This is a genomic window from Parabacteroides goldsteinii DSM 19448 = WAL 12034 (assembly GCF_000969835.1).
Classification (GTDB): Bacteria; Bacteroidota; Bacteroidia; order Bacteroidales; family Tannerellaceae; genus Parabacteroides; species Parabacteroides goldsteinii.
Genome location: NZ_KQ033913.1, coordinates 1,433,058 through 1,490,728, shown reverse-complemented (window position 1 = coordinate 1,490,728; position 57,671 = coordinate 1,433,058). Strand labels below are relative to the sequence as shown.

Here is a 57,671-nt window from a genome sequence, read left to right as displayed (position 1 = left end):
GAAAATCGCGACGCTGACCGGGATTATGCGTGAAGAATTTGAAAGCCGCGACCATTTGCAGGATGAAATGCTCCGCGTGTTGTTGAAACGCTTTATTATATTATGTACGCGTATCGCAGAAAACAGGCAGGGCGTAAGGAAGGAAAACGGGATGCAGTTTGAGACGATTCGCAAGTTTTATGTTTTGGTCGATACCCATTTCAAAGAAAAGAAACAAGTGCAGGAATATGCCGATATGCTGAATAAGTCGCCCAAGACGCTGGCTAACCTGCTGTCTACCTACCAACAACCTTCGGCCATCCGCGTAATCCATAACCGGGTGCAGGCAGAGGCGGAGCGCTTGCTGCTCTATTCATCCAAAAGCTCCAAAGAGATTGCCCTGATGCTGGGTTTTGAAGACCAGGCCACCTTCAGCCGCTTTTTCAAAAATGCCACCGGATTGAGTACGACTGAGTATCGGAAGAAGAATAAAATCATCAAAGAATAGCGCAACATTTGTTTCTCCCGTTTGCTTATCGGATTGGGTTATAAGTTCTGAACCGATTTTGTCCGGCTGCTTTCCCATGCCGCTTCAATCAGGCGGATAACGTCTACCACTTCGCGGGCATCGCTTTCTAAAATGATGCCGTTACGGATATGCTGGTAAATGTTTTCGTAGAAAGCACCGTAATTGCCTGGGAGGCTCGGATATCGTTCGCGTACATTTATAGTATTCTTTTCGGTATGCAGGAGACCCCAGATGGAGGAATCCTCTTCGCCCCAATGAGGGGAATCGGGCATCAGGCCGTTTGTCAGGTCCTCTTCCTGGCGGTCGAGGCCGTATTTGACGAAAGAGCCTTCCGTGCCGTGCAAGGTGAAACGCGGCTCACGCTCGCACATCAGGTAGCTGGCTTTCAGGGTGATTCTTACCTCAGGGGCTTTGGAGGGTTTCAGGAGATGGATGATGAAATAATCGTCTACCACACCGTTATCGCGCAAGGTGGCGATGTCGGCAAAGATGGCCTGCGGCATGCCGAACAATTGCACGGCCTGGTCTATCACATGTGCTCCCAGATTGTAAGTCATGCCTCCTCCGGCTTCGCCTGTTTCTTTCCAGGTGCCCTGCTTGATGAAATTGCGGAAACGGGGAAAGGTCGATTCGAACTCGACCAGGCGTCCAAGCAGGTTTTTAGCGAGTATTTCCTTAACGGTCAGGAAATCGCTGTCCCAACGGCGGTTCTGATAAACACTCAATGTTAGTCCTTTTCCGGCGGCGAGGGCGACCAGTTCATTGGCTTCTTCTACCGTTTGGGTGAAAGGTTTTTCTACAATGACATGTTTTCCGGCTTCAAGTGCGCGACGGGCATATTCATAATGGGAACTGTCGGGAGTGTTGACTACGACCAGTTCCAGACCGTCCACTTCCAACAATTCGTCGAAGCTGCGGACGATGCGGGCTTGCGGATACCGTTCGCGGGCCAGGTTTTTGCTTCGTTCGGTGATAGCCGTCAGTTCGAAATGCGGATTCGTGCTGATAAACGGGGCATGAAATACCTGTCCTGACATTCCGTAGGCGGCTAATCCTGTTTTAATTTTATTCATAACATATAAGAGTTTGATTGATAAAGCAGCCGAATTATGTATTCGGCTGTATGTGATCCCAATCGGCACCGTTATTCGCTCCTATAATCCAGTTAAAGGCATAGTGGCGTTCTATCACGATTCCGCCGTCGATTCCGGTCGGAGCTTTTTGCCCATGAATGCGTGCATCCACACAGGCCCAGTCGTAACGCAATGTAAGGTCTGCTTCATCCAGTATTTCCTTTTCCGGACGCGAATAGCCTTTGGACAATAAGTCCTGCAATCCTTTATGTTGCCAGAAAATAGCAGCCAGGACGGGCACATCGACAATTTCGGACGGATAGGAGAGGTCGTCGACAACACCTGCCGCCCAAAGCAGCACGGCGCAGCATTCATAACGCCATACGAACTGGATACAGGTTTGCCGTTCGGGTTTGGGGTCATTGATATAGGCTGTCTCTTTTTCCGTAAGGTAAGATTTGACGCCATACAAATCGTTCATCTTGTTGAAATAAAAGAGAGCTTTTTCGCGGTCCGAATCTTCCGAGAGGATGACTTCCGAATAGACGGCAACGGCAAACAATGCGGCTGCCCGTTCCACCATTTCTTCACGGCTTCTCATCTGCACTTCGCTTTCCAGGACTTCACAGGGCAGTTGTTCCATATAAGGAATGTTTCTTGCTTTGAGCAGGGCGTTTGAGCGCAGACGTCTTTTCATATCGGCAGGCGATTCTTGGGGGCGGTTTCCGTCCAGCAGGTCAGCATTGGCAATCGGGATAAATTCTGTCAACTGGCTTTCGCCTTTGATAGAGAATAGCAATTTGCCTTCCTGGGTATATATCTGCATGCTGGGGTAGAGCAGGAAGCCGTTTACATCGTTCGCAATGGCGAAGAGGCCGTTGATGATATAGCTGGTGCGATCTCCATTGTCGTCGATATCGAAAGTGATACCGGTCACGCAGTTGAATACACGGATTTGCTGTAAAACGTTCTCCTTCAGTTCGACCAGCGGAGTTTCTGCTGAAGAAAAATAGTTTGCCATCCCGGCTGTATGGGAGGCGATGAAATCAGGCTTGTCCTGCCGGTGATTGATATTGAAGGAGATCGTTGAATCGTCTGCAAGGGTCAGGAGGATATTTCCGTTTTCCGGTGTGAACTCTTTTGTCATTTCCTTAAAATGCTCCCGGATGGCTGTTTCGATGCGGCCGGGGTCGCCAATGACTGTGTATAGCGTGATATTCGCTTTTTCCATATTTGTCTGATTTTATTCTTTTGCGAATATACTGTATTATTTAATTATTAATGATATAATTCGTTTTATTTCTTTTTGAGCAGTGGAATATAATCGGCATATCCTTCCTCTTTCATCTTTTCCTTTGGGATAAATTTCAGGGAGGCGCTGTTGATACAATAACGTAATCCTCCTTTGGCGATAGGGCCGTCATTGAACACATGTCCCAGGTGTGCGTCTCCTGTTTTGCTGCGTACCTCCGTCCGGTTCATGCCATAAGATTTGTCTGATTTCTCCATAATCAAACTTTTATCTATCGGCTTTGAAAAGCTGGGCCAGCCACAGCCGGAGTCAAATTTATCCGTCGAAATGAATAATGGCTCGCCGGTTGTGATATCTACGTAGATGCCTTCCCGTTTTTCGTTCCAGTATTCATTCTTGAATGCCCGTTCCGTTGCATTCTGTTGTGTTACTGCATACTGTTCTGCTGTGAGTTTCGAACGTAGTGTTACGTCGTCCGGCTTTTCGAATTTCTTTTCCGAGGCAGTCTTATCGTTTGTATTCATGTCTGTTTTTTTTGAAAGTTGATTACTCCTTGTAACTTGTGCCATTACTATCATGTTTGTCAATAGCAAAGCGGCAGTTAATATAAAACTCTTCATATCTGATATTTGTTTATATGGATTTGTTTCTTTTCGAGTTTAGTTCGTCATAACATGAAATACTGGCACAAATTAAGAAACTTTTTCTTGATAAATTTGAACGTCATCGAAAAACTGTAATTCAGGTATATTTATCCGTAATGTGTATACAATATAATAGGTTGCATCCGAATACATTTGTAACAGAATAAAAATGTATAGATTATGGGTGAAAAAAAGAAGGTATCACAGATTACGAGGCGTGGTTTTATTAAAACATCGGTAGCAGCCGGAGGTGCTTTATTGGCATCCAATTTGGTTCCGTTAGCTGCATGTTCCACCAATAACGGACAGGGAGAAGAACCCGGAGAAAATGGAGGAACAACAAATAATCCGTCAGGTGAAGCAGCGGCAGTTTATATGTTAACAGAGATTTCTCCGGCTAGTTTGCTGCGGATCTATGAAGCACTAGGGCGTTCAGCTTCAGGTAAAGTTGCCGTGAAACTGAGTACGGGAGAACCCGGCGGGCATAATTTCCTGCAACCGGCACTTATCAGCGATCTGGTGCGGAAAGTAAACGGAACTATCATTGAATGTAATACAGCTTATGCCGGCGGGCGTTCCAATACGGAAGCCCACCTGAAAGCAGCGGCAGATCATGGTTTTACAGCTATTGCAGATGTCGATATCATGGACTCGGAAGGGGAGATCAGTCTGCCGGTGAAAGGGGGAAAACATCTTACAGAGGATATTGTAGGTTCCCATTACACCAATTATGACTTTACGGTTGTTCTATCCCATTTCAAAGGACATGCCATGGGCGGCTTCGGCGGAGCGATAAAGAATATATCTATCGGTATTGCTTCGACTTCCGGAAAGGCGTGGATACACTCAGCCGGTAAAACCAGAAATGCGGAAGAGATGTGGGGACAATTGCCTGAACAGGATATTTTTCTGGAATCGATGGCTGAAGCTGCCAAAGCGGTAGTTGATCATTGTGGTGATAAGATACTTTATATCAGTGTGATGAATAATTTATCGGTGGATTGTGATTGCGATTCGCATCCGGAAGATCCGCAAATGGCAGATATCGGTATCCTGGCCTCATTGGATCCGGTAGCGTTGGATAAAGCCTGTGTGGACATGGTGTATAGTTCACCTGACGAAGGACGAAGTCACTTGATCGAACGGATGGAGTCGCGCCACGGCATTCATACACTTGAACATGCAGAAGTAATCGGTATCGGTAGTCAGAAGTATAATTTAATCAGACTGGATGTATAAAAAGGAGTTTTGCATCAGGTCAAAAAGACGCCATTTATATCTTTATAGGTATGATCGCTTGAAATAAATCAGTTTGAGAACGTTTTTGTTTGAAAAAAATAGTATATTTGTATATTCACAACCTAATAGATATGAGTGATGATGAACTATTCGAACTATCTTTACATTGCTATCCGGGCAGCGATAGATGCCGGTAAAGCTATCATGGATATTTATACAGATCCTGCATCTGATTTTGAAATTGAACGCAAAGCTGATAATTCTCCGCTGACAAAAGCAGACAAAGCTGCTCATAAGCTGATAATGAATGTCCTTTCCGTGACCCCGTATCCGATATTGAGCGAGGAAGGGAAGGATATTCCGCATGCTGAACGGGCTGCCTGGGAAACTTTCTGGCTGGTTGATCCGCTGGACGGAACCAAGGAGTTTATTAAAAAGAACGGTGAGTTTACTGTAAATATCGCTTTGATTCAAAAGGGAGTCCCTGTATTGGGAGTTATTTATGTGCCTGTGCGGAAAGAACTCTATTTCTCGGCCGACTCTGTAGGAGCTTATAAGTTGATTGCAGATTGTGACCTGCAACCTTCTATGGATGAGATTATGCAAAAAGCTACGCGACTGCCTGTATCTATGGGACATCAGGGTATTGTCGTTGTCGCTTCCCGTTCGCATCAGAGTCCGGAGACGACCGATTTTATAGAGAATCTGCGGAAACAAGGACAGCCTGTTACCTTGATCAGTAGCGGTAGTAGCCTGAAAATCTGTCTGGTGGCAGAAGGAAGTGCGGATATTTATCCCCGTTTTGCACCGACAATGGAATGGGACACAGCTGCCGGTCATGCGATCGCAAGAGGGGCCGGATGTGACGTATTCCACATAGATGGCCGAACTCCGTTGAAATACAATAAGAAGGATTTGCACAACCCCTGGTTTATCGTGAAACCTCTTTCTTCCATTTGCTGATTATTTTGGTCAAAAGGATTAAAATAGGGTTTTTGCGTACGAATAACGTTAATTTTCTTATTACATTTGCACCTTATCTGAGAAATTTAGACAGATTAGGAACGCGATGAACTTCGAAATATTATTTGTATTGCTAGCCCTGGCCGGAATGGTTGCGGCATTGATATGGGATAGGATGCGACCGGGAATGGTATTACTGACTGTTGTAGTATTATTCCTGGTCGTAGGAATATTGTCTCCAAAAGAAATGTTGGAGGGATTCAGTAACAAAGGGATGATAACCGTCGGCATGCTCTTTTTGGTGAGTGAAGGAATCCGGCAGAGCGGGGCGCTCGGGCAAGTTATCAAGAAACTGCTTCCGGAAGGAAAAACTACCGTTTTAAAGGCCCAGGTCCGGATGTTGCCTCCCATTGCATTTATTTCTGCCTTTCTTAATAATACTCCGGTAGTTGTTATTTTTGCCCCGATCATCAAACGATGGGCTGGGTCGGTAAAACTTCCGGCTACCAAATTTCTTATACCTCTTTCTTATGTAACCATATTAGGCGGTATTTGTACACTGATCGGAACCTCCACCAACCTGGTTGTTCATGGTATGGTTATTGAAGCCGGCTACGAGGGGTTCACTATGTTTGAACTCGGAAAAGTCGGCATTTTTATTGCCATAGCCGGTATCCTGTATCTGTTTGCATTCTCCAATAAGTTATTGCCCGATTCCCGTCAGGATAATTATGTGGACGATGGGGAAGAAGAGAGTCCGGGAAACCTGCATCGGGTGGAAGCTGTATTGGGTTCCCGTTTTCCCGGTATCAATAAGACATTGGGAGAGTTTAATTTTGCCCGCCATTACGGTGCTATCGTAAAGGAAGTGAAAAGTGGGGGAGAACGTTTCACTCATGATCTGGATAAGGTTACTTTGCATGAAGGCGATACACTGGTACTTTGGGCCGATGATTCGTTTATTCCGACGTGGGGAGAATCGAGTGTCTTCCTGATGCTTGCCAATGGTAATGAAAATACTGAACCGGTATCGAAAAAGAAACGTTGGCTGGCACTGGGGTTACTTATCTTTATGATTGTAGGGGCTACAGTTGGCGAATTGCCGGCCGTGAAAGAAGCCATTCCGGGGATGCGTCTGGATATGTTCTTTTTCGTTTGCATCACTACTATTATTATGGCTTGGACGAAGATATTTCCTCCGAAGAAATATACCAAATATATATCCTGGGATATTCTGATTACAATCGCTTGTGCGTTTGCTATCAGTAAGGCGATGGAAAATTCCGGTTTTGCAGCCTTGGTAGCCAGCTATATCATTAGTATGGCTGACAATCTCGGGCCGTATGCTCTGCTTGCCATTATTTTTATCATAACAAATATTTTTACCGAACTGATAACGAACAATGCGGCGGCGGCCTTGAGTTTTCCGATAGCATTGTCGGTCGCTACACAGTTGGGAGTAAACCCGACACCATTCTTTGTGGTGATTTGTATGGCGGCGTCAGCCAGTTTCAGTTCTCCGATCGGTTATCAGACGAATCTGATCGTACAAGGTATCGGTAGTTATAAGTTTACGGATTTCGTCCGTGTGGGATTGCCGTTGAACCTGATTACGTTTTTGATTTCCGTGTTCGTGATACCGATGATCTGGGAGTTTTAATATAAAAGGTAATAAGAAATAAAATGAATAATACACAGCCGAATAATATATATCCGATTTTCGACCGTATGTTGGGAAGAGAGGATAAAGAGGCGCTTTTGAAACAACGTAGTGTGATGGTTTGGTTTACCGGGCTGAGTGGTTCCGGTAAAAGTACGATTGCCATTGCTTTGGAGCGTGAGTTGCATAAGCGCGGTCTGTTATGCCGTATTCTGGATGGCGATAATATCCGTAGCGGTATCAATAACAATTTGGGATTTTCTGCGGAAGACCGGGTGGAGAATATCCGTCGTATCGCGGAAGTAAGCAAACTATTTATTGACACCGGTGTTATAACTATAGCGGCTTTTATCAGTCCGAACAATGAGTTAAGGGAGATGGCTTCTACGATTATCGGAAAAGATAATTTCCTGGAAATTTATGTGAATACGCCGATCGAAGAATGTGAGCGGCGTGACGTAAAAGGATTGTATGCAAAAGCCCGCAAGGGAGAGATCAAAGATTTTACAGGCGTTTCGGCCCCATTCGAAGCACCGGAGCATCCGGCTTTGTCATTGGATACCTCGGTGTTGAGCCTCGAAGAGTCGGTAAATAAATTATTGGAATTGATATTGCCTAAAGTGAAAGTATAGAAAGAAATGAGCTATCCCGTTCCCGTGCTTGATACGGGATCGCAAAGGCACAGACCGTATCCTATATGTATCTTTTGATATTGCTGGTTCTTCTGCGGCCCCGTGTCAAGCACGGGGACAAGATAGCTCACATCTGATAAACATTGAAACAATAAATATAACAAATATAAACTATGTCAGATTACAAATTAAGCCATCTACAGGAGCTGGAAGCAGAATCTATCCATATCATACGGGAGGTTGCTGCTGAATTTGAAAATCCTGTGATGCTTTATTCTATCGGTAAAGACTCATCGGTGATGGTCCGGTTGGCAGAAAAAGCCTTTGCTCCGGGAAAAGTGCCGTTTCCTTTGATGCACATTGATTCTAAATGGAAGTTTAAGGAAATGGTTCAGTTCCGTGATGAATATGCAAAAAAGTTCGGATGGAACCTGATCGTTGAATCAAATATGGAAGCATTTCATGCCGGTGTAGGACCTTTTACGCATGGTAGCAAGGTACATACCGACCTGATGAAAACACAGGCGTTGTTGCATGCCCTCGACAAATACAAGTTTGATGCCGCTTTCGGTGGTGCTCGCCGTGACGAGGAAAAGAGTCGTGCCAAAGAACGTATTTATTCGTTCCGCGACAAGTTCCATCAATGGGACCCGAAGAACCAGCGTCCGGAATTATGGGACATTTACAATGCCCGTGTCCATAAAGGTGAGAGTATCCGTGTCTTTCCGTTATCCAACTGGACTGAACTGGATATCTGGCAGTATATCCGCCTGGAGAATATTCCGATCGTTCCTTTATACTATGCCAAGGAACGCCCTATCGTTGAACTCGACGGTAATCTGATTATGGCTGACGACGACCGTTTGCCGGAACAGTATCGCGACCAGATCAAAATGCGTATGGTCCGTTTCCGTACACTCGGATGTTGGCCTTTGACCGGAGCGGTAGACAGCGATGCCGATACAATCGAAAAGATCGTGGAAGAGATGATGACAACCACCAAAAGCGAACGCACCACTCGTGTAATCGACTTTGACCAGGATGCCAGCATGGAACAGAAGAAACGGGAAGGATATTTTTAATTTTCAATTCTCCATTTTCAATTTTGAATTAAATTATGGCAACATTAAATATAAAAGAATTCCTGGACAGGGACGAACAGAAAGATTTGCTTCGTTTCCTGACGGCAGGTTCGGTAGATGACGGTAAATCGACCTTAATCGGACGTCTGCTGTTCGACAGTAAAAAGATATATGAAGACCAGCTGGATGCCCTTGAACGTGACAGTAAACGTATGGGAAATGCCGGCGACCATATCGATTATGCCTTATTGCTTGACGGCTTGAAGGCCGAACGTGAACAAGGTATTACGATCGACGTGGCTTACCGTTATTTCAGTACGAACAACCGTAAGTTTATCATCGCCGATACTCCGGGACACGAACAATATACCCGTAACATGATAACCGGCGGTTCGACTGCCAACCTGGCTATTATCCTGGTGGATGCCCGTACCGGTGTAATTACGCAGACCCGCCGCCACACTTATCTGGTTTCTTTGCTGGGTATCAAACATGTGGTACTGGCTGTGAATAAAATGGACCTGGTCGACTTCGACAAACAAATATTCGATAAGATTGTCGCTGATTATAAGGCGTTCGTGAAATCCTTGAATATTCCGGATATCACTTATATCCCGCTTTCAGCTTTGGATGGCGATAATGTGGTGGATAAGAGCGACCGCACTCCCTGGTATGAGGGGCCGTCTCTGTTAGATTTCCTGGAAACAGTGCCAATCGACCAGGATCGTAATTTCGAAGATTTCCGTTATCCGGTACAATATGTATTGCGTCCGAACCTGGACTTCCGCGGCTTCTGCGGTAAGGTATCCAGCGGTATCATCCGTAAAGGAGATACAGTGATGGCTTTGCCTTCACGCAAAACATCGAAAGTGAAAAGTATCGTTACTTACGATGGCGAATTGGATTATGCTTTCCCTCCCCAGTGCGTTACCATTACCCTGGAAGACGAAATCGACGTTTCCCGTGGCGAAATGCTGGTGCATCCGGATAATCTGCCGATGGAAGACCGTAACTTCGAATCGATGCTGGTCTGGATGGATGAAGAACCGATGGATATGTCCAAACAGTTCTATATCAAGCATACGACCAACCTGACACGTGCCCGTGTGGACAGTATCCGTTATAAGGTGAATGTCAATACAATGGAGCAGTTGTCGGTTGAGAGCGGACAGTTGACTGCCGATAGTTTGCCGATGAAACTGAATGAGATCGCCCGTGTTGTGTTTACGACCGGAAAAGAACTGTTCTTTGACCCTTATCAGAAGAATAAACAGACGGGAGCCTTTATCCTGATCGACCCGATTACCAACAACACGTCGGCTGTCGGAATGATTATCGACCGGGTGGACGCCAAAGATATGGTGACAGAGGATGCTCTGGCTATATTGAACCTACCGGAACTCGGAATAGGCGAAGAACATTACGAGGCGATTCGTACGGTATGTGAAGAATTAGGACGCCAGGGCGTTCCTGTGAAATGTATAACTGAAAAGAAATAACTTATGGGGTTGCTGGAATTTGATAAATTGCCAATCAATACGCTGGTTGGTGCGGACTGGAAGACGTTTAAGGCTGTGACAGCCGATAAAACGATCGACAAAGGTTTTCGAAACAAGTATTATCTGACAAAATCGGTATGCCGCCTGCTTAGTTTACTGCAACCTTTAGAAGACGCCCGTTATCGTAAAATAGCGGATAAACCGTTGGAGATGGACCCGGTGTTCATACTGGGTCATTGGCGTAGCGGTACGACATTCGTACACAATGTATTTTCGTGCGACAAGCATTTCGGATACAACACCACGTATCAGACGGTATTCCCGAACCTGATGCTTTGGGGACAACCTTTCTTTAAGAAGAATATGTCATTCCTGATGCCCGACAAACGTCCGACCGACAATATGGAACTGAAGGTCGACCTTCCGCAGGAAGAAGAGTTTGCTTTGGCGAACATGATGCCGTATACTTATTATAATTTTTGGTTTTTCCCGAAACACATGCTGGAATATTGCGACCGGTATCTGTTGTTCGACAATACGACCGAGCACGAATTGAAAGTGTTTAAGGAAACTTTCCTGAAACTTGTCAAGATATCGCTCTGGAATACACACGGCTCACAATTCCTGAGTAAGAACCCGCCGCATACCGGACGTGTGAAAACATTGTTGGAAATGTTTCCGAATGCCAAATTCATTTATCTGAAGCGTAATCCTTATACCGTATTTGAGAGTACACGCAGTTTTTTTACAAATACGATACAACCGCTTCGTTTGCAAGATATCACTAATGAACAGATTGAAAGCAATCTTATTGAAGTATATCGCCGCTTGTTCTACAAGTTTGAAGAGCAGAAAGGGCTTATCCCTGAAGGGAACCTGGTAGAAGTGAAATTCGAAGATTTCGAACAGGATGCTTTTGCGATGACCGAAGATATTTATCGCAAATTAAACCTGCCGGGATTTGAATCGTCTAAAGCCGAGATAGAGAAATATCTGGGAAAGAAGAAGGGATATAAAAAGAACCAGTACAAATACGACGACCGTACAGTACAGATCGTTGAAGAGAACTGGGGAATGGCTCTCAAGGAGTGGGGATATTCTTTATGATATTCTTTCAACTTTTAAGCAAAGCTTATGAATTATATAAAGAATATATTGTTATTTTTGTTTGCGGGCAGTCAGTTGTCGACTATCACCGGACAGGAGAAGGTTGTGCCTTTTGCGTTTGGCGATATGGATCAATGGGTTGTCCGTGAAATCCAGGAGTCTGGAATTATAGGTGGAAATAAGAAGCATCTGTATGAGGTGGGACCGACGGATACGATTGTCGGCAATACCGCTTATCACAACCGGGGAGGTTCGCCGTGGGCGAATTCCAATGTGATGGCGAAAGTGGCCGGAGTAGTGAAGACGAATACATCTGTTTTTCCGGAAAGGAGAGGAGATGGCTGGTGTGCCCGCCTGGAAACACGTATGGAAAGTGTAAAGGTTTTTGGCCTGGTCGATATTGAAGTGGTTGCGGCCGGTTCTGTCTTCCTGGGTTCGGTTCATGAACCGATCAAGGGGACAAAGAATCCTCAGGCTATGCTGAACAGCGGTGTTCCTTTTACAAAGAAACCGACGGCAATCCGTTTCGATTATAAGGTAAAGGCAGCACCCGAAAAAGACCGTATCCGCAGTACAGGATTTAGCCGTAAGTCGAAAGTGGCCGGGCAGGATTCTATCGCAGCGATTTTGTTTTTGCAGAAACGCTGGGAAGATAAGGAAGGTAATATATATGCTAAAAGGGTAGGAACGATGGTTCAACGTTATGTCTCATCGACAGATGGTTGGGTGAACGACGCTACTTATCCGATTATGTATGGCAATATATCCGGCCATGCGGATTACAAACCATACATGTGCATACAGGTAGAGGAACGTTATGCAACGAACAGCCAGGGCGAGAGCGTCCCGGTAAAGGAGATCGGCTGGGCAGAGGAAGGAGACGAACCTACACATATGGTTTTACAGTTTACTTCCAGCCATGGAGGCGCCTACATCGGTTCTCCCGGCAATACGTTCTGGATTGATAATGTAAAACTGGTATATTAATTTTCAATTATAATGGTGGAGGTAAAGATAAAAGCACTGCGTGATGAGTTGGAACAGCATAATTATAATTATTATGTACTTTCCACACCGACGATATCAGACCGTGAGTTTGATGAGAAGATGAAAGAATTACAGGCATTGGAGGAAGCTCATCCTGAATTTGCCGATCCGCATTCACCGACGCAGCGGGTGGGAAGCGACTTGTCGAAGGAATTTGAACAGATAGTCCACCAGTATCCGATGCTTTCTTTGGGAAATACCTATTCCGAAGAAGAAATACGTGATTTCTATGAGCGGACGGAACGTGCTTTGAACGAGCCTTTCGAGATTGTTGCCGAACTGAAATATGACGGAACTTCCATTTCGTTGATTTATGAGAACGGACGCCTGGTCCGTGCCGTGACCCGTGGCGACGGAACCCGTGGCGATGATGTGACGGCTAATGTAAAGACAATCCGTTCTGTCCCGTTAAAGTTACGGGGGGATAACTATCCGGAAAACTTTGAGATACGGGGTGAAATTCTATTGCCCTGGGCAGAATTCGACCGTCTGAACAAGGAACGTGAAGAGCAGGAAGAACCGCTTTTCGCCAATCCTCGTAATGCTGCTTCAGGCACATTGAAACAACAGAATCCGGCTATCGTGGCTTCACGTAAACTGGATGCTTATTTTTATTATTTACTGGGTGAAGGTCTTCCTGCCGACGCTCATTACGAAAATCTACAGATTGCTCGTACCTGGGGATTTAAAATACCTGATGTCATCCGTAAATGCGACAGCTTGCAGGATATTTTCGACTATATCGCTTATTGGGATGTGGAACGGAAGAACTTGCCGGTGGCTACTGATGGCATCGTATTGAAAGTAAATTCACTGCGCCAGCAGAAGAATCTGGGATTCACCGCCAAGAGTCCCCGTTGGGCTATTGCTTATAAATTTCAGGCAGAGCGGGCGGTAACACGTCTCAACTCAGTCTCTTTTCAGGTAGGACGTACAGGGGCCGTTACTCCGGTTGCTAACCTGGAACCGGTATTGCTGGCTGGGACGACCGTCAAACGTGCCTCTCTGCATAACGCAGATATTATTGAAGGGTTGGATTTGCATCTGGGAGATAATGTATATGTAGAAAAAGGCGGAGAGATCATTCCTAAGATTGTTGGTGTCGATGTCGATTCCCGTTCGATGTTGTTGGGAGCGAAGGTAACTTTTATCAAGACTTGCCCTGAATGCGGTACGCCTTTGTATCGTCCGGAAGGGGAGGCGGCCCATTATTGTCCGAATGAAGCCGGTTGTCCGCCGCAGATTAAAGGTCGTATCGAACATTTCGTTACCCGCCGCGCCATGAATATAAATATCGGTCCGGAAACGGTAGAAGATTTGTATGAAGCCGGACTGGTAAAAAACGTTGCCGATCTGTATATATTGGAGATGCCGGACTTGTTGCGTCTGGAACGTTGGGCGGAGAAAAGTGCCCGTAACCTGATGGCGAGCCTTGAAGAATCCAAACAGGTACCGTTTGAACGGGTGTTGTTTGGGTTGGGTATCCGTTATGTCGGCGAGACTGTGGCAAAGCGCCTGGCATCTGCATTCCATTCGATGCAACAATTACAGGTGGCTTCCTTGGAGACATTGACGGAAGTGGATGAGATTGGCGAACGTATTGCCCGTAGTGTCGTAGACTATTTTGCCGACGAAAACAACCGTATCCTGGTAGCCCGCCTGCAAGAATACGGATTGCAAATGACGGTAGCCGAAGAAGTGCTGGCAAACCGTTCCGATAAACTGAAAGGATTGACAATCGTGATTAGCGGTACATTTACCCAACATTCACGTGACGAATATAAAGCCATGATCGAACAGCATGGCGGAAAGAACAGTGGTTCCGTCTCCGGCAAAACAGATTATATCCTTGCCGGGGAAAACATGGGTCCGGCCAAACTTGAAAAAGCAGCAAAGCTGGGAGTGAAGATTATAAATGAAACTGAATTCTTAAACATGTTGGCAGAATGAGACTGACGAACCATTTTATCCGTAAGAAAGTAAAAGCATTGGCTGGGCAGTCCGGAAAGCGTCAGAGTAACTTCTGCACCCTGAAAGACGCCCGCCATATCCTGGTGTTGTTTAATGCCGAAGACCGTGATGTCGTTGAGCCTTGCCTCAAAACATTACGTACGTTGAATAAGAATGTCAATGTTTGCGTCTATGTGTCCGGCGAAACGGTGCCAGAGATGAATCCGTCGTATATGGTTGTCCATGCCAAGACCGATCTGGATATGTGGTATATGCCAACGGATGAAATCCAAAAGAAGTTTTATTCATGCAATGCAGATATACTAATCGACCTTACCCAAGGTAATAATTATGTCATGCAATATTTGTTGTTGAAGCATCCCGGAACCTTAAAAGTCGGAGCAAAAAACGGTGAACTGGATTTATATGACCTCACGATTTCAATGACAGAAAACGCTGATATAAAGCATTTATTCGAACATATCTTATTTTATTTGCAGACAATCCGTTCCAAATGATATAATTTCGTTATTTTTGCAGTGCTAAATAACAAAAAAGGAATATTTTCCCCATGGCAGACATAAATTTAAAAGGAATGGGTGTGGCATTGATCACTCCCTTTAAGGACGACGAAAGTGTGGACTATGATGCGTTGAGCAAACTGGTAGACTACCAGGTGCAGAACGGAACCGATTATTTGGTAGTGTTAGGAACTACTGCGGAAACACCAACCCTCACTGAAGAAGAAAAAAAGAAAATTATCAGCCTCGTTGTAACTAAGGTTAACGGCCGTATTCCTATCGTTTTAGGTGTTGGCGGTAACTGTACCCGCACGATTGTTGAGAAATTAAAGAACGATAATTTTGATGGTATCGACGCTATCCTGTCTGTCGTACCTTATTATAATAAACCTTCCCAGGAAGGAATTTATCAGCATTACAAAGCTATTGCCGGAGCCACCAAACTTCCCATCGTATTATATAATGTACCGGGAAGAACAGGTGTAAATATGACTGCTGCTACAACACTCCGTATTGCACGTGAGTTTAAGAATGTAGTCGCTGTAAAAGAGGCTTCCGGTAATATCACCCAAATGGATGACATCATTAAGAATAAACCGGCGAATTTTAATGTTATTTCCGGTGATGACGGTATCACCTTCCCGTTGATTACATTAGGTGCGATCGGTGTTATTTCTGTTATCGGTAATGCTTTCCCCCGTGAATTCAGCCGGATGGTTCGTTTGGCGTTGGCCGGCGATTACGATCATGCCCGTACTATCCATCATCGTTTCACCGAATTATTCGAATTACTGTTTGTAGACGGTAATCCTGCCGGAGCGAAGAGTATGCTGAATGCAATGGGCTTCATTGAAAACAAATTGCGTCTGCCATTGGTGCCGACACGTATCACGACCTTCGAGAAGATACGTGACGTACTCCGTGAGTTGAGCATTAAATGTTGATGTACCCCGTGCTTATCACGTCTGAATTTTGAACGATTATTTCCTGAAATAAAAACAATTGTTTTTGAAACTAAATACTTAAGTTATTGTAGTTAAATATTTAAGTATCTGAAATCAAAAACAATTGTTTTTTTGTCCCCCCATATCATCTCATGCAGTTACTTTCAGCTTTCAGTTTTCCTTTGATGATATATTTTTCAATTTGTCCGGCTGAAGGGATGAATTTGTAAAAAAATGTATACAAAAAATCAGTGTAAAACAACTTTTGGCAAAACATATGACTTTTGTCTTCAAAGCATATATGTTTTGTCATCAAAAGATAGGTCTTAACATTTCGAAACACCTATGCTTTGTCAGCGGATAACTACCCGTCGGCAAACGGATAACTACCCATCAGTAAACAGATAACTATCGGTGGGCAAACGAATGCCTACTTGTCGAAATTTGAATTCAATATAATCACCTTTCAGCCAAATCCAATCTTTTTCAAGGCGGACATGTGGCTGAAACCTGAAAGGTGAAGTTAGGAACACCTCCGGAGAATCAGTTTTCTTCTGCCGGCTGGTATAAATATCGTTTGATGCTGCGCTTCGGTGTCTTTTCGAACTCTTCCTGATACAATTTGAAGCAGGTTACTTTGCTGTAGCCCGGCATCTCTGTATTGAGCTGGTCGATGTTTTGTTGCATCAGTTTTTCTATTTCGGAATGTTGGATGCCTGCTTTGTCAACCTGTTCCCAATCCGGATAGATCAGGGCAACCAGTTTGCCGCCTTGCGAGATTACCAACGATTCGGAAACATAAAGCATGTTGTTCAGGCGGTCTTCTATTTCTTCCGGATAGATGTTCTGCCCGCTTGGTCCCAGAATCATGGATTTGCTGCGTCCGCGGATATAGAGGAAACCGTCGGAATCTATTGTTCCCAGGTCGCCGGTACGCATCCAGCCGTCGGGCATCATGACCGCTTTGGTCGCTTCCGGATTCTTGTAATATCCCAACATGACGTTCATGCCGCGGACCAGGATTTCGCCTACTTCGTTAACCGGGTCGGCAGAGTCGATACGCGCTTCCATCCGGTCGACAATACGGCCGACAGAACCTTGTCTGAACGTATCCCATTGTTCGTATGCCACCAACGGGCCGCATTCCGTCATCCCGTAGCCAACAGTATATCGGAACTTGATGGAGCGGAGAAATTCTTCCACCTCTTTGTTCAGGGCGGCGCCACCGATTACCACTTCGCCGAATTTACCTCCGAAAGAATCATTCAATTTCTTTGCGATGGTGTCGAGTACTTTCTGGTCGAGGTAGGGGACTTTCAGCAGTAATTTGATGAGCGGCTTTTCCAGTTCCGGGAATATCTTGTTCTTGACGATTTTCTCGATGATAAGAGGTACGGCGAGTATCAATGCCGGTTTCACACGGGCAAATGCTTCGGCGATAATCTTCGGACTCGGTGTGCGGGTAAGGAAATGCACATGGCATCCTTTGTTCACACAATTCAGAATCTCGAAAGCTAGGCCATACATATGTGCCATCGGCAACATGCAGACCACACTGTCTCCCGGATGGATAAACGGCAGGTTGTCGTAAGCAAACTGCGTATTGCTCCATAAGCTGCGGAAAGGAATCATAACCCCTTTAGAGAAGCTGGTCGTCCCCGAAGTATAGTTCAATACAGCCAGTTCTTCCGGTTGTTCGACATGATATTTAACATCGGCAGCCGTGAAGGAGCGGGGATATTTCTTTCCGAAATACTCGTTAATCCTGTCGCGCACTACCCGTACTTCCTTATTCTTGCTCTTGATGATGGAGAAATTGTCCAGCATCATGAACAGTTTGACATCGGGCATCATCTGCTCGTTCATATTCTCCCAGTTGTTGGCTCCGGCCAGTACGGCCTTTGCCCCCGAATGGTTTACAATATGATGGATATTGTCCGGCTTGAACTCGTGGAGGATGGGGACGGCAACCGCACCATACGCCAGTATGCCGAAAAAGCAGATGGCCCAGTTAGACGAATTTCGTCCGACCAGCGCGACTTTGTCTCCTTTCTTTATTCCTGCATGTTCGAGTATTATATGAAATTTTTCGATACGCCGGGCCACATCTTTATAATGGTACGTGTGTCCATTATAATCTGAGAAAGCAGGCAGGTCCCAATGTTCCTTGATGCTGTTCTCTATAAGTCCTAAAAAACGATTTTCCATGAAGATATATTTATATGAATAACCATGAAAACAAAACGAATGTTGCAAATATAGTAAAAAATACAGATGCTATTATTTTGTTTATTCATGAAAAGTATTTATGTTTGCGGTATTCGTATAAATCTTTGTATATTATATGATTATAAAAGGTTACAGAAAACTCTTCAATTGTTTGATGTTCTATCTTTAAACAATACATTCTTTCCCGGGCAGAACCGTCTGTGGCACGGTTCACTATTTTCTTATTCTTAGTTATTTCTTAAAAAATACTGTGTTCAATATGAGTACGACAACAGCTCAGCGTGCACCCCGCAGTGCATCCAATTTTGCTCCGGCGGCGGAAGCAAATGGGTATGGTATGAACGACCGTATCAAACGGTTACGCCAGCTTTCTTTTGAGGCTGAACCTTCCCTGTCTATCGAACGGGCGCTTATCGAAACCCGTTTCTACAAGGAGAATTACGGGAAATATCCTGTTCCGATCCTGAGAGCATTGAACTTTCTTGAGATATGCCGGCAAAAGACCATCTATATAGGTAAAGACGAACTGATTGTGGGTGAACGTGGTCCGGCACCGAAAGCTGTTCCTACTTTTCCCGAGCTGACCTGCCATAGTGTGGAAGACCTGCATGTGCTGAATACCCGTGAATTGCAACGTTATACCATCAGCCAGGAAGATATAGATACTTATGAACGCGAAGTAATCCCATACTGGAAAGGGCGTACTCAGCGTGAACGTATTTTCAGCCATGTCCCGAAAGAATGGAAAGAGGCTTATGAAGTCGGTATGTTTACCGAATTTATGGAACAGCGTGCTCCGGGACATACGGCTCTTGACGGAAAAGTCTACCGCTACGGTTTGCTGGACCTGAAAGAACGGATTGCCGGCGAACTGGCAAACCTCGATTTTATGAATGACCCTGAAGCGACGGATAAACAGGAGGAACTTACCGCCATGTCTATCTCCTGCGATGCCGCCATTCTCTTTGCCGAACGTCATGCCGACTTGGCGGACGAAATGTCGATGGCGGAGAAAGACCCGGTGCGGGCTGCCGAACTTCGTAAGATAGCTGAAGTTTGCCGTTGGGTTCCGGCCCATGCTCCCCGTACGTATTGGGAAGCTATCCAGATGTATTGGTTTGTCCATCTGGGAACTATTACCGAACTGAACGGCTGGGATGCCATGAACCCGGGACATTTCGACCAGCATCTGGCTCCTTTCTATGAAAAGGAAATAGCTTCGGGAACCCTTACCCGTGATGAAGCCAAAGAATTGATGTCCTGCTTCTTTATCAAGGTAAATAACCATACGGCACCGCCGAAGGTCGGCATTACCGCCAAGGAAAGTGGAACCTATAACGACTTTACCAATCTGAATATCGGAGGAGTGAAAGCCGACGGTAGCGACGGGGTAAGCGAAGTTTCCTATATCATGCTTGAAACGATTGAGGAACTGCATATCCTGCAACCGGGAAGTGCCATTCATATCGGTGCCCGTACGCCGGAACGGTTCCTGCGGGCCGGATGCAAGGTGATTCGCCAGGGACACGGTTATCCGTCGGTATTCAATCCGGACGTGTATATCCAGGAACTGATGCGACAGGGGAAATCCCTGCATGATGCCCGGGAAGGAGGTTGTAGCGGTTGTATCGAGGTGGGTGCTTTCGGGAAGGAGGCTTATGTGCTGACCGGTTATCTGAATGTACCGAAGATACTGGAAGTAACCCTTCACAATGGTGTCGACCCGGTGTCCGGCCGTAAAGTAGGACTGGAGACCGGTAATCCGTGTGACTTTGCCGGTTACGATGATTTATACGCCGCCTTTATGAAACAAGTGCATTATTTTGTGGATATGAAGGTGCGTGTAAGCAATTATATCGACCGGATGTTTGCCAAATATGCACCGGCCACATTCCTTTCCTTGTTTATCGACGATTGTATTGCCAAAGGACGCGATTATTACAACTGCGGACCGCGTTATAACACCACTTATATACAATGTACGGGGCTGGGTACAATAACCGACAGCCTCTCCTCCCTGAAGAAACATGTCTTTGAAGACAAACGCTTTTCGATGGATGAAATGCTGAAAGTAATGGCTGACAATTTTGCCGGAGCGGAAGTTATGCGTCAGACAATCCTGAACCGTACGCCTTTCTTCGGTAATGATGACGAATATGCCGATGCCATTGCTGTCAAAGTATTCGATGATTTGTATGATGCTATTGAAGGCAAACCGAATACGAAAGGGGAGTGTTTTCACCTGAATATGCTGTCGACTACCTGTCATGTTTATTTCGGTAAGGTGATGGGAGCGACCCCGAACGGCCGTCTGGCAGAAAAGGCTATCTCCGACGGGACTTCTCCTTCACATGGTGCCGATACGCACGGACCGTCTGCCGTTATCAAGTCATTGGGCAAACTGGACCAGGTGAAGAGTGGCGGAACATTGCTGAACCAGCGTTTCCTTCCGAGCCTGTTGAAGCGGGAGGAAGATATTTCGAAACTGGCTTCCCTGATTCGCAGTTACTTCGCTTTGGGCGGACATCATATCCAGTTTAATATTGTGGATACGGAAACGCTGTATGCCGCCCAGAAATGTCCGGAAGATTACCGTGACTTGTTGGTTCGTGTAGCCGGTTACAGTGATTATTTCAATGATATGAATGCTGACTTGCAGGCTGATGTGATTGCCCGTACGGAGCAGGAAAGCTTTTAGTAATTGAGAATTGAAAATTAGTTGATGGGGTTAATATTCGATATTAAGCGGTATGCTATCAATGACGGGCCGGGTATCCGGACGACTGTCTTTATGAAAGGGTGCCCGTTGTCGTGTGTTTGGTGTCATAATCCGGAGGGGGTATCCAGCCGGAAACAGAAACTCTATACAAAGAAGAAATGTATAGGATGCCGGACGTGTGTGGAGAATTGTCCGCAAAAGGCACTGGCTTTGACACCCGAAGGGATTGTTACCGACAATGCTCTCTGTCATTTGTGCGGCAAATGTGCGGAGGGCTGTCCGGCTCTGGCAATGGAGATATCCGGAACCGAATATTCCGTAGATTACCTGATGAAGGAGATTGAAAAGGAAACGGTATTCATGGACCGATCGGAGGGAGGCGTAACCTTTTGCGGAGGGGAGCCGTTGTTGCATCCGGATCTGTTGCTGGAATTACTTCGCCGTTGTGGTGACCTGGGTATCCATCGTGCCGTCGATACGACATTGTTTGCCGGAGAGGAGATTGTCCGGGAGGTGATGCAACATTCCGAGCTTTTTCTGGTAGACCTGAAGCATATGGATACAGTTAAACATAAACTTTACTGCGGAGTGTCTAATGAATTAATATTGTCTAACTTACGCATGGTGGCGGAAGCTGGTCATGCGTTTCATATCCGTATCCCTCTGATAGAAGGTGTGAATGCGGATGAAGAAAATATAACCCGTTCGGCCGCATTCCTTTCTTCCTTACCCTGGCAGCATAGGACGGTGAATCTGCTCCTTTATCATGATATTGGTAAGAATAAACATGAAAAGCTGGGGACGGTATATAACCCGGCCCATTATCCGATGGCGACGCCGTCGGAAGAAACGGTAGAGCGTTGTAAGGCTATTTTCAGTACGTATAATATAAATGTAATAATCGGGGGATAAAGGCAATATTATCCCCTATCGTTTTCTGTATTCTTTGGGAGATATTCCTGTGTGATGCTTAAAATACTTTCCGAAGAAAGACTGGTTGGCAAAGTTTAAACTGTCGGCTATTTCCTGTATGCTCATCTGGCTTGACTTCAATAACGTTTTTGCTTCCAGAATCACATATTCGTCAATCCAGTTTCCGGCAGGCTGCCCGCTGACTTCTTTGGATATGAGTGAAAGATATTTGGCTGTGACACAAAGTTTGTCGGCATAAAAGGCAACACTCCTTTCCTGCTTGTAGTTTTCCAGAACCGTTTGCATAAACAATCCGAACAGCTCTTCTTTGCGGGACCTTTTACCTTCGTCAGCCGGTTGATGTTTGCGGAAGATATTACAGACATCGTAGAATAATGACAGTAACAGGCTTTGAATAACTTCTTTCCGGTATACATGCTCTTTCATCTTAACCCTTTTCCATAACATGGGATGATATTCGGAAAGATAATCCAACTCTTCCTCAGTCAGGGTAGTGCATGGATGGTCCCTGACGTAGAAGAAAGCTGATAAAAGATTCTTCATTCCCGGGATCGTATCGTCGATGAACTGTTTGGATACTCCCAGGAAAATACCGGCAAAGTCATCACTGCGTTCGTAATGCTGCACTATCTGGTCCGGCAGGAGAACTACCAGGTTATTAGGAACGATTGTATATTCTTTCAGATTGATGCTGATTCGTACGGAACCTTTCTGGCAAATGGCAAAAACGGCGGCATCTGCAATACGGCTGGGATAATCGAACAGCGGAATTTCATTCAAATCGTCGAAAATAACGAAATCGTCATCAAAGAAGTCTATTTTGGATGAATGTTCGACCTTTGAGATGTCTATTATAGGAACTGTTTGGTTCATCTTTTCTTTATTTATATGCAAATATAGGAAAAGAATGCATACGAATGCGAAAAATAGAACAATTCTACGGCTCAACTGACCTTTTATAAAATAAGGATTCTCATCACTTTTGCATCGTTTATTTCTCTTTAAAATACTAATAAATAGATAGGTATGAAGATTGTAGAATGTGCGGGCATCTCTTTGTTTATAATTCTGTTGATGAGCTGTTCCGGCCAAAAGGATAAGTCGACGGAAGAGAGGGTGATACCAGTGAAAGTGGTTGAAATAACGGGCAGTAGCCTTGTTGATGGTCAAAATTATGTTGGAACGGTAGAGGAAATGTCTGCCTCTTCCCTGAGTTTTCAGGTTATGGGGAATGTGCAGGAAATTCTTGTCCGTGAAGGGCAGAAAGTTCATAAAGGGCAGCTTCTGGCTTCGCTGAATCGTGCGACTCTTCAGGATACGTATGACGCATCCCGTGCTTCCCTGGTGCAGGCGCAGGATGCTTATGACCGTATGAAAACATTGTATGAAAACAAAAGTCTCCCGGAAATCAAATGGGTGGAAGTACAGAGTAAGTTGCAACAGGCACAGTCGATGGAAAGCATCGCCCGGAAGAATCTGGAAGATGCCAGCCTGTATGCTCCTTTTGACGGTGTAATCGGGAAAAGAAATGTGGAGGCAGGCGAGAATGTGCAGCCTGGTAAACCGGTTTTCACCTTATTGGATGTAGGGACGGTGAATATTAAGATTGCCGTACCGGAAAAAGAAATACCGTTCATCGACCACCGGAAAGCGGCTATAACCGTTGCTGCTTTGGGAGGCCGGTTGTTTGAAGGCATGGTTACGGAGAAAGGCATTACCGCTAATCCGGTATCCCATACCTATGAAGCCAGGATAAAGCTGGATAACAAGGATGGAGCGTTATTGCCGGGGATGGTTTGCCGGGTGAGAGTGGAAAATAAGGATAGGGTTACTACCATCTCGTTGCCTAATAATGTGATACAATTATCGCACACCGGTGAACGGTATGTCTGGTGCCTGCGTGACGGAAAGGCCAAAGCGGTAACGGTTCGTATCGGAGAATTGACCGACAATGGCGTACAGATAACGGACGGACTGAGCGAAGGTGACCTTGTCATAACAGACGGTTATCAGAAGGTGAGTGAGGATATGAAAGTGAAAGCCTTATGAAAAGACAGCAGGGAATTATAGAATGGGCCATGCATTATTACCAGATCACCTTATTGGTGCTGACCGTCTTGGTCGGTCTGGGAATTTATGGCCTGGTAAATATGCCGAAACAGGAGTTTCCGGAATTTACCATCCGCCAGGGTGTTGTCGTGGGTGTTTATCCCGGGGCGACTTCTGCCGAGGTGGAGGAACAACTGGCAAAGCCTTTGGAACGCTATCTTTATACTTTTAAGGAGATAAAGAAGAAGAAAACATATTCCATGTCGCGTGACGGAATGGTGTATATCATGGTGGAACTGAACGATGAAGTGAACAATAAGGATGAAGTCTGGTCGAAGATTAAGCTGGGTTTGCAGAACTTCAAATCGCAATTACCTTCGGGTGTCCTGGCTGTCATTGCGAACGATGACTTCGGTGATACCTCCGCTTTGTTGATTACGCTTGAATCGGAAGATAAAACATACCGTGAACTGGAGGATTATCTGGAATCACTGGAAGACCGCCTCCGTCGTATTGAGTCTGTTTCAAATCTGCGCCGTTACGGTATACAAAAGGAACAAATCAGTGTCTATCTCGACAGGGATAAACTGACGGCTTACAAGTTGGATACCCGAATGTTGATGACGACACTTTTCACACAAGGATTTACTACATCGGGAGGCTCGTTGAAAAGTGAAGACCTCGATATTCCGATCCATTTCTCGAACACCTATGCTTCTGAAAAAGAGATAGCCGACCAGATTATCCTGGCGGATGGTGACGGGAATATAATCCGTCTGAAAGATATTGCACGCATTGTCCGTGAATATCCCGAGCCTGACAGTTATATAATGAATAACGGAAAGAAGGCTATCATCCTTTCCATGGAGATGCGGGAAGGCAATAATATTGTACAGTACGGAAAGGAAGTGGATAAGGTGCTGGCAGCTTTCCAGGAAGAACTTCCGGAAAGCGTGTCCATTCAGCGGATTGCGGACCAACCCAAGGTGGTGGATGATTCGGTGAGTTCGTTTGTGCGTGACCTGTTTGTCTCCATTGTGGTCGTTATCCTGGTGATGATGCTGCTTTTTCCTTTCAAATCGGCTATTGTTGCGGCTACTTCCATTCCGATCAGTATTTTTATATCTATCGGGATTATGTATGCTGTCGGCATCCCGTTGAATACGGTTACATTGGCTGCTTTAATTGTTGTGCTGGGGATGATTGTGGATAACTCCATCATTGTTATAGATGCTTATCTGGAACGGCTGGATAACGGAATGTCTCGTTGGCATGCCGCAGTATCGAGTGCCAAGAACTATTTCTCTTCCATCTTTCTGGCAACGCTCAGCCTTTGCATTATCTTCTATCCGTTGCTGTTTACGATGACGGGGCAGATGCTGGACTTTCTGAACTGGTTCCCCTGGACGATAACGATTTCATTGATGACCTCGCTGGCTATCGCCATGATATTTATTCCCATGCTGGAACACACCCTTATCAAAAAGGGATTGAAAAACGGGCAGAAGACGGACGGAAAGAAACGTTTCAACTTGTTGGATACGGTACAGGCTGTCTATGAAAAGGTACTTGAATGGACTTTTCGCTATCCCAAGACAACGTTGTTTATCGGGGTACTATCCGTGTTGCTGGCTGTGGTGATTATGATGCGTATCCCGCAACGAATGATGCCGGAAGCAGACCGTGACCAGTTTGCTATAGAGATTTATTTGCCGCAAGGTTCGTCATTGGATAAAACGGCAGCCGTTTGTGACAGCGTATATGCTTTATTGAAAGATGACGAACGGGTTTTGTCGGCTACCGCATTTGTGGGAATGGCTTCCCCGCGTTTCCAGGCAACTTATGCTCCGAATATGGGTGGGAAGAATTATGCGCAGTTTATTGTAAATACAACATCCGTAGAGGCAACAGCCGACCTGCTGGATGAATATGCCAATGCTTATGCCGATTATTATCCGGATGCTTTCATCAAGTTCAAACAGTTGGATTATCAGACTGTGAGTTTCCCGATAGAAGTTCGCTTTATGGGAGATGATATAACAGCCTTGAAGCAGGTGGCTGATACATTGATGACATCGTTGCAGGATATGGATGGCCTGGTTTGGGTTCATACGAATTTTGAGGAGATGCTGCCCGAAGTTCGTGTAACGCTTGACCCTGTGGAGTCGTCTCGCCTGGGAATTTCGAAAGCGATGGCGGCGGCCGATATGGCTATCCGTTATAACGGTATGTCGGTCGGCTCTATCTGGGAAGGCGATTATCCGTTGGCTATCTGCCTGAAATCGGATAAAGGAGAGGATGCATACGATTCGTTTGATGGGATAGGGGATGCTTATTTGCCGACGGCTGTTCCGGGTGTCAGTGTTCCGCTTCGCCAGGTGTCTGAAATACAGGGAGGATGGAATGAAGGGCAGATTGTTCGCCGTAACGGAGTGCGTACGTTGAGTGTGATTACTCAGGTTAAACGCGGGTTTAATGAAACGAATATGCAGAAGAAGGTTGAAAAGGTGATGAACAGCCGGGTGATACCCAATCTTCCGGAGGGCGTATCTTTTGAGTACGGAGGCGTAAAAGAGTCTGACGAGGAAATTATCACTCCGATAATAGAGGGGCTTTCGATTGCCGTCATTATTGTCTTCCTGTTTTTGCTGATAAACTATAAGAAAATCGGATTGGCTGTTGCTGCCCTTACTTCTATTTTACTGTGCCTGTTCGGTGCTGCTCTCGGTCTTTGGGTGTCCGGGATGGAGTTCAGTATCACTTGTGTGTTGGGTATAATCAGTTTGATAGGTATTGTGGTACGTAATGCGATTATGATATTTGACCATGCACAGGATTTACGTATCAATCATCACATCTCTGTCAAAGAGGCTGCCATGGATGCCGGTAAACGTCGTATGTTACCGATTTTCCTGACGTCGGCAACAACAGCGGTGGGGGTTGTCCCAATGATTATCAGTAACAGTGCCTTATGGACACCGATGGGAGTCGTGATTTGTTCGGGGACAGTATTTGCCATGATATTGGCCGTTATTGTTATTCCGGTATTTTACTGGATGATATTCGGCGGGAATAAAAAGGTCGTATAACTAATTAAGAGTAAAGAATATGTCTGGAAAAAAGATAATATATGTTTTAGGCAATCTCCTTTGTCTTTTGCTGGTACCGGCTTTATCTGTCGAAGCCCAGCGTAGTTTGACACTGGAAGAATGCAGCCAACTGGCATTGGAGAATAATGCCCGGATGAAGAACGCCCGTTTAGATGTCAAAGGTGCGGAAGAGGTGCGTAAAGAGGCTTTCACGAAATATTTTCCATCTATAAGTGCGACGGGAGGCGCTTTTACCTCTGACAATGGAATGGCAGAGTTGGCACTGGTTCCTGGTCTGTTAGAAATGACAATGGCAAAGAATGGTGTTATGGGAGGAGTAACGGCTGTCCAGCCGGTTTTTGCAGGAGGACAGATACTTAATAATAACAAACTGGCTGCCCTGGCGGTGGAAGTGAGCCGTTATCAGATGAAACAATCGGAGAATGAAGTATTGCTGACTGTCGAACAGTATTACTGGCTGCACGTTTCTTTGCAGGAAAAGAGAAAAACGGTTTCCTTACTGGAAACATTAATCGACAACCTGTATAAGGATGTGGAGGCTTCCGTTCGTGCCGGTGTGGCGAACAGGAATGAACTGTTACAGGTTCAACTGAAAAAGAACAGCATAGCCAGTGACCGGCTGAAAGTAGATAATAATTTACGTTTGTCGAAAATGTTGTTGTCTCAGTATATCGGACTGCCGGAAGATGATTTCACTGTTCAGGCAACATTGCAGGAGCCTCTGCCTTCGCCGGAGACTTACCGGATAGACCAGATGAGTGCCTTGCCGACGACTGTTGCCTATAAACTGCTTGATAAGAATGTGGAAGCCAGCCGTCTGCAATATAAATTGAAAGTCGGTCAGAACCTGCCGTCGGTAGGAATAGGAGCCGGCTATATGTATCATAATATTCTGGATACCGACCATTCTTTCGGGATGATTTTTGCTACGGTTTCTGTCCCCTTAACCGATTGGTGGGGCGGTTCGCATGCTATCAGGAAGCAGAAGTTGCAATTGAAAGCGGCTGAATATACACGACAGGATACCAATGAGAAACTTCTTTTGCAGATGCAAAAACTCTGGAATGAATTGGAAGAGGCTTATAAACAGGCAAAGATATCGGAAGAATCGGTAAAAACGGCAGAAGAAAATGTGCGTCTGAGTACAGATTATTATCAGGTAGGGACAGAGACGTTGAGCGATTTGCTGAATGCCCAGTCTTTACTACAACAGAGTAGAGACCAATATACGGACGATTATACCAATTACCTGATTAAACGGACGGAATATTTACAGGCAACTGGACGGTAAATAAGAGAGTTGTATTATTAACGTTAGGGAAGCTAAAATCCGGTTAGCTTCCCTAACGTTTTCTATTGTAAATACTTATTGAGGACTCCCATTAGTGCCGCCAGGTCGATGGGCTTTGCCAGATGATAGTTCATTCCAGCTTTGATTGCATTTGTCACATCTTCTGAAAAGGCGTTGGCGGTCATGGCTACAATTGGTATGTTAGGTATATCGGCACGTTTCAGTGAACGTATTTGACGGGTCGCTTCATAGCCATCCATTACCGGCATCTGGATATCCATCAGTATCATCTGATAGAAGCCTTCAGCCGACTGCGAAACGATATTTACTGCATCGAGACCATTTACCGCCGTGTCAATGGATACACCGGTACTTCCGATGATTTCAACGGCAATCTCCCGGTTTAACTCATTGTCTTCCACTAACAAGATGCGTTTGCCGGAATAGTCGGCATCCGACAGTTTGAACTGGCTGACCGGCTCCGGTTGTTCCCCCTCAAAAAAGAAACGTTTCAGAATCTGGAATAATTTTGATTTGTAGAGGGGCTTGGTTATGAAACCATTGGCTTTTGCAGCTTTGGCCTCTGCTTCATATTCTTCAATATCGTATGCGGAAAGAATGATTATCGGAACATCTGTCCCAACAATATTCCTGATTTGCCGTGTTGTTTCTATGCCGTTCATTTCCGGCATTTTCAGGTCAATAATGACAGCAAAGTAGTTGTTTGCTTCTGCATACCGTTTCCGGACGTAGGTTATGGCTTCATTTCCGGAACATACCCAGTCACTTTTTATTCCGATTTCCTGCAAGCAACTGCAAGTACTTTGGCATGCAATCTTATCATCGTCGACAACAAGCACTTCCAATCCGTCTATTCTTATTTTCTCATCCGGAACCTGTTCGCAATGACGTAATGGCATGTTGATTGTAAAGCGGGAACCTTTGCCGTATTCGCTTTCCACTTTAATGTCGCCCCCCATCATCTTTACGATTTTATGACTGATTGCCATCCCGAGTCCGGTCCCCTGTATATTCTTGATACCATTGTCGCTGGCACGTTCGAACGGCAAAAAGATTTTGTCAAGAAATTCGGGTTTCATTCCTCTTCCGTTATCTTCAAAGACAAATTCGTAGTCACCGAACCCATCCCAGGTTACTTTTTCGTTGATGTCTATGGTGATTTGCCCATTTTCCTGTGTATATTTGACTGCATTGGAGAGGATATTCATCAGTACCTGCTTGATGCGTTGTATATCGCCCGTCACATTTTCATGCTTTAACCCTTTTACATGGATATCGAGTGTCTGCTGCTTATTTTTAATTTCAGACTGCATCATGACGACGAGGTCTTGTAGAAGTTCTCCTATGTTGAATTCATCTTCAGACAAAATCAGCCGGCCACTTTCTATCTTCGACATATCCAATACTTCATTAATCAGGCTAAGTAACAATTTGGATGCTCCGTTGATTTTTTCCATACAGTCAAGTAGCCGTTCCCGTTCATCTACATGTGCTTTGGCAATGGCTGTCATTCCAATGATAGCGTTCATGGGAGTTCGGATATCATGACTCATGCGGGCAAGGAAATCTGATTTAGCCTGATTGGCTTTTTCGGCAGAATCGAGTGCCTCTTTTAATTGCTCGGATTGTTCCTGAAGTTTTTTTTGTAATTCGCGTTGTTCGGTAATATCGGTGATATCGATAAATACAATCAGATAGATTGGTTCATCTCCTTCCCAGCCAATACATTCCCCATTCAGTTGTAACCAGGAATCGTTATCGTTCTTGTCTTTCGACTGGATAACAAAATGCACTGGTTTTCCTTTTTGCATAAGTGCTACATGTTCTTTCAGTACTTCCCGGCTTTTTTCGTTCAGACGGGAGAAGGGGGAGAAAAAAGGATATTCTCCTTTACTAACCCCCGCGAACTCCATATATTTATCATTTGCATCCAGCAGTGTAAAACTTCCGTCACGGCCAATCTTGTTCTTTGAGATAAAACCCGGGAGATTTTCGTAAGCGATTGTTTGTTCCTGTTTGGCCTGCATTATATCTTCAATATCGGTCATTACCGTGTAGGATATTGGAATCCCGTCCTGAATCTGGTCGGTGAATGTAGCCGTCAGTTTTGTCCATCTTTCACCTCCTTTTACAGGCATTTTCATAATGGCCTCGTAGCCGTTGGAGTTATTGGCTATTGCTTCATACACTTTCTGTCCCAATATATTCCATGCTTCTTCATGACCTTTAAAATATAAGTCAGGTTGGTTATGGAAAAGATTCTCATACTCTTCCTTCGGATAACCTATCAAATCATAATAGAAATCGTTTGCCCATAAGAGGGTGAAGTGCTCATCCAGTAAATGTTTGCTTACGCTGACTCCCATGAGACTCATCAGCAAACTGTATTCGATATTTGTTCCTGATTGTATGATATTTCTCTCCATAATGTCTTTATTTTAGCACCAATAAATTATGATTTGTATAGCTTTACAAAGTAAAGGCTATCGGAGTGAATATGCGTGATATATTTTTGGGATAATATGTTCTGTTTTTTATTCTTATAAAAAGAAATCATATTAATCAATATCTTTTTGATAATTGGAATATGTATATAGTTTTCCTCTATATTCCTGAGGTGTTATTCCTACATGATGGCGAAAAAATTTATTGAAGAATGATAAATTGGTGAAACCTAACTCCATTGCTATGTTTTTAATTTCCTGGTTTGTTCCTTTCAGTTGTACTTTGGCGTCTATGATTATTATTTGTGTCAGTACTTCAAGGGGAGTTTGCCCGATAGCTTTTTTTATGCAGGTGGAGAAATAGGAGAGTGTCAACCCTAAACGGTCTGCATAGAATGTAACATTACGTTCTGTTGTATAATATTGTAGGGCGAGATTTATAAAATCCTGATAAATCTCTGTATAGCGGTTGAGTTCCTGTTTCTCTAAAAAGTGGTTACTATCGTATAATTCTATAATTCCCTGACTGCACATTGTGAAAATCGCTTTTATCATTTCCTTGTTGTTCGATATATTGGGATAAACGGCGTACTGATATAAAAGCTCATAAAAGCTGGCAATCAGATTCGATATTTTTTGAGAGATAGGAATAACCGGATGTCTGTAAATAATAGATAAACAACTCATTGTACTTCTTAAGAAATTTGCATAACTCATAAAATCAGAAGAAAAAGCTGCAAAATAGATTAGAATGTCATCAGACATTTCATGTACCTGAATATAACTGTTGGGAGTTAGTGTAATTATGTTGGACTTGGTTGTTTTGTATTCTGCCAGATTGATGGTCGAGCAGACATACCCTTCCATGCAAAGAATGAAGACACCTGCTTTAATCTTACAGGGAACATTCATAAGGTGTTTAAGTTCGTCAGCAGAAACATATTTGCCAACCATAAAATCAGTGGGAGAATCAAGACAGATTATTTGCTCATCCATGCTGTGAGATTTATTTTGAAATCAAATATAGATAATATTTGAAACACAAATGTTATGAGAGAAAAAATAGAACATATAAAACAAAAGATTTGTTTGTTTGCTGCAATTAATCGTTACAGATTAAATTATTGATGGCAGGCTTAATTTCTTGTAAAGGGATTGGATAATCTTAATTTGCTTTGGCGATAAATACTTTTCTGAAATGTAGAGAGAATAAAGAAGCCGGTATTTCCTTATAAGAATGTTACTTTCTTGTTTTAAAGAAGATACCGGCCTTTGTTGTATCAGGCAATTATTCTTCGACTTGTACTTTAACAATCACTTTGCGGATATTTCCTTCTCCGATACCGGGTGCATGGCCGTCTTCCGGAAAATAGATGGCGAACTGCCCGGGATAGATTTTTGTATAGGCAGTCGGGCGGTCAACGAAGAAAGCGATGTCTTTCTCTTCGTTATAAGGCACGGAAACTTCCTGCAATTCGCATCCCGGTTTCCAACCGATTTTTTCAACACCTAGAAGGGGAAGCTGGATGTCGATATATTTCTTATGCGTTTCGATTGCTGCATCGTTTTTATCTTTGCCGGATAAACTGGCTACGCTGACAAACAGGCGGGCGCCGTCCAATTCGTATTTGCCGTCTTCCATTTTGGAGAAGTCAGTAGCTTTTACATAATCAAAAGCTTTTTTAAACAAAGGGTGCAAGCATTCAACCTTTTCTGTGTTATTCAAGGAGTCAAGTATCATAACTGTATTCGTTTTATAAATTCATTCGTTAATTCGTCTGACAAAGGTCGGGTATTCGATTGTTAAATAATAGGACAAATATACCAAATAAAACTATTAAATTCGTACATATCTTAATGAGCGTAATGAAATTCCGCAACTTTGTTGCAACTGATTTATTCGTATCTTTGTTCTACAATAGAATCGGTATAAAATAAACATAATAATGAAAGATGTAGAAAGTAAGGTACTGCCCGTCCTTGAGATGAGTTGTGCGGTTTGTGCCAATAACGTGGAGGGTACCGTCAAAGCACTTCCCGGAGTAGAAGAGGCATCTGTTAATTTTGCAGCGAATACATTATCGGTTACATACCATCCTTCGGTAATCAGTTTACAGAAAATGCAGGAAGCCGTACAGGCTGCCGGATATGATTTGGTGGTTGAGGCCGAAGATCCGCTGGCCGTACAGGAAGAGATGGCGCGTAAACATTATAAGAAACTGAAGCGGAATACAATCGGAGCGTGGATATTATCAGTGCCTTTGGCTTTATTGGGGATGGTGTTTATGCACATGCCCTACGCTAACTGGATAATGATGGTGCTGGCATTGGCTATTATGGTTCTGTTCGGGCGGTCGTTTTATGTGAACGGTGTGCGCCATGCGCTGCAAAAGAGTGCCAATATGGATACTTTGGTGGCCCTCAGTACTTCCATTGCTTTTATATTCAGTTTCTTCAATACGGTTTATCCGCAGTTCTGGATTGAAAAGGGATTGGAGCCGCATGTGTATTATGAAGCCTCGGGGGTGATTATCGCCTTTGTGCTGTTGGGCAAGTTGATGGAGGAGAGGGCGAAGAACAGTACCTCTTCTGCTATTAAAAGCCTGATGGGATTACAGCCTAAAACGGCCCGTCTTGTAACTGACGGAAAAGAGGAGGAAGTTCCTATCTCTTCTTTGAAAAGGGGAAATATTGTAAGTGTTCGTCCCGGTGAGAAAATACCGGTGGACGGAACTTTGCTGCAAGGCTCTTCTTCCGTAGATGAAAGCATGCTGAGCGGGGAACCGATTCCTGTGGAGAAAGTTGCCGGCGACCGGGTATTGGCCGGAACAATCAACCAAAAAGGTGCTTTTACGATGGAGGCGACCGGAGTCGGGAATGAAACAGTTCTGGCGCAAATCGTCAAGATGGTGCAGGCTGCCCAGGGAAGTAAAGCGCCCGTGCAACGTATAGTTGACAAAATAAGCGGTATATTTGTTCCGGTAGTCGTTCTCCTGTCTATCGTAACGTTTATCTGCTGGATGGTGATTGGCGGCGGGGATTATTTCTCTTATGCCCTTCTTTCAGCTGTTTCAGTATTGGTGATTGCCTGTCCGTGTGCCCTAGGGTTGGCAACTCCGACGGCACTGATGGTCGGGATGGGAAAAGGAGCCGAACGGCATATCCTGATAAAAGATGCTTATGCGTTGGAGACTCTTTGTAAAGTCGATACGATTGTACTGGATAAGACGGGGACATTGACGGAAGGGATTCCGGTTGTCGTGGATTCCTGCTGGTTGACAGAATCGAATGTCTGTTATCTGGATATTCTCTATACTGCGGAATTGAAATCGGAGCATCCGCTGGCGTCTGCCATTATCCGTTGGCTGGAAGATTCGGGAGCCTCTACGTGTGAAGCCGGTAATTTTGAAAGCCTTACCGGCCGGGGAATCCGGATGGAAGTCAACGGTGTTACTTACTGGGTTGGAAGCCACGGATTGTTGGAGGTATTCGGTTCGGAGATACCGGATGACACTATGAAGCAGATACGTAAATGGCAGGACAACGGAATAAGCGTCGTTTATTATGGCGAAGGTAACCGTTTGCTGGCTGTACTGGCTATTTCAGACCGCATCAAACCGACATCGGCTGCGGCTGTAAAGACCCTGACGGATATGGGAATAGAAGTGCATTTGTTGACAGGCGACGGTGTGAAGACGGCGGAAAGAGTGGCTGATACTTTAGGTATAAAATATTTTAAGGCCGAAGTGATGCCTGATGATAAGGAAGAATATATCATGGCTCTTCAAAAGTCAGGAAAGAAAGTTGCTATGGTAGGCGACGGTATAAACGACTCGCAGGCACTGGCTCGTGCCGATGTGAGCATTGCGATGGGAAAAGGGACGGATATTGCGATGGATGTAGCGATGGTGACATTGATAACATCTGATTTGTTATTGTTACCGGAAGCAATCAAATTGTCGAAACGAACGGTGCGGCTGATTCATCAGAATCTGTTTTGGGCCTTTATTTACAACCTGATAGGAATACCTTTGGCGGCCGGCGTTTTGTTCCCGGTAAACGGGTTGTTATTGAATCCGATGCTGGCAAGTGCGGCGATGGCTTTCAGTTCCGTTTCTGTGGTGCTTAACAGCTTGAGACTGAAATTTATGAAGTAATAGTATAAACAAAAAGATTATGGCAACAATGAAATTTAAAACAAACGCAAAATGCGGCGGCTGCGTGGCTGCTATCGGTGCTAAACTGAATAAGTTGGTGAAGGAAGATGAATGGTCTGTCAACCTGAAATCGCCGGATAAGGTTTTGGAAGTAACAGCGGATGTTCCTGCTGATAAAATAATTGCAGCAGTAACAGATGCCGGCTTTAAGGCTGAACAATTGTAACCTGCGATGGTCAGGACCAAACAAAGACAAACTTATGGTGAAGAAGTAGCCAATGTGCTGACGCACGGTGCAGGAATGATTTTCGGGATAGTTGCTATCGTTTTATTACTGATAGCTTCTATCCGTAATGGAAATCCCTGGGCAGTGGGCAGTTCGGTGGTTTATGCGCTTAGCATGACGCTTTCGTATGTCACCTCTACATTTTATCATGCTTCGTCCCATGCGCGGCAGAAGAGATTACTGCGTCGTTTTGACCATAGTGCTATTTATCTACATATTGCAGGTACTTATACGCCTTTTACTTTGGTAGCGCTCCGGCAGGAAGGTTACTGGGGATGGTTATTATTTGCAATTGTATGGATTGCTGCCGTTATCGGCGTTTTTCTCAGTTTCAGGAAGATGAAAAAGACCGATCATCTGAAAACTACTTGTTATCTGGCAATGGGATGGGTGGTTATTATCGCTTTCAAGCCTTTGGTTGATGTCTTTCAGCGGACGGATTCAATGGATGTGTTGTACTGGCTGATTGGCGGAGGATTGTTCTATACGGTAGGATGCGTTTTTTATTTTTTCGATACATATAAATATATGCATCCGATGTGGCATTTCTTCGTTCTAGGCGGTAGCGTCTGCCATTTTATTTCGATTTATTTATTGATAAGATAAAAGAAAAGGATATTGCATAAGTGTTTGACAGTTGCGGTGTCAGCTGCTTTTGCAATATCCTTTTTCTGAATAAGTATTATAACCCGCTGAAATCAACGCCGTCGAAAAGTAATGACGGAATACGCCAGCTGGAGAACAGACGAGGGTCGTTTCCTACTTCTGTCAGATTATTCCATAAAGCAATCATGTTTCCGGTTGCATTCATTTCTGAAATCGGCTGGGTCAATTTCCCTTTTTCGATAAGGAAGCCTTCCACGCCATACGAGAAATCGCCGGTTGTACTGTTGCAGTTACCTCCGTTGAAACCTGTAACGAGAATACCTTTATCTACTGAAGCGATAAGGCTGTCCGTATTTTTGTCGCCCATCTGCATGGTCAGGATGGAGGGGGAGGCAATAGTCGGCTTCACTTCCATCTTGTTGGCAGAATAGGTATCGATATAATAGGTCTTCAGTACTCCGTTTTCGAATACGGGCATCCGCTTGGTGGCAACACCTTCACCATCGAAATAACGGGCGCCGGATGCTTTGATAAGATGCGGCTCGTCTATGAGGGTTAGTTTGTCTCCCAATACTTTCTGGTCGAGCTTATCCAATAAGAAAGAGTTTTTCTGCTGGATAGAAGAACCGTATAAAGCATCGATAACAGGAGATAGCAAACGGCCGGAATTCATATTGTCGACAATCATGCGATATTTGCCGGAAGCCACTTTCTTTTGTCCCAGCTTGCGGAAAACACGTTCCAATGCCTTTGTACCCAATCCTTCCTTAATCATCGTATCGAAATACAAGGAAGAATCGTACCAGTAAGATTCGGGACGGGCATCGCCTTCGCCACGGATACTGACGCTGGCAACCAGGCTGAAAGAAGAACCGCAGGCTTCACCTTCGAAACCATTGCTGGCAACCATATATTTAAAGTCTTTCTCATCGCTGTAAGAAGAGTTGGCAGAAATAATACGGTCGTCTTTTCCCATCATTTCTTCGCAGGTCTTCATGGCCAGCGATACTTTTTCGTCCGGCTGTATGGAGTCGAATTTAGGGTCAATCAGTTGCAGGTCAGCACCGTCTCCTTTGTAGTACAAGGAAGCGTCAGGTAATGTACGGGCCTTGTCTTCTGCCAGGTAACGGGTTGAATCGATTCCGTTGCGGATAAATTTTTCCAGTTCCTTTTTATCCAGGCGGTTGGTGGAGAAAGAACCGTAACGGCCATCGACAAACAGATGGATAACCAGACTGTTTTCAGAAGCCTGCTGTAAGCGGTCAATCTTCATGTCCCGGATTTCGAATGAACTGCTGGAACCATTATACAGCGTTACCCGTGAGGACTGGCAACCGTTCTTTAATGCGAACTCCATGGCCCACTGGGCCAGTTTCTTATTATCGTTAGTTATCATATCAATTTTCTCCTCCTACAGTAAGTTTACTAACCAGAGCAGATGGCATACCGCAAGTTACCGGACAGGATTGTCCGTCTTTGCCGCATGTCCATGTGCCGTTATCCATCTTATAATTGTTGCCCACCATGGTGATGTCGGCTAAGGCTTTCGGACCGTTACCGATGATGTTGATATCTTTGATCGGCTGTGTCAGTTTTCCGTCTTCAATCAGATAGCCGTCTTTTACAAAGAATGTAAAGTCGCCTGCACCGATCTGTACCTGCCCGTTGGTAAAGCTGGAGGCATAGATACCTTTCTTTACAGTTGAAATCATCTCTTCTTCCGTCACGTTTCCAGCCTCCATATAAGTGGCACGCATACGGGGGATAGGCATCTGGCGGAACGACTCTCGACGTCCATTGCCTGTAGAAGGGATACCATAATGTTTCGCACTGATGCGGTCGTGCAGATAACTCGTCAGGATACCTTCTTTCACGATATATGTCTTTTGTCCTTCCACACCTTCGTCGTCGATATTCACGGAACCACGGTTGAACGGGATTGTACCGTCGTCAACCACATTGATGTGTTCGTTGCAGACTTTCTTATTCAGCTGGTCGGAGAAAATGGACGTGTTCTTGCGGTTGAAGTCGGCTTCAAACGCATGTCCGATGGCTTCGTGCAACAGGATACCTGAACCACCGGCCCCCATCACGACAGGCATTTCGCCGCCTTTGGGTTTCACGGCCTGGAAGAGGATTGACGTTTTTTCTACCGCCTCTTTTGCTACTTCGGCTATGATTTCGTCGGTCAGGAACTCGGCGCCCATACGGAATGCGCGGGAAGCGTAAGAGTTTTCAATCTTACCGTTGTCTTCCATGATGCAGACGGCGCCCAGAGTTACCATTGGACGATAATCGTAATATGTTTGTCCTTCTGAATTACAGAAAAAGATGTGCGACGTTGTATCTCCGAGAGAAGCCATTACCTTATGGACGCGTTTGTCGAGTGCAAAAATCTGGTCGTTCAGTTTTTGCAGGTAAGGCGTTTTCTGGTTGACGGCAATCTCGTCCCAAGGTGTTTGTACACCATAATAATTATTGATAATCGGTTCTTCAGTCAGTTTGGCCGGTCCTTTTCCGGCAGCACCGTTAGCGATACGAGCAGCCGTACGAGCGGCTGTCAGCATCTCGTCGAGCGAGATATTTTCAACGTAGGCATAACCTGTCTGGTCTCCGGACAGGACGCGTACGCCCATTCCGAAATCTATGTTTGAAGAGGCGCGGTTTACCGCACCGTCTTGTAAACCGATGTTGTTACGGTAAGAATGTTCGAAGAAGAGGTCTGCATAATCTCCTCCTTTTTCCAGTGCTGCGTTCAGCACTTTTTTCATATCGCTTTCGCTTAAACCGAAATGGTTTAACGCAAACGAGATACCGGCAGCTTTATCAGCAGTACTACCGGCACAACCTTCTAAAAAAGAAGGAACTGCCAGTGAACCAAGCATAACCATACCTCCTGTTTTAATAAAATCACGTCTGTTGTATTTCATATTGTTTTATAAAATCTCTCTGTTCTCTTTTGCCCATTGCATCACGTTTGCGGGCGGACGCTGGGTCAATAATTCTTTTTTCATAAAATCCATATAGGGCGCTACGTGCCTGAAATATTTTTTGTAGCCCTTGCACAAATAGTTTAATCCCGGTTCGCCGCTGGCTGTATGCAGGAAGCGGTTTTTGGGACATTCTCCATTGCAGGCAAAGAGAAATTCACATTCTTTGCATTGCACCGGCAACTTGTCGTATTTATCAGCTCCGAACTTTAACTGGTTCTGGCTGTACATCATTTCTGTTAATGTCTGCGTGTAGATGTTGCCCAGTTTGTATTCGGGGAATACAAAGTGGTCGCACGCATAAAGGTCGCCATTGAATTCCATCACGCCGGCATGTCCGCATGTCCGGGCCAGGGTACATACGCCCGGCTGTTCTCCGACCCAGTTTGCCAGTGTGGCATCGAATAACTGGATATAGTAATTTCCCACATCTTTTTTCAGCCATTCATCAAAGATGGCACAAAGGAAATCACCCCATTTTTCGGAATCGACGGAGAAGGGGGCCAATTTTATATGGGCGTCCTGTTGTTCCGGCGAAGTCAGCGTTGTCCCGTCCGTGTGTTGTCCCAACCGTTCCACGATAGGGGCGAACTGGATATAATGACAATCTATTTCTTTGAAAAAGTTATAAAAATCAAGCGGATAATCGACATTGTAATCGTTTACGACTGCCATCGCATTGTATTCTACCTGATGTTTTTTCAGCAACTCGATTCCCTTCATCACTTTGTAGAAGGAGGGAAGGCCCTGGCGGTTCCGGCGGTATTCGTCGTGAAATTCCTGCGGACCGTCGATTGATATTCCAACCAGAAAGTTGTTTTCTTTGAAGAAACGGCACCAGTCGTCTGTCAGCAACGTCCCGTTTGTCTGGATACAGTTGTCTATCTGCCTTCCACGGCCGTATTTCTGTTGAAGTTCGAGTGCTTTTTTGTAGAAACTTATCGGACGCATCAGTGTTTCGCCGCCGTGCCAGGTGAAGAGTACCTGAGGCATTGTCTGGCATTCCAGATAATCTTTGATGAATTTTTCCAGCAGTTGCTCGCTCATGATGTGATTCTTTACTTCCGGATACAATTTCCCTTTTTCCAGGTAATAACAGTACTCGCAGGCCAGGTTACAAACCGAACCTACCGGTTTCAACATCACATAAACGGGTTTTGCAAAAGGAGATATGTAAGAATTATTCATGGTGTTTTAAAACGATTCAACAATAATCTCACAAAGGTATATATTTTTATGGAATAACGGTTGTTCTTAAGGGGTAATAATTAGAAAAAATTGAGCTGTCCGATTATCGACCGGCTTATTTTCGAAAGAATGTTTGTATATATGTTTTGTCATTAAAACACCTATGTTTCAACAACGGTTGTCATATACCGTCTCCCGTTTATTTCAGTTTTTTCCTGTAACGTTTGTAATCGGTTATGAAACCTTCGCAGAGCCAGTTTGCTAAAGCCTGGCGGTTGTCGCTGAGAATGAAACGTTTCTGGTCGAAGCTATTTTGTATGTTGCCGAGTTCGACAAAAACGGAGGGAGGCGTTGTTTTTCTTAAAACATACAATCCGCGCTGGCCGACTGTCCCAGTGAATCCGCGGCCGGGCTGATGTCTGTTGTATTTGTGCTCGAAAGTCGATTTCATTGTTTTTGACAGGTGTTTGCTTTCCGAATTTTTGTCTTGATAATAGAAGAAAACATCAGTCTGGTGACTTTTACTGCGGCTGTCGATATGCATGAAGATGGCGCGTTTGTATACTTCTTTGTCTTTCTTGAATAAAGAGTTGATTTTATCGCACCGCTGTTCAAGACGGCGGAACTGGTTAAACGGTATCGGGTCGCCCATGCAGGTTTCGCGTTTACTGTTTTTCAGGAATTTGTCGTTGCGGATACCATCTTTGGCATCCTGGATGATGATGTGCACTTTGGCGCCCCGCATCAGCAGGTTACGGGCCAGGCGGAGCATGACGTCGTAAGCATATTCGTCTTCGTGAAGTTCTACATTGCCCATTTTACCGATGGCTCCGGGGTCGGGACCGCCGTGTCCGCTCACCAGATAAAAGCAGCAGCCTTTCAACTCGGAGGATGTGACTTTGTATTCGGCCATTTCCTTGCCGAATAAGGGCTCGTAATTAGGTTTCCTTGCCACGGTAGCCGCTGCCCCCTTTAATGGCGGCAATTGGTATTTAACGCCCATTTTCAGGCTATTCCCATTACCGAGTTTAGTCTTGTTCAGTTTTACGAACTCATCATGATACTCTTTTCCGACACGATTATGGCGTTTCAGAAAAAGGATGATGCCTTCTCCCTTTTTGGGAAATGCTTTCTCTTGGGCAAAGAGAGTGCCGTTGAAAATAAAGAGTGCAACGAATACAAATAGTACGAGCGTTATTTTTTTTGTAAACATGTTTTCCGGTTATAATGCGGTAAAGATAGGAAAAGCTGCTAAATAACAGAAATATCGGGAAAGAAAAAAAGACATTCGATTTTTTCCGCTCTCGCGCACGTGTTGTTGCTGTTGTTGTTACTTTACTATTCTTTACTTTACTTTGTGTACTTAAAGTCCGTTTTTGGGGAGTTTCGGACTCGGAAACTAGGGTTTCGGGAGAATTAACTATTGTTAAATTGATGCTATACTAATAATATACAGCGTGTTGAGTCTTTTTTTGTAAAAATGCCATTTTATATGTAAAATAAGTCATAATCATCTCTTCGCGTATTTTCTTCTCTATAATATATTTTCCTCCTAAAACAGGAAGAACGCCACATCCGGGAGAAAATAAATTTTCATCCGAATGAAATCGAAATTTCTCCCGGGAGAAATTAAAAATGGATTCGAATGGGATTTTTACCTGTCAAATGTTATTGTATTATTTTGTTTTTATATATCCCAACTTCGTATAACGGATATTCCGGGAAGTATAATGCTTGATTACTTTGGCCGAACGGATATGCATGATTTCTCCCGCCTGATAAGCATGGTCGGCATTACTTAACTTACCGCTTTCCAGGCTACGGTCGGATGCCCGGATGGTGAAGAAAAACAGATTGCCGGATTCATCCGAAGCAACAATTTTCTGGTCGACGTAGAAATGGGTGGTTCCCCGGACTGAACGGGTTTTGTACGGATTGTCTTCCACCTTGACCCGCCGGACGGAAAGATGCAAATCGTTTAATTTCTCATCTATCGTTCCGATAAAACGGCTGACAGGCACTTTGTGCATGCGGGAAGTGTTCAGGTCCTGATATACCCATGAATAGGTCGCTGCCAGTTCCTTGAAACGTCTTTCGCTTTGTACGCGTGCTTCATATTTGTTGGCAATCCAGGTGACATATTTAGGGTCGATGGCGGCCACTTCAAACAGATGATAACTACGATATTTGCCAAAAGAGACAATGTCGTCGGCATTATGTGAGATGGATTCCAGTCTCATTTTAATCGTCAGCCTGGCGAAAGAGTTGGCTGTCGTTTTCATCGCTTTTTCCACTGAATTAATAGCGTTCACATCCAGTGTGGAGAGAAAAACATTCGGATGAAATTCCGCTGCCGGGTTGTAGAACCAAAGTGTGTAATAAGCCGTTTTTTCATTCGGCAAAAGTATGAAATACACACCTTTATCTGTGTTTCTGCCTTCGTTAAACGTATTCAGTTTATCCAGGACAAATTGCTCAATATAACCTGAAATATTATCCATAACTCATCTTCCTCATATTCTTCTCTAACAAATATAGGAAAAAGGAACGAGTTTTCCTAATAAAAGTCCGGTTAATACAGGTTATTTCTCCTTTTATGCTGGAAAACAGCCGGATATATATGGTGACTTCAACAACTTCTTCATTTATTTATCTGTTATAAAATAGGAGTGAATACCACTAAATTATTTACCAGATGAAGATACACGAATATCAGGCGAAAAAATTCTTTTCAGACTATGCGATTCCAGTGGAACGGCACATTCTGTGTAACACGGCGCAAGAGGTTACGGCTGCTTTCAGTCAGCTGGGGAATGAAAAGGTTGCAATCAAGGCACAAGTATTGACCGGAGGAAGGGGAAAGGCCGGAGGTGTTAAACTGGCAGGCAATGCGGAAGAAGCATTGCAGCACGCCGAAGCGATTCTGGGCATGACGATTAAAGATTTCCCTGTCACCCGTGTGATTGTGAGCGAGGCGGTGAATATCCATCTTGAATATTATGTCAGTTTTGTTATCGACCGCAATTCCCGTTCAGTTGTCCTGATGATGAGTGCGGAAGGAGGGATGGATATTGAGGAAGTGGCTCGCCGGAGTCCCGAAAAGATATTTCATTTCCGGATCGACCCGCTTATCGGGATTCCGGATTATCTGGCACGCCGTTATGCCTTTACCTTGTTCGATAAGATAGCTCAGGTGAACCAGATGGCTGCGATTATCCGGAATATGTACCGGCTTTTTATCGAGAAAGATGCTTCTCTGGTTGAAATCAATCCGTTGGTTATGACGAAGGACGGAGTCTTGATGGCTATTGATGCCAAGATGACGTTTGATGATAACGCGTTATACCGCCAGCCTCGTGTCTTGGCACTGTTTGAACCGACAGAGGAAGAAAGGACGGAGGCGCAGGCGAAGGAAAAAGGTTTTAGTTATGTGCATCTGGGTGGCGAGATTGGTTGCATGGTGAACGGTGCCGGACTGGCGATGGCTACGATGGATATGATTAAATTGTATGGCGGAAACCCGGCTAATTTTCTAGATATAGGAGGAAGTTCGAATCCGGAAAAAGTGATTGAGGCAATGAAGCTACTTTTAAAAGACCCACAGGTAAAGGTTGTGCTGATAAATATTTTCGGAGGTATTACGCGTTGCGATGATGTTGCCTACGGGCTGCTGAAGGCTTTTGAGCAAATTGATACCGATATCCCTGTCGTTGTCCGTTTGACAGGCACAAATGAGAAGGAGGGGCGCGATTTGTTGCGCAACACTCGTTTCAAAGTTGCCGAAACAATGGGAGAAGCCACCCTGATGGCTGTTGAAGCATCACATAAACAATAAAAGAAAAGTTACCATGAGCATATTGATAAATAAATCGACCCGGCTGGTCGTGCAGGGAATAACCGGACGCGACGGCCTCTTCCACGCACTGAAAATGAAAGAATACGGAACCAATGTCGTAGGTGGTACCTCACCGGGCAAAGGCGGTACGGAAATCGAGCATATCCCGGTTTTCAATACGATGTACGATGCCGTACAGCAAACACAAGCTAACACTTCGATAATATTCGTCCCTGCCCGTTTTGCGGCAGACGCCATTATGGAAGCGGCCGATGCCGGGATTGAGCTGATTATCTGTATCACTGAAGGAATCCCGACCGTCGATGTCATAAAAGCCTATCGCTTTGTCCAACTGAAAGGGGCAAAGTTGATTGGGCCAAACTGTCCCGGATTGATTTCTCCGGGTGAAAGTCTGGTCGGGATCCTGCCGGGAAAGGTTTTCACGAAAGGCCATACGGGTGTGCTCAGCCGTAGCGGAACATTGACCTATGAGGTCGTTTATCATTTGACGGCCAACGGTATGGGGCAGTCTACCGCAGTAGGAATGGGAGGCGACCCTGTTGTCGGCCTCTATTTCCGCGAACTGCTGGAGATGTTCGAGAAGGATTCGGAAACGCATTCAATCGTGATAATCGGAGAGATTGGAGGAAATGCTGAGGAACTGGCTGCCGATTATATCCGTAAGCATGTCACCAAGCCGGTGGTCGGCTTTATTGCCGGCCAGTCTGCACCGCCGGGTAAACAGATGGGACATGCCGGCGCTATTATTTCCGGAGGGGCCGGCACCGCAGTCGAAAAGATACGTGCATTGGAAGATGCAGGAATAAGGGTTGCCAGCGAACCATCTGAAATACCGCAACTTTTACGTTACAAATGAAACTTTATCCTTATCTTTGTACCTTCGTAAGAATGAGTAAATGAATAAGGAAGATAATTTCGGCAGGTTGCTGATGCTGTTACTTATAACGCTTTGCATCTGCCTGGGACTATATTATCTGCCGGACAACATGTTCGGCCAGAAAATAAAAAAGGTTGACTTACTTTCGGATTTACGGGTGAAAACGCAATCGTTGTCAATGGACTCGCTGCGTAAACAGCTCGAACAACCGGATACGTTGGAAATAGATTCAGTAGCATTGCGCGATTCGATTATCCGTTCGACGGGGATTGATTCGACGGCATTGGTGTTACGCGATTCCCTGTATAATATAATGTATTCTGTCCAGGGGGTGGATTCGCTCGGTACGCATATCGAAGATTATTCGGTAGGCCATATCGGGTTGAAGCGTTTCTTTACAGCCTTGAAAAACCGGGAGACAATGAACCGACCGGTGCGTGTCGCTTTTCTGGGTGACTCGTTTATTGAGGGGGATATTGTCGTTGCCGACCTGCGTTCTGCCTTGCAGAAAGAGTTTGGCGGGCGCGGAGTGGGGTTTGTTCCTATTACTTCCGTGGCTGCACAGTTCCGTCCGACTATCGAACAGCGCTCGGAAGGATGGCACACCTGGTCGATGCTGACCGACCATGAACATGGGTATACGCTTTCCGGAATGATGTTTGAACCGAAAGGTGAAAAGGTATCCGTATCTGTCAAGACAACAAACCGTTATCCGGAGTTGCAATCGGCTTCTTCGCTGAAATTTCTGTATGAACAGAATACCCGAACCCGGATGAAATTGCATTATAACAATCTGCCGGATACAATCAATGAGTTATTGCCTGTCGTTTCGAAAATAACACAATATGAACGGAAAGGGACATTTACAGAAGCTACTTTCTCTTTTACGGAGACGGAAGGTTTCCGTGCGTTGGGTGTCGCTCTGGAGGATAATTCAGGTGTTGTCGTTGATAATTACTCCCTGCGTGGTAATTCCGGTATGATATTGAACCGTCTGGATAGTTCGCTTTGCCGGAATCTGACCGAAGTCCGGCCATACGACCTGATTATTCTTCAGTATGGTTTGAATGTGGTAAGCGACAGCGTTTTACATTACGGCTGGTATAGCAAACGCATGGAAGAAGCGGTTCGCCATGTACAGGTTTGTTTCCCGGAGGCGGATATCTTGCTGTTAGGTGTTTCAGACCGTAGCCATCAGGAAGAGGGTGAGTTTGAAACGATGCCTGCCGTGCTTGCCTTGCTTCATACACAAAGGCAGATTGCTCGTAAAACAGGTATTCCGTTCTGGAATACGTTCGGTGCGATGGGGGGCGAGAACAGCATGGTCCGTTATGTTGAGAACAATTGGGCAAGCAAAGATTATACACATCTGAGTTTCAGAGGCGGGCGCGAAATAGCGACGGCTCTTTTTAATGCATTATTATTGGAAAAGGAGTTTTATGATGAAGCAGACAAAGTGGTTAATTAATTTGTCGGTTTTGTTGGCATTGCTCGCGATTACCGTAGGGGCGAAGAATCTTTCGCCTTCCCGCTCATCGTTTCAGGATGCAGGGGATGTGTTGTCCGATACGTTGACTGTGCCGGATACGATTGCCTTGCCTTTTGCTTCTTATCTTATGGGAGCCGTTGTCGACTCGATTCAGTTGCCGGCCTCCGACAGTTGCGTAAATGAATATGCTCCGTTGCATCATTTCTTTGCTGGACTCGATTCCTTGCGTGCGGGAAAAGATACGGTTATCACGATTGTGCAGCTGGGCGATTCGCATATACAGGCAGGACATTATAGCGGGCGCATGATGCGTCTCCTTCAACAGCAGTTCGGCAATGCCGGGCGTGGTTGGATTGCTCCCTTCAAACTGAGCAAGACGAACGAACCGGACGATTATTTCATTTCATCCGTAGCGAAGGAATGGATTGCCGGACGTTGTATCCAGAACAACCGGAAATGTCCGATTGGGCCGGGTGGTATCGGTATCCAGTCCGCGTCGCCATCCATCAATTTCGATATCAGCATAGCACCTACTAACGGTGCCGGATATTCTTTTAACCAGGCAGTCATTTACCGTGGGGAGAAGTCCATGCCGATGCTGCCGGCCGGAAAAATGAAAGATTCTGTCAGGACGGTATTAAGTACGGCGCCGTGTGCGCCGGGAGTGATTGCCGATACGTTCCGCATCTCTTGTCTCGTCGACACGTTGCAACTGCACAGTACGCGAAGGAAACAGGGAACGGATAACTTGCTTCCGGCTTCTTCTTTTAAGAACCTTTATTATGGTTTCAATCTGACCAATGGGCAACCGGGTATTTTGTATCATTCGATCGGTGTGAACGGTGCCATGTATGTAAATTATACAGACGAGAACTATGTCCGCCAGTTGGCTTTGCTGAATCCGTCACTGTTAATTATTTCTTTAGGAACGAACGAGACTTTCGGCCGGCGCTTTACCCGTAATGAATTTGCCGGGCAAATTGAAGATTTTATATCCTTAGTGAAAAAACAAATGCCGCATACGGCCATCTTGCTGACAACTCCTCCCGAATGTTATAAACGGGTGTATGTGAACAAGAAACGTACGTATGTGCGCAATGAAAATACAGAACGTGCAGCAAAGGCGATTGTCGAAGTGGCACGTCGCGAAGGTCTGGCATGCTGGGATTTGTTTGCTTCGACAGGAGGGAAAAACTCTTCTGCCAGATGGCGCAAGACCGGTTTAATGGGAAGAGACCGTGTTCATTTTACGAAAGAAGGCTATCAGGAGCAAGGCATTTTATTGTATCGTGCCCTGATGCAAACCTATAACCGATATATAGTAGATAACGATGTTCGATAATATAGATTTATCCAAGCTGGGAGAGGTGCTCACCTATCAACACCTGTCGCCGATACTGTTCAGTAGCGGGTTGTTCTTTTTCCTGTTTATAGGATTCCTGATTATTTATATGTCACTCAGGAAACATTTGCTGGCCCGTATTATATATGTAACGCTGTTTTCTATCTATTTTTATTATAAGAGTAGCGGATTCTGGTTTTTCCTGCTGTTATTTACTGCCACGTCAGATTTTTGTATTGCGCAGGGAATATTCCATACTACAACCCAATGGAAGCGTAAACTGTGGGTTGTTCTTAGTTTATGTATAAACCTCGGGATGCTGGGATATTTTAAGTATTTCAATTTCCTGTTGGATATGATTGCTTCGGTAACAAGGATGTTTGGTTACCAGTTTGGAAATATGGCCATGCAAAGCGTTACGTATCAGCCGATGGATATATTTCTGCCGGTCGGTATTTCTTTTTTCACGTTCCAGACAATCAGTTATGTCATTGATGTATACCGGGGGAAGATTACGCCGCTGACACGCTGGATAGATTATGTGTTTTATGTATCGTTCTTTCCGCAGTTAGTGGCAGGGCCTATCGTCCGTGCCCGTGACTTTATTCCGCAAATCTATAAGGAACCGACCGTCACCCGTTCCGAATTTGGCGAAGGATTGTTTCTGGTACTCTGTGGTTTGTTTAAGAAAACGGTGATTTCCGATTATATCAGCCTGAACTTTGTAGACCGTATTTTTGATGCGCCTTTGCTTTATACCGGTGTGGAAAATCTGCTGGGCGTTTATGGTTATGCTTTGCAGATTTATTGCGACTTTTCCGGTTATTCGGATATGGCGATTGGTATTGCTTTGCTTTTAGGTTTCCGGTTTAATGTAAACTTCGATTCACCTTACCAGTCGGCGACCATTACCGAATTCTGGCGGCGCTGGCATATATCTCTGTCTTCATGGCTGAAAGATTATCTGTATATTTCGTTGGGTGGGAACCGGAAAGGGAAAATCCGTACGTATATAAACCTGCTGATTACAATGTTGCTGGGTGGTCTCTGGCATGGTGCTTCGATGAGTTTTATCATTTGGGGAGCCATTCATGGAGTGGCGCTGGCGATTCATAAGTTTATAATGAGCCGGTTCAGCAGTTTCAAGCAACTAGGGTCTGAAATGAAGCCCTGGCGCAGGGTTTTGGGCATATTGATTACGTTTCATTTGGTTTGTTTCGGATGGATATTCTTCCGTGCCGATTCGATACAAACGGTGAAGGAGATGCTTTCGCAAATCTTTACAAACTTCCATCCGGAAGTATTTACACAATTTGTAGCGGGTTATAAAGGTGTTTTTATCCTGATGGTGATTGGTTATGTGCTTCACTTCATGCCTAAGTCGGCAGAGAATGCGGTGCAGGGAGTCGTAACCCGTTCTCCTTTGTTGGTGCAGGCTGTTATTCTGGCGGTTATGATTTTTGTTGTAGTGCAGTTCAAGAGTGCCGGTGTGCAGCCGTTTATTTATTTCCAGTTCTGATGTAAAGTAAATGTATGTGGTATGAAAGTTAGCCTGTTACAATTTTTACTTTTGTCTGTTTTCCTGCTGGGGAACATGGACGCGAAAGCACAACTGAATAATAATCTGACAGCAGATGAACTGCGTATAAAGCAGGAAGTGAAACCTTTTCTGGATAGCTTGATTATTGAGGAACCGAAGATTACCGATAAAGATATTTCCCTGTTCCGCCTGGAAGCTGTTTTTCCGGCAAAATCATTTACCCGTTTCGGTACGAATGAGGGTGAATTTACAGCCTTTACGCCTGATAATCCCAAAAGCCAGGGACTTGTAAGCGAGCCGATTCCTTTGCTGGGTGGTGCCCGAATCAGCCTTATCTATTCTTTTATAGATGATTACAAGAGCAACGTCCCTATTGCGGGGAAGTATCGTTTCGAGAGTATCAGGGAGAAAGATGCTTTAGGAGAAGAAATGGTTCGCCAGTCTTTGTATCTCCATGTTTTGAACGATTTGCGGTTTTCCAGGATAAAAGTCGGATTGATGGAGGTTGTGATGTTGCCTCCTGATAATGAGGGAAAAAATATCAATAACTTGCCATCGTTTGGATATCGTTCCATGAGTTTCAGCCGGATGGAGGACAATCAGTATATGTTGACGTATTTGTTGCGCAGCAGTGAAGGGGTTTATAGTCCTATCCTTCGTTCTGAAGGTTCTGACCGTACTTTCCCGGAATACACAGGTGGTTCGGCAGCACAGTTCTGGTTTATCCGGCAGAATATGCAATATCCCGAGAAGGCCGCCGAAGAGGAGGTGAGTGGGACGATCCTTGTTTCCTGCACGGTAGAGCCGGATGGCTCGGTTACCGAACCGCATGTCTTTTTAGGTTCGGAGCCGTTGCTGAATGATGAAGCGATTCGCCTGGTTGCCCTGACAAGCGGAAAATGGATACCCGCTACCCGTAACGGAGAGAATATCGCAGATGAAAAGGTAATCCCCATCACATTCAGGCTTGATGACGACATGCTGAAGACAATCCAAGTGGCGAAGAAACCGGGTAAGAAATTGCCGGTTAAGACTTATCTGTTCTTTTTCGCATTGGCAGTCATATTGATTTTCTATTTGCGAAACAAATTCTTTAAAAAAGACAGGCGTCCTGATCCGGCTTTGCGTCCGAATGTTTCCGTCAGTAACGACAAAATGGTGATTGTTGCAGGAGTTGATGAAACACAAATGGCTTTAATGTTGCGTACGTTTACGGAAATATATAATGCCCGCAGTTACGAAGCTATTATCCGGATGCATACGATGAGTACCCAGGTATTTGCCCTCACTTTTCCGTATGACATAAGCTGGGATATTTTCTTGGAATTGCTTGACCATCTGATATATTTTGACGAAAGTGAACATAAAGCACAAACTAGGGCATGGCTGACTTTGCCGGAACAATGCAAACCGGTCGCAGGCGAACATGCTATGTTCTTCACCAAAGAGGATGATAAGGATTTTGACCCTGTCCGGCTCACTACCCAGCATAACCATGGCTGGAAAGTCGATTATGAAACCGAACAGTTAGTAGCAACGGAGGTCCTGGAAGAATATGTTAAACCTCCGTTTGCTTATTATGAGGTGATACAAAAGAATTTTGTCGAATTTGATTGAGTCTGGATCAAATATCTTTTAAATTTGTTGATTCTATCCTCAAATGACGTAAGTCTGAACCTGATACGCCCTGGAACACCTGTAAACCGAATTCCGGAATGACAGCCAGGATATGGTCGAACACATCGGCCTGGATGTCTTCATATGGAATCCAGTCTGTGGTGGATGCGAAGAAGTATAGCTCCATGGGAATACCCTGTTCTGTCGGTTGCAGTTGGCGAACCATGCAGGTCATGTTCTGGCTTACATTGGGATTGCTTTTCAGATAATTCACCAGATAAGCGCGGAAGACACCTATATTTGTCTGGCGTCGTCCGTTTACCCAAATAGAAGCGTCGATGCTGTGTTCTTTATTATAGGCCTCCAACTCTTCCTGCTTCGTATCGATATAATCGGTGAGTAATGATATTTTACGGAATTTAGCCAACATTTCCGGTGTACAGAAATGTACGCTGTTCATGTCGATATTGATGGAACGCTTCACACGGCGCCCTCCCGATTCTTTCATCCCCCGCCAGTTCTGGAAAGAATCGCTGACCAGTGCATAAGGCGGTATGGTGGTAATTGTGTTGTCGAAATTGCGAACTTTAATAGCATTCAGCGTCACTTCAATCACTGTTCCGTCAGCCCCGTATTTTGACATTGTTATCCAGTCGCCCGGACGTAGCATATCATTGGCTGATAGCTGAATACCGGCCACAAAGCCAAGTATCGTATCCTTGAACACCAGCATTAGGATGGCAGCCGAAGCACCCAGTCCGGCAAATAACGTAGCGGGCGATTTACCGATCAGGATACTGATAATGATTATTCCACCGACAAAGAACACAATTACCTGAATGATTTGTACAAACCCTTTCAACGGTTTGTTCTTCATCGATTCTTTCCGGTTGTATATCTCTAATAATAAGTTCAGTGAAGCGTTGATGAATCGTAGTACAACGGCCACAATGTAAACACTGCATACCATCTGAAGGACACCGAGCAAAGTAGGCATTTCCTCTTTGGGTAGTGCCAGCGGAAGCATGATATAAACCAGGATCGCGGGGATCAGGTGCATCAGCTTATTGATGATCTTCCGTTCTACGATCAGGTCGTCCCACTGGTTTTTGGTTTTTTGAGCAAAACGCTTAAATAATTCGAGGAAGATATAGCGGCAAGTGTAATCGATACCGACAGTTATCACTATTAGAAGCAGCAATACGACCAGGTTGTCCCAAATATTTGCAGAGTCGTGTACTAATCCCCATTTAATCAGGTAACTGTTAATCCATTGTTGTAATTCACTCATATATTTGTATTTAAAGTTGTGAACACAAATGTAGGGAAAAAATCATTGCTGCCCAAGTTTACATTAATCAGAGTATTGATACACTTTTAGTTCAAACAGAGGGATCATCGCAAAGAAATGATCGAATATATCCGACTGGATGCGTTCGTATTCTTTCCATACTTTATTGCGGGAAAAGAAATAGATCTGGATAGGCACACCGTATTCTGTCGATTGCAACTGGCTGATGATCAGGTCGAGGTCGGTGTTTACAACCGGCAGACTGGTCAGGTAACGCTCTACATAGACACGAAACATCTGCGAGTTAGTCGGTGTCACACCTTCGTCCGGCTTATAGTCGGCCAGCAGGGGAATCTCTTTCCGCATGTTATCCAGCATTTCAGGTGTACAGAATTTGATTGTGTTCAGGTCGAGAAAGATGGATTTCATGACACGCCGCCCGCCCGATTCAACCATTCCCCGCCAGTTCTGGAAAGAGTTGTTGACCAGTGTATAGGGTGGGATAGTGGAGATTGTATTGTCGAAGTTCTGTATTTTAACGGTGTTCAAAGTGATTTCCTGTACAATCCCGTTTGCGTTGGACCCCGGGACTGTAATCCAGTCGCCCGGGCGTAACATATCATTGGCTGATAACTGTATGCCCGCAACGAATCCGAGTATCGTATCTTTGAATACCAACATCAGGATGGCGGCCGAAGCGCCCAGTCCGGCAAACAATGTGGCTGGTGATTTGTTGACAAGAATGGCAATAATCACAATCCCTCCAATGAAGAAAGCCAGCACCTGAAGTACCTGCACGAATCCTTTTATCGAACGGTTCTTACTGACCTCCCTGTGATTATATATATCCATTGCCACCAGGATAAATCCGTTGATGGCCAGCAACAGAACAAATACAATATAAACGGCGCAAACTTTTTGCGAAATCAACAACAATTCTTTTCCCCGGATAAAAGCCATCGGCAATAAAGTATAGACCAAAATTCCGGGAATGGCATGCACCAGATTATGTATAACTCTCCTCTTAATCAACAAAGTATCCCAGAAATAATGACTTTTCTCCGATAACTTCCGTACACTGCCGACAAAAATGTACTGACATAAGTAATCGACTCCTACAGCTACCGCGATCAGTAGTACGGCAATAATCATTTCATCGAATGTATTTGCGATTTTCGCATCCACGCCCCAGCCGACGAGGATTTTGTTCATCCAGCTACCTAAATTTACCATGTTGTTATCTCTCTTTTATAATGATAACATTTACAACTGCATTTGGTTTAAATAATAAAAAAGTCTAATCAACCCCTGATAACAAAAAGGAATCCGGTATCTTTGTAGACCATAATACAAAGATGTATGGTAATATATCCATGAAAACATTATTAATGATGATGTTATTTGCAAGTTGTTCGAATCTGTTTGCGGCTCAGAATACAAAAGCGCTGGAAGTAAAAGAACATAAACTAAAAAACGGATTGACAGTCTGGCTGAATGAAGACCATAGCCAGCCGAAAGTATTCGGTGCCGTTGTCGTAAAGGCAGGAGCGAAGGATTGTCCGGATACCGGAATTGCCCATTATTTTGAACATATGATGTTCAAAGGAACCGACAAAATCGGAACTGTCGATTACGATGCGGAGAAAACGTTGCTGGATTCTATCGCACTGAAATATGACGAACTGGCGGCTACGGAAGATGAAGCGGCCCGCTCCCAGATACAGAAAGAGATAAACGAATTAAGCATCCGTTCTTCCGACTATGTAATTCCCAATGAGTTCAACCGTTTGATTTCCAAATATGGCGGTTCGGGTTTGAATGCCGCAACGTCTTATGATGCAACTATCTATTTCAATACCTTTTCCCCGCAATATATGTCCCAGTGGGCGGAAATCAACAGCGAACGCCTGCTGAATCCGGTCTTCCGCCTGTTCCAGAGCGAACTGGAAACTGTTTATGAAGAGAAAAACATGTATGGCGATTTCATCGGCGGGCCTGTTATGGACCGGTTGCTTGCCCGTTATTTTGCCCCGCATCCGTATGCTTATCCGATAATCGGCAGTACGAAGAACCTGAAGAACCCACGCCTGACAGAGATGCGGAAGTTCTTTGAAGAATATTATGTGGCCTCCAACATGGGGCTGATATTAAGCGGTGATTTTGATACAGAGGCTGTATTGCCGGTTCTGGAAAAAACTTTTTCCCGTATCCGTCCGGGAGAAGCTCCCAAACACGATATTGTGGCCCTTCCGCCCTTTAAAGGAAAGGAGAAAATGAAAATAAAATTCCCCGTACCTCTAGTGAAAGCGATGGGAATGGGGTTCCGTGGCGTTCCGGCCAATCATGAAGACCAGGTGGCGTTGGCTGTGGCGGTTAATATGCTGAACAATGCGAACGGGACCGGTTTTCTGGATAAACTGATGGTAGACCGGAAGATTATGGCGTCGATGGCTATGAATGAAAGTATGAATGAAGCCGGGATACTGGCCGTTGCCGTTATTCCTAAGCTGATGTTCCAGACTTATGGCGGAGCCGAAAAACTGGTTTGGAAAGAAATCAACCGGGTGAAAGAAGGGGATTTCAGTGACGAGATATTCAATAGCCTGAAGCAGGAGCAACGCCGCCAATATGCCTCAAACCTGGAGAATATAGATTCGCGTGCCCGGATTATGATGTCTTTGTATTCGCAAGGTAAAAGCTGGGAAGATTATTTGCAGGAAGTTTCCGGTATCGATGCTTTGACAAAGGAAGACGTAGTCCGTGTGGCCCGTAAATATTTCAGTGAAAACTATTTATGCGTTACAAAGACGACAGGCAAATATCCGAAGGATAATTTGACGAAACCGGATTTCAGTCCGATTGTACCCAAAAACTCGGAAGCCTCTTCCGAATATGCAAAACAGTTGGAACAACTGCCGGTACAAGAAGTGAAGCCGCGTTTCATTGATTTTCAGAAAGATGTAGAAACGGTGAGTCTGACTCCGTTAGCCACTTTATATGCAACGGCAAATCCTGTTACGGATATATTTACCCTTAACCTGGTTTATCAGGTTGGAACGTTGGAGCAACCCAAACTGATGCATCTGGCTAATTACCTTCAGTTTTTGGGAACGGACTCTCTGTCGTTCCATGAATTCCGTACGCGGTTGCAGGTCCTGGGCAGTACGATTTCTTTCGATGCCACCGACAAGCAGTTTTTCATGCGGATTACCGGCTTCGACAAACATTTTAAGGAAACGGTTCAGCTGGCCGGCGATTTTATCAGGCACGTAAAAGCTGATGATAAACAAATCCGTCAGGTAATAAATGATGCGAAAGTCACCGAGAAGGCTTTCTTCGAATCGAGTGATAACATCGCAAATGCGTTGCTCGAGAAAGTGAAATATGGCGAACAATCTCGGTTTCTTACTAAGTTATCCCTCTCTGAAGTCAAGAAACTGAAGGGGAAGGAACTTTTGGATGCATTTGTCCAGGTCCGTCAGACGGAATGCGATTTGCTTTATTGCGGAACATTGCCCGTCGCCCAGGTCAGGGAAGAGATAGAAGCCTTCCTTCCGTTGAAGGAGATAACCGTAGCGGTTAATGCTCCCTATCATCGGGATGCAAAGAAATATGACAAGCCGACCGTTTACTTTATGGATATGCCGACAGCCTCGCAGAGTATTGTTTACGGCTATGCAAAAGGAGAGGTGACAGACGATGCCTGGTCGCGCCATGCCGCCCGGTTATTCTCCGTTTATTTCGGAGGCGATATGTCGTCGCTGATGTTTCAGGAAATAAGGGAATTCCGTTCGCTGGCTTACCGAGTGAGCGGCCGGTATATATTGCCGCCTCATAAATTGGAAGGAAAGGCCGGTGAGTTTGTCACTATGCTTTCCACACAGAGCGACAAGACGCTGGATGCTTTGGGGATAATGAATTCCCTGATTCACGAAATGCCGGAGAAAGAGGAAAGGATTTCTACCGTAAAGCAATCTATCGTTAACCAGGTCAATAATGATTTTCCTTCCTTCCGGGAAGTGCCGGAAAAGGTTGCCGGTTTTCGAAGGAATGGCTTTGACAACGACCCGAGCGAAGCCTTATTGTCTGGTATCTCGGATATGGATATGAAAGATATTATCCGTTTCTACCGGCATAATGTCCGCTTGAAACCGGTTGTTTATGTCATTGTAGGCAATTCCCGGCGTATCGATATGAAGCAACTGGAAACCTATGGCAATGTGATAAGATTGAGAAAGAAAGATATATATAAATAATGTATAGTAAAGACGAATTAAAGAACCTGAAACTGGAGTTTTGGGAGAGTTTCGCCGCTTATTGTGAAGTGCAGCCTTATTTGCGGGGACGTAAAAAGATATGGACTTTGTATGATACCAAAGTGAAAGGAGTAGAATTGAAGTTCGATATCAGCCGCAACGGTGCTTATGTGATTCTTGAAGTGAATCACCGGAGTGAAGAGCTCCGGCTTGAAATGTACGAACGCCTGACTTGGTATAAGGAAATGCTGGAACAGGACTTTCCCGGAGGTCTGACCTGGGATATTTGTTTTGTAAGGGATACGGGGAAAGAAGTAGCCCGTATTTATACCGCCAGGGAAGGACTAGACTTTCACCGTCGGCAAGATTGGGGAGAGTTCTTTACTTTTATGGCGTCGCAGATGTATCTGTTGGAACGTAATTTTATGTCGATAGCTGAATATTTGAGAGAGTAAAAAAGATGGCACATTTAAATCATATGATTTATCAGGTGGCTGGCATTGCGGCGGTAAGTCTGCTGACAGCCTGTTCGACGCAACAGCAAGATGTTAACTTGCAGGAAGTCGGAGTCAGCCATGAATTGGCCCGTTTCAGAAAAGAGCATTTCGGTCAAGTCAGATATAACCTGTTTTTCTCCATTCCTGAATCCAGGCAGGAGCCGGTCAGGGGCAAGGCTGTCATACAACTGTCGCTGAAAGAAAAACTGCCGCTTATTATTGATTTCAGGGGAAATGCTTCACAGGTCGCTTCTGTCTTGCTGAATGGTGGGGAAGTGCCTTATGAGGTAAAAAATGAACATATCATCATCCTGGCAGAACGGAGCGTCGTCGGAGAGAATAAAGTATCTGTAGAATTTACTCCTGCCGACCAGTCTTTGAACAGGAGGGACGAGTTTCTTTATACTTTGCTGGTTCCTGACCGGGCGCGGACTGCGTTTCCCTGTTTCGACCAGCCGGATATGAAGTCGTTATTTACGCTGACGCTGGAAGTTCCGGAAGCATGGCAAGCCGTTACGAACGGTGCCATAGAGAAAACAGATACCCTTTCCATTCCCGGACGCAAGTTGATTTCATTCAGGGAAACAGAACCGCTGAGTACTTATTTGTTCGCCTTTACTGCCGGAAAATTTATTCGCGAAACATACACCCGGGATGGAAGGGAAATCTCCTTGTACCACAGGGAAACAGACCCGAAGAAAGTCGCCCAATGTCCCGAAATCGCATCGGAAGTCTTTGACGCTTTAACATGGCTGGAAGATT

At 44.9% G+C, this 57,671-nt stretch carries 43 protein-coding genes and 1 pseudogene (2 of these 44 cut by a window edge); 29 read left to right on the top strand and 15 right to left on the bottom strand.

Features of this window, described 5'->3' with window-relative positions:
• Nucleotides 1-487, top strand: partial view of an AraC family transcriptional regulator gene (locus HMPREF1535_RS19095; RefSeq protein ID WP_007656956.1) — the 3' portion only. Its footprint begins 368 nt before the window's first position; 487 of the gene's 855 nt are visible here — the last part of the coding sequence; its start codon lies off the left edge, out of view; its stop codon occupies nucleotides 485-487.
• A 38-nt stretch (nucleotides 488-525) separates the two neighbouring features.
• Here the strand turns inward: HMPREF1535_RS19095 and HMPREF1535_RS19090 are convergent, their stop codons facing one another.
• The 3 genes and pseudogenes from HMPREF1535_RS19090 to msrB all read right to left on the bottom strand — a co-directional run.
• Entirely contained in the window at nucleotides 526-1,581 is a 1,056-nt protein-coding gene (locus tag HMPREF1535_RS19090) for a Gfo/Idh/MocA family oxidoreductase (RefSeq protein ID WP_046147159.1), read from the bottom strand.
• 34 nt (nucleotides 1,582-1,615) lie between these two features.
• Complete coding sequence (locus HMPREF1535_RS19085) at nucleotides 1,616-2,812, bottom strand: DUF4272 domain-containing protein (RefSeq protein ID WP_046147158.1); 1,197 nt, start codon at nucleotides 2,810-2,812, stop codon at nucleotides 1,616-1,618.
• 65 nt (nucleotides 2,813-2,877) lie between these two features.
• Nucleotides 2,878-3,318, bottom strand: a pseudogene (gene msrB / locus HMPREF1535_RS19080) (peptide-methionine (R)-S-oxide reductase MsrB); the annotation flags it as partial.
• Nucleotides 3,319-3,657: 339 nt separating this feature from the next.
• Between msrB and HMPREF1535_RS19075 the strand changes: the two are divergent.
• The 11 genes from HMPREF1535_RS19075 (at nucleotide 3,658) to dapA (ending at nucleotide 16,121) form a co-directional block, all read left to right on the top strand.
• Nucleotides 3,658-4,716, top strand: a complete 1,059-nt coding sequence (locus tag HMPREF1535_RS19075; protein ID WP_046147156.1) for a DUF362 domain-containing protein — start codon at nucleotides 3,658-3,660, stop codon at nucleotides 4,714-4,716.
• A gap of 138 nt (nucleotides 4,717-4,854) precedes the next feature.
• The gene (gene cysQ / locus HMPREF1535_RS19070; protein WP_007656950.1) at nucleotides 4,855-5,679 is read left to right on the top strand and encodes a 3'(2'),5'-bisphosphate nucleotidase CysQ; all 825 of its coding nucleotides are present in this window, start codon (nucleotides 4,855-4,857) and stop codon (nucleotides 5,677-5,679) included.
• A gap of 106 nt (nucleotides 5,680-5,785) precedes the next feature.
• Nucleotides 5,786-7,339 (top strand): SLC13 family permease, encoded by a 1,554-nt coding sequence (locus HMPREF1535_RS19065; protein WP_046147155.1) that lies wholly within the window; start codon nucleotides 5,786-5,788, stop codon nucleotides 7,337-7,339.
• 23 nt (nucleotides 7,340-7,362) lie between these two features.
• The gene (cysC, locus tag HMPREF1535_RS19060) at nucleotides 7,363-7,971 is read left to right on the top strand and encodes an adenylyl-sulfate kinase (RefSeq protein WP_007656948.1); all 609 of its coding nucleotides are present in this window, start codon (nucleotides 7,363-7,365) and stop codon (nucleotides 7,969-7,971) included.
• Between the two features lie 173 nt (nucleotides 7,972-8,144).
• Nucleotides 8,145-9,053, top strand: a complete 909-nt coding sequence (gene cysD / locus HMPREF1535_RS19055) for a sulfate adenylyltransferase subunit CysD (protein ID WP_007656947.1) — start codon at nucleotides 8,145-8,147, stop codon at nucleotides 9,051-9,053.
• Between the two features lie 35 nt (nucleotides 9,054-9,088).
• Nucleotides 9,089-10,552: a sulfate adenylyltransferase subunit CysN gene (gene cysN / locus HMPREF1535_RS19050; RefSeq protein WP_046147154.1), complete on the top strand. Its 1,464-nt coding sequence runs from the start codon at nucleotides 9,089-9,091 to the stop codon at nucleotides 10,550-10,552.
• A 3-nt stretch (nucleotides 10,553-10,555) separates the two neighbouring features.
• Nucleotides 10,556-11,659 (top strand): cholesterol-responsive sulfotransferase, encoded by a 1,104-nt coding sequence (locus HMPREF1535_RS19045; RefSeq protein WP_007656945.1) that lies wholly within the window; start codon nucleotides 10,556-10,558, stop codon nucleotides 11,657-11,659.
• A 27-nt stretch (nucleotides 11,660-11,686) separates the two neighbouring features.
• Complete coding sequence (locus HMPREF1535_RS19040) at nucleotides 11,687-12,646, top strand: PCMD domain-containing protein (protein ID WP_046147153.1); 960 nt, start codon at nucleotides 11,687-11,689, stop codon at nucleotides 12,644-12,646.
• 12 nt (nucleotides 12,647-12,658) lie between these two features.
• Nucleotides 12,659-14,656 (top strand): NAD-dependent DNA ligase LigA, encoded by a 1,998-nt coding sequence (ligA, locus tag HMPREF1535_RS19035; protein WP_046147152.1) that lies wholly within the window; start codon nucleotides 12,659-12,661, stop codon nucleotides 14,654-14,656.
• Nucleotides 14,653-15,174, top strand: a complete 522-nt coding sequence (locus HMPREF1535_RS19030; RefSeq protein WP_010803037.1) for a DUF6913 domain-containing protein — start codon at nucleotides 14,653-14,655, stop codon at nucleotides 15,172-15,174. The genes ligA and HMPREF1535_RS19030 overlap by 4 nt, the downstream gene beginning before the upstream one ends.
• Nucleotides 15,175-15,227: 53 nt before the next feature.
• On the top strand, nucleotides 15,228-16,121 hold the full coding sequence (gene dapA / locus HMPREF1535_RS19025; RefSeq protein ID WP_007656941.1) for a 4-hydroxy-tetrahydrodipicolinate synthase: 894 nt from the start codon (nucleotides 15,228-15,230) through the stop codon (nucleotides 16,119-16,121).
• A gap of 543 nt (nucleotides 16,122-16,664) precedes the next feature.
• On the opposite strand, the gene HMPREF1535_RS19020 is transcribed toward dapA, so the two are convergent.
• The gene (locus HMPREF1535_RS19020) at nucleotides 16,665-18,329 is read right to left on the bottom strand and encodes an AMP-binding protein (RefSeq protein WP_010803038.1); all 1,665 of its coding nucleotides are present in this window, start codon (nucleotides 18,327-18,329) and stop codon (nucleotides 16,665-16,667) included.
• Nucleotides 18,330-18,687: 358 nt separating this feature from the next.
• Here HMPREF1535_RS19020 and hypD point away from each other — a divergent pair, with 358 nt between their 5' ends.
• Nucleotides 18,688-21,048, top strand: a complete 2,361-nt coding sequence (gene hypD / locus HMPREF1535_RS19015; protein WP_235438402.1) for a trans-4-hydroxy-L-proline dehydratase — start codon at nucleotides 18,688-18,690, stop codon at nucleotides 21,046-21,048.
• Nucleotides 21,049-21,072: 24 nt separating this feature from the next.
• Complete coding sequence (locus HMPREF1535_RS19010) at nucleotides 21,073-21,981, top strand: glycyl-radical enzyme activating protein (protein WP_046147150.1); 909 nt, start codon at nucleotides 21,073-21,075, stop codon at nucleotides 21,979-21,981.
• A gap of 15 nt (nucleotides 21,982-21,996) precedes the next feature.
• Here HMPREF1535_RS19010 and HMPREF1535_RS19005 read toward each other — a convergent pair whose 3' ends face one another.
• The gene (locus HMPREF1535_RS19005; protein ID WP_046147149.1) at nucleotides 21,997-22,875 is read right to left on the bottom strand and encodes a helix-turn-helix domain-containing protein; all 879 of its coding nucleotides are present in this window, start codon (nucleotides 22,873-22,875) and stop codon (nucleotides 21,997-21,999) included.
• A 153-nt stretch (nucleotides 22,876-23,028) separates the two neighbouring features.
• On the opposite strand from HMPREF1535_RS19005, the gene HMPREF1535_RS19000 reads away from it, so the two are divergent.
• Genes HMPREF1535_RS19000 through HMPREF1535_RS18990 form a run of 3 tightly spaced genes read left to right on the top strand, consistent with a single transcriptional unit; the run spans nucleotide 23,029 to nucleotide 28,452 of the window.
• Nucleotides 23,029-24,051 (top strand): efflux RND transporter periplasmic adaptor subunit, encoded by a 1,023-nt coding sequence (locus HMPREF1535_RS19000; protein WP_046147148.1) that lies wholly within the window; start codon nucleotides 23,029-23,031, stop codon nucleotides 24,049-24,051.
• Nucleotides 24,048-27,140, top strand: coding sequence for an efflux RND transporter permease subunit (locus HMPREF1535_RS18995; protein WP_046147147.1), 3,093 nt, complete (start codon nucleotides 24,048-24,050; stop codon nucleotides 27,138-27,140). The genes HMPREF1535_RS19000 and HMPREF1535_RS18995 overlap by 4 nt, the downstream gene beginning before the upstream one ends.
• A 19-nt stretch (nucleotides 27,141-27,159) precedes the next feature.
• Complete coding sequence (locus HMPREF1535_RS18990) at nucleotides 27,160-28,452, top strand: TolC family protein (protein ID WP_007656933.1); 1,293 nt, start codon at nucleotides 27,160-27,162, stop codon at nucleotides 28,450-28,452.
• A 62-nt stretch (nucleotides 28,453-28,514) separates the two neighbouring features.
• Here HMPREF1535_RS18990 and HMPREF1535_RS18985 read toward each other — a convergent pair whose 3' ends face one another.
• The 3 genes from HMPREF1535_RS18985 to HMPREF1535_RS18975 all read right to left on the bottom strand — a co-directional run bounded on the left by HMPREF1535_RS18985 (nucleotide 28,515) and on the right by HMPREF1535_RS18975 (nucleotide 32,658).
• Nucleotides 28,515-30,899, bottom strand: coding sequence for a response regulator (locus HMPREF1535_RS18985; RefSeq protein ID WP_046147146.1), 2,385 nt, complete (start codon nucleotides 30,897-30,899; stop codon nucleotides 28,515-28,517).
• Between the two features lie 132 nt (nucleotides 30,900-31,031).
• The gene (locus HMPREF1535_RS18980) at nucleotides 31,032-31,913 is read right to left on the bottom strand and encodes a helix-turn-helix domain-containing protein (protein ID WP_010803045.1); all 882 of its coding nucleotides are present in this window, start codon (nucleotides 31,911-31,913) and stop codon (nucleotides 31,032-31,034) included.
• 292 nt (nucleotides 31,914-32,205) lie between these two features.
• Nucleotides 32,206-32,658, bottom strand: coding sequence for a NanQ anomerase/TabA/YiaL family protein (locus HMPREF1535_RS18975; RefSeq protein WP_046147145.1), 453 nt, complete (start codon nucleotides 32,656-32,658; stop codon nucleotides 32,206-32,208).
• A gap of 205 nt (nucleotides 32,659-32,863) precedes the next feature.
• Between HMPREF1535_RS18975 and HMPREF1535_RS18970 the strand changes: the two genes are divergently transcribed.
• From HMPREF1535_RS18970 to trhA, 3 genes are read left to right on the top strand one after another with little or no spacing between them, the layout of a single operon-like run.
• On the top strand, nucleotides 32,864-35,074 hold the full coding sequence (locus tag HMPREF1535_RS18970; protein ID WP_046147144.1) for a heavy metal translocating P-type ATPase: 2,211 nt from the start codon (nucleotides 32,864-32,866) through the stop codon (nucleotides 35,072-35,074).
• Between the two features lie 19 nt (nucleotides 35,075-35,093).
• Complete coding sequence (locus tag HMPREF1535_RS18965) at nucleotides 35,094-35,300, top strand: heavy-metal-associated domain-containing protein (RefSeq protein WP_046147143.1); 207 nt, start codon at nucleotides 35,094-35,096, stop codon at nucleotides 35,298-35,300.
• A 6-nt stretch (nucleotides 35,301-35,306) separates the two neighbouring features.
• Entirely contained in the window at nucleotides 35,307-35,966 is a 660-nt protein-coding gene (gene trhA, locus HMPREF1535_RS18960) for a PAQR family membrane homeostasis protein TrhA (protein ID WP_046147142.1), read from the top strand.
• Between the two features lie 76 nt (nucleotides 35,967-36,042).
• Here trhA and HMPREF1535_RS18955 read toward each other — a convergent pair whose 3' ends face one another.
• The 5 genes from HMPREF1535_RS18955 to HMPREF1535_RS18935 all read right to left on the bottom strand — a co-directional run bounded on the left by HMPREF1535_RS18955 (nucleotide 36,043) and on the right by HMPREF1535_RS18935 (nucleotide 42,645).
• The gene (locus tag HMPREF1535_RS18955) at nucleotides 36,043-37,362 is read right to left on the bottom strand and encodes a TldD/PmbA family protein (protein WP_046147141.1); all 1,320 of its coding nucleotides are present in this window, start codon (nucleotides 37,360-37,362) and stop codon (nucleotides 36,043-36,045) included.
• Between the two features lies 1 nt (nucleotide 37,363).
• Nucleotides 37,364-38,896 (bottom strand): TldD/PmbA family protein, encoded by a 1,533-nt coding sequence (locus HMPREF1535_RS18950; RefSeq protein ID WP_007656925.1) that lies wholly within the window; start codon nucleotides 38,894-38,896, stop codon nucleotides 37,364-37,366.
• Between the two features lie 6 nt (nucleotides 38,897-38,902).
• The gene (locus HMPREF1535_RS18945) at nucleotides 38,903-40,144 is read right to left on the bottom strand and encodes an anaerobic sulfatase-maturation protein (protein WP_046147140.1); all 1,242 of its coding nucleotides are present in this window, start codon (nucleotides 40,142-40,144) and stop codon (nucleotides 38,903-38,905) included.
• 199 nt (nucleotides 40,145-40,343) lie between these two features.
• Entirely contained in the window at nucleotides 40,344-41,357 is a 1,014-nt protein-coding gene (locus HMPREF1535_RS18940) for an N-acetylmuramoyl-L-alanine amidase family protein (RefSeq protein WP_046147139.1), read from the bottom strand.
• Between the two features lie 463 nt (nucleotides 41,358-41,820).
• Nucleotides 41,821-42,645, bottom strand: a complete 825-nt coding sequence (locus HMPREF1535_RS18935; protein WP_046147138.1) for an exodeoxyribonuclease X C-terminal domain-containing protein — start codon at nucleotides 42,643-42,645, stop codon at nucleotides 41,821-41,823.
• A gap of 194 nt (nucleotides 42,646-42,839) precedes the next feature.
• Between HMPREF1535_RS18935 and sucC the strand changes: the two genes are divergently transcribed.
• Genes sucC through HMPREF1535_RS18905 form a run of 6 tightly spaced genes read left to right on the top strand, consistent with a single transcriptional unit; the run spans nucleotide 42,840 to nucleotide 50,865 of the window.
• On the top strand, nucleotides 42,840-43,979 hold the full coding sequence (gene sucC / locus HMPREF1535_RS18930; RefSeq protein ID WP_010803052.1) for an ADP-forming succinate--CoA ligase subunit beta: 1,140 nt from the start codon (nucleotides 42,840-42,842) through the stop codon (nucleotides 43,977-43,979).
• A 13-nt stretch (nucleotides 43,980-43,992) separates the two neighbouring features.
• Nucleotides 43,993-44,856, top strand: a complete 864-nt coding sequence (gene sucD, locus HMPREF1535_RS18925) for a succinate--CoA ligase subunit alpha (protein ID WP_007656920.1) — start codon at nucleotides 43,993-43,995, stop codon at nucleotides 44,854-44,856.
• Nucleotides 44,857-44,896: 40 nt separating this feature from the next.
• Nucleotides 44,897-46,345 carry an SGNH/GDSL hydrolase family protein gene (locus HMPREF1535_RS18920; RefSeq protein ID WP_046147137.1) on the top strand — a complete coding sequence of 483 codons (1,449 nt, stop codon included), beginning with the start codon at nucleotides 44,897-44,899 and terminating at the stop codon, nucleotides 46,343-46,345.
• Entirely contained in the window at nucleotides 46,320-47,708 is a 1,389-nt protein-coding gene (locus HMPREF1535_RS18915) for a GDSL-type esterase/lipase family protein (RefSeq protein WP_046147625.1), read from the top strand. Before HMPREF1535_RS18920 ends, HMPREF1535_RS18915 begins: the two co-directional genes overlap by 26 nt.
• A complete protein-coding gene (locus HMPREF1535_RS18910) occupies nucleotides 47,698-49,227 on the top strand; it encodes an MBOAT family O-acyltransferase (protein ID WP_046147136.1) in 1,530 nt (509 codons plus the stop codon). Before HMPREF1535_RS18915 ends, HMPREF1535_RS18910 begins: the two co-directional genes overlap by 11 nt.
• Before the next feature lie 21 nt (nucleotides 49,228-49,248).
• Nucleotides 49,249-50,865, top strand: a complete 1,617-nt coding sequence (locus HMPREF1535_RS18905; protein ID WP_046147135.1) for an energy transducer TonB — start codon at nucleotides 49,249-49,251, stop codon at nucleotides 50,863-50,865.
• 7 nt (nucleotides 50,866-50,872) lie between these two features.
• On the opposite strand, the gene HMPREF1535_RS18900 is transcribed toward HMPREF1535_RS18905, so the two are convergent.
• Nucleotides 50,873-52,156: a mechanosensitive ion channel family protein gene (locus tag HMPREF1535_RS18900; RefSeq protein ID WP_046147134.1), complete on the bottom strand. Its 1,284-nt coding sequence runs from the start codon at nucleotides 52,154-52,156 to the stop codon at nucleotides 50,873-50,875.
• A 63-nt stretch (nucleotides 52,157-52,219) separates the two neighbouring features.
• Complete coding sequence (locus tag HMPREF1535_RS18895) at nucleotides 52,220-53,389, bottom strand: mechanosensitive ion channel family protein (protein WP_007656908.1); 1,170 nt, start codon at nucleotides 53,387-53,389, stop codon at nucleotides 52,220-52,222.
• A gap of 158 nt (nucleotides 53,390-53,547) precedes the next feature.
• On the opposite strand from HMPREF1535_RS18895, the gene HMPREF1535_RS18890 reads away from it, so the two are divergent.
• The 3 genes in view from HMPREF1535_RS18890 to HMPREF1535_RS18880 are tightly spaced (at most 5 nt apart) and all read left to right on the top strand, a layout consistent with a single transcriptional unit that may run on beyond the window.
• Complete coding sequence (locus HMPREF1535_RS18890; RefSeq protein ID WP_046147624.1) at nucleotides 53,548-56,412, top strand: M16 family metallopeptidase; 2,865 nt, start codon at nucleotides 53,548-53,550, stop codon at nucleotides 56,410-56,412.
• Complete coding sequence (locus HMPREF1535_RS18885) at nucleotides 56,412-56,867, top strand: DUF4268 domain-containing protein (RefSeq protein WP_010803061.1); 456 nt, start codon at nucleotides 56,412-56,414, stop codon at nucleotides 56,865-56,867. Before HMPREF1535_RS18890 ends, HMPREF1535_RS18885 begins: the two co-directional genes overlap by 1 nt.
• Nucleotides 56,868-56,872: 5 nt before the next feature.
• Nucleotides 56,873-57,671, top strand: partial view of a M1 family metallopeptidase gene (locus tag HMPREF1535_RS18880; protein ID WP_046147133.1) — the 5' portion only. The gene runs 1,757 nt beyond the window's last position; only the first 799 of its 2,556 coding nucleotides appear in the window; the start codon lies at nucleotides 56,873-56,875; the stop codon falls past the right edge of the window.

Bases quoted from the DNA above. Each gene is read 5' to 3' on its own strand.
- HMPREF1535_RS19090 (WP_046147159.1), bottom strand. From the start codon at position 1,581: ATGAATAAAATTAAAACAGGATTAGCCGCCTACGGAATGTCAGGACAG.
- HMPREF1535_RS19085 (WP_046147158.1), bottom strand. From the start codon at position 2,812: ATGGAAAAAGCGAATATCACGCTATACACAGTCATTGGCGACCCCGGC.
- HMPREF1535_RS19075 (WP_046147156.1), top strand. From the start codon at position 3,658: ATGGGTGAAAAAAAGAAGGTATCACAGATTACGAGGCGTGGTTTTATT.
- cysQ (WP_007656950.1), top strand. From the start codon at position 4,855: ATGATGAACTATTCGAACTATCTTTACATTGCTATCCGGGCAGCGATA.
- HMPREF1535_RS19065 (WP_046147155.1), top strand. From the start codon at position 5,786: ATGAACTTCGAAATATTATTTGTATTGCTAGCCCTGGCCGGAATGGTT.
- cysC (WP_007656948.1), top strand. From the start codon at position 7,363: ATGAATAATACACAGCCGAATAATATATATCCGATTTTCGACCGTATG.
- cysD (WP_007656947.1), top strand. From the start codon at position 8,145: ATGTCAGATTACAAATTAAGCCATCTACAGGAGCTGGAAGCAGAATCT.
- cysN (WP_046147154.1), top strand. From the start codon at position 9,089: ATGGCAACATTAAATATAAAAGAATTCCTGGACAGGGACGAACAGAAA.
- HMPREF1535_RS19045 (WP_007656945.1), top strand. From the start codon at position 10,556: ATGGGGTTGCTGGAATTTGATAAATTGCCAATCAATACGCTGGTTGGT.
- HMPREF1535_RS19040 (WP_046147153.1), top strand. From the start codon at position 11,687: ATGAATTATATAAAGAATATATTGTTATTTTTGTTTGCGGGCAGTCAG.
- ligA (WP_046147152.1), top strand. From the start codon at position 12,659: ATGGTGGAGGTAAAGATAAAAGCACTGCGTGATGAGTTGGAACAGCAT.
- HMPREF1535_RS19030 (WP_010803037.1), top strand. From the start codon at position 14,653: ATGAGACTGACGAACCATTTTATCCGTAAGAAAGTAAAAGCATTGGCT.
- dapA (WP_007656941.1), top strand. From the start codon at position 15,228: ATGGCAGACATAAATTTAAAAGGAATGGGTGTGGCATTGATCACTCCC.
- HMPREF1535_RS19020 (WP_010803038.1), bottom strand. From the start codon at position 18,329: ATGGAAAATCGTTTTTTAGGACTTATAGAGAACAGCATCAAGGAACAT.
- hypD (WP_235438402.1), top strand. From the start codon at position 18,688: ATGAACGACCGTATCAAACGGTTACGCCAGCTTTCTTTTGAGGCTGAA.
- HMPREF1535_RS19010 (WP_046147150.1), top strand. From the start codon at position 21,073: ATGGGGTTAATATTCGATATTAAGCGGTATGCTATCAATGACGGGCCG.
- HMPREF1535_RS19005 (WP_046147149.1), bottom strand. From the start codon at position 22,875: ATGAACCAAACAGTTCCTATAATAGACATCTCAAAGGTCGAACATTCA.
- HMPREF1535_RS19000 (WP_046147148.1), top strand. From the start codon at position 23,029: ATGAAGATTGTAGAATGTGCGGGCATCTCTTTGTTTATAATTCTGTTG.
- HMPREF1535_RS18995 (WP_046147147.1), top strand. From the start codon at position 24,048: ATGAAAAGACAGCAGGGAATTATAGAATGGGCCATGCATTATTACCAG.
- HMPREF1535_RS18990 (WP_007656933.1), top strand. From the start codon at position 27,160: ATGTCTGGAAAAAAGATAATATATGTTTTAGGCAATCTCCTTTGTCTT.
- HMPREF1535_RS18985 (WP_046147146.1), bottom strand. From the start codon at position 30,899: ATGGAGAGAAATATCATACAATCAGGAACAAATATCGAATACAGTTTG.
- HMPREF1535_RS18980 (WP_010803045.1), bottom strand. From the start codon at position 31,913: ATGGATGAGCAAATAATCTGTCTTGATTCTCCCACTGATTTTATGGTT.
- HMPREF1535_RS18975 (WP_046147145.1), bottom strand. From the start codon at position 32,658: ATGATACTTGACTCCTTGAATAACACAGAAAAGGTTGAATGCTTGCAC.
- HMPREF1535_RS18970 (WP_046147144.1), top strand. From the start codon at position 32,864: ATGAAAGATGTAGAAAGTAAGGTACTGCCCGTCCTTGAGATGAGTTGT.
- HMPREF1535_RS18965 (WP_046147143.1), top strand. From the start codon at position 35,094: ATGGCAACAATGAAATTTAAAACAAACGCAAAATGCGGCGGCTGCGTG.
- trhA (WP_046147142.1), top strand. From the start codon at position 35,307: ATGGTCAGGACCAAACAAAGACAAACTTATGGTGAAGAAGTAGCCAAT.
- HMPREF1535_RS18955 (WP_046147141.1), bottom strand. From the start codon at position 37,362: ATGATAACTAACGATAATAAGAAACTGGCCCAGTGGGCCATGGAGTTC.
- HMPREF1535_RS18950 (WP_007656925.1), bottom strand. From the start codon at position 38,896: ATGAAATACAACAGACGTGATTTTATTAAAACAGGAGGTATGGTTATG.
- HMPREF1535_RS18945 (WP_046147140.1), bottom strand. From the start codon at position 40,144: ATGAATAATTCTTACATATCTCCTTTTGCAAAACCCGTTTATGTGATG.
- HMPREF1535_RS18940 (WP_046147139.1), bottom strand. From the start codon at position 41,357: ATGTTTACAAAAAAAATAACGCTCGTACTATTTGTATTCGTTGCACTC.
- HMPREF1535_RS18935 (WP_046147138.1), bottom strand. From the start codon at position 42,645: ATGGATAATATTTCAGGTTATATTGAGCAATTTGTCCTGGATAAACTG.
- sucC (WP_010803052.1), top strand. From the start codon at position 42,840: ATGAAGATACACGAATATCAGGCGAAAAAATTCTTTTCAGACTATGCG.
- sucD (WP_007656920.1), top strand. From the start codon at position 43,993: ATGAGCATATTGATAAATAAATCGACCCGGCTGGTCGTGCAGGGAATA.
- HMPREF1535_RS18920 (WP_046147137.1), top strand. From the start codon at position 44,897: ATGAATAAGGAAGATAATTTCGGCAGGTTGCTGATGCTGTTACTTATA.
- HMPREF1535_RS18915 (WP_046147625.1), top strand. From the start codon at position 46,320: ATGAAGCAGACAAAGTGGTTAATTAATTTGTCGGTTTTGTTGGCATTG.
- HMPREF1535_RS18910 (WP_046147136.1), top strand. From the start codon at position 47,698: ATGTTCGATAATATAGATTTATCCAAGCTGGGAGAGGTGCTCACCTAT.
- HMPREF1535_RS18905 (WP_046147135.1), top strand. From the start codon at position 49,249: ATGAAAGTTAGCCTGTTACAATTTTTACTTTTGTCTGTTTTCCTGCTG.
- HMPREF1535_RS18900 (WP_046147134.1), bottom strand. From the start codon at position 52,156: ATGAGTGAATTACAACAATGGATTAACAGTTACCTGATTAAATGGGGA.
- HMPREF1535_RS18895 (WP_007656908.1), bottom strand. From the start codon at position 53,389: ATGGTAAATTTAGGTAGCTGGATGAACAAAATCCTCGTCGGCTGGGGC.
- HMPREF1535_RS18890 (WP_046147624.1), top strand. From the start codon at position 53,548: ATGATGTTATTTGCAAGTTGTTCGAATCTGTTTGCGGCTCAGAATACA.
- HMPREF1535_RS18885 (WP_010803061.1), top strand. From the start codon at position 56,412: ATGTATAGTAAAGACGAATTAAAGAACCTGAAACTGGAGTTTTGGGAG.